This window comes from Pantoea dispersa, assembly GCF_014155765.1.
Taxonomy (GTDB): domain Bacteria; phylum Pseudomonadota; class Gammaproteobacteria; order Enterobacterales; family Enterobacteriaceae; genus Pantoea; species Pantoea dispersa.
Genome location: NZ_SCKT01000007.1, coordinates 165,043 through 216,801 on the forward strand (window position 1 = coordinate 165,043; position 51,759 = coordinate 216,801).

The 51,759-nt window shown below is 56.4% G+C and carries 71 protein-coding genes (2 of these 71 cut by a window edge); 56 read left to right on the forward strand and 15 right to left on the reverse strand.

The window, feature by feature from the left end:
- The 3 genes in view from rpe to trpS are tightly spaced (at most 15 nt apart) and all read left to right on the forward strand, a layout consistent with a single transcriptional unit that may run on beyond the window.
- A protein-coding gene (gene rpe / locus H7K56_RS18250) for a ribulose-phosphate 3-epimerase (RefSeq protein ID WP_021507425.1) crosses the window boundary here: on the forward strand, positions 1-319 show its end. Its footprint begins 365 nt before the window's first position; only the last 319 of its 684 coding nucleotides appear in the window; its start codon lies beyond the left edge, outside the window; its stop codon occupies positions 317-319.
- Positions 303-980, forward strand: coding sequence for a phosphoglycolate phosphatase (locus H7K56_RS18255; protein WP_021507426.1), 678 nt, complete (start codon positions 303-305; stop codon positions 978-980). Before rpe ends, H7K56_RS18255 begins: the two co-directional genes overlap by 17 nt.
- Before the next feature lie 15 nt (positions 981-995).
- Positions 996-2,000 (forward strand): tryptophan--tRNA ligase, encoded by a 1,005-nt coding sequence (gene trpS / locus H7K56_RS18260; protein WP_058770971.1) that lies wholly within the window; start codon positions 996-998, stop codon positions 1,998-2,000.
- Between the two features lie 40 nt (positions 2,001-2,040).
- Here trpS and H7K56_RS18265 read toward each other — a convergent pair whose 3' ends face one another.
- The 5 genes from H7K56_RS18265 to nirB form a co-directional block, all read right to left on the reverse strand.
- Positions 2,041-2,487, reverse strand: coding sequence for a hypothetical protein (locus tag H7K56_RS18265; protein ID WP_058759299.1), 447 nt, complete (start codon positions 2,485-2,487; stop codon positions 2,041-2,043).
- Positions 2,488-2,559: 72 nt separating this feature from the next.
- Complete coding sequence (gene cysG, locus H7K56_RS18270; RefSeq protein WP_150360742.1) at positions 2,560-3,924, reverse strand: siroheme synthase CysG; 1,365 nt, start codon at positions 3,922-3,924, stop codon at positions 2,560-2,562.
- Between the two features lie 46 nt (positions 3,925-3,970).
- A complete protein-coding gene (nirC, locus tag H7K56_RS18275; protein WP_150360741.1) occupies positions 3,971-4,774 on the reverse strand; it encodes a nitrite transporter NirC in 804 nt (267 codons plus the stop codon).
- A 30-nt stretch (positions 4,775-4,804) separates the two neighbouring features.
- On the reverse strand, positions 4,805-5,131 hold the full coding sequence (gene nirD, locus H7K56_RS18280; RefSeq protein WP_021507431.1) for a nitrite reductase small subunit NirD: 327 nt from the start codon (positions 5,129-5,131) through the stop codon (positions 4,805-4,807).
- Positions 5,128-7,668, reverse strand: a complete 2,541-nt coding sequence (gene nirB / locus H7K56_RS18285) for a nitrite reductase large subunit NirB (RefSeq protein ID WP_150360740.1) — start codon at positions 7,666-7,668, stop codon at positions 5,128-5,130. Before nirB ends, nirD begins: the two co-directional genes overlap by 4 nt.
- A gap of 235 nt (positions 7,669-7,903) precedes the next feature.
- Between nirB and H7K56_RS18290 the strand changes: the two genes are divergently transcribed.
- The gene (locus tag H7K56_RS18290; protein ID WP_150360739.1) at positions 7,904-9,187 is read left to right on the forward strand and encodes a cytosine deaminase; all 1,284 of its coding nucleotides are present in this window, start codon (positions 7,904-7,906) and stop codon (positions 9,185-9,187) included.
- A gap of 48 nt (positions 9,188-9,235) precedes the next feature.
- Here H7K56_RS18290 and tsgA read toward each other — a convergent pair whose 3' ends face one another.
- A complete protein-coding gene (gene tsgA, locus H7K56_RS18295; RefSeq protein WP_127834660.1) occupies positions 9,236-10,414 on the reverse strand; it encodes an MFS transporter TsgA in 1,179 nt (392 codons plus the stop codon).
- 261 nt (positions 10,415-10,675) lie between these two features.
- Here tsgA and ppiA point away from each other — a divergent pair, with 261 nt between their 5' ends.
- From ppiA to H7K56_RS18310, 3 genes are all read left to right on the forward strand, one after another.
- The gene (ppiA, locus tag H7K56_RS18300) at positions 10,676-11,248 is read left to right on the forward strand and encodes a peptidylprolyl isomerase A (protein ID WP_021507435.1); all 573 of its coding nucleotides are present in this window, start codon (positions 10,676-10,678) and stop codon (positions 11,246-11,248) included.
- Between the two features lie 100 nt (positions 11,249-11,348).
- Positions 11,349-11,519 (forward strand): YhfG family protein, encoded by a 171-nt coding sequence (locus H7K56_RS18305; protein WP_021507436.1) that lies wholly within the window; start codon positions 11,349-11,351, stop codon positions 11,517-11,519.
- Positions 11,509-12,111 carry a putative adenosine monophosphate-protein transferase Fic gene (locus H7K56_RS18310; protein ID WP_141496735.1) on the forward strand — a complete coding sequence of 201 codons (603 nt, stop codon included), beginning with the start codon at positions 11,509-11,511 and terminating at the stop codon, positions 12,109-12,111. The genes H7K56_RS18305 and H7K56_RS18310 overlap by 11 nt, the downstream gene beginning before the upstream one ends.
- On the opposite strand, the gene H7K56_RS18315 is transcribed toward H7K56_RS18310, so the two are convergent.
- Entirely contained in the window at positions 12,103-12,429 is a 327-nt protein-coding gene (locus H7K56_RS18315; RefSeq protein ID WP_249042720.1) for a helix-turn-helix domain-containing protein, read from the reverse strand. The two genes, H7K56_RS18310 and H7K56_RS18315, sit on opposite strands and share 9 nt — an antisense overlap.
- A gap of 154 nt (positions 12,430-12,583) precedes the next feature.
- Here H7K56_RS18315 and H7K56_RS18320 point away from each other — a divergent pair, with 154 nt between their 5' ends.
- Together H7K56_RS18320 and argD are read left to right on the forward strand one after the other, a co-directional pair.
- Positions 12,584-13,159, forward strand: coding sequence for an aminodeoxychorismate synthase component II (locus H7K56_RS18320; protein ID WP_150360738.1), 576 nt, complete (start codon positions 12,584-12,586; stop codon positions 13,157-13,159).
- 87 nt (positions 13,160-13,246) lie between these two features.
- Positions 13,247-14,464 (forward strand): bifunctional acetylornithine/succinyldiaminopimelate transaminase, encoded by a 1,218-nt coding sequence (argD, locus tag H7K56_RS18325; protein ID WP_058775006.1) that lies wholly within the window; start codon positions 13,247-13,249, stop codon positions 14,462-14,464.
- Here argD and H7K56_RS18330 read toward each other — a convergent pair.
- Both H7K56_RS18330 and crp read right to left on the reverse strand, forming a co-directional pair.
- Positions 14,461-16,536 (reverse strand): YccS/YhfK family putative transporter, encoded by a 2,076-nt coding sequence (locus tag H7K56_RS18330; protein WP_021507439.1) that lies wholly within the window; start codon positions 16,534-16,536, stop codon positions 14,461-14,463. The genes argD and H7K56_RS18330 overlap by 4 nt on opposite strands.
- Positions 16,537-16,594: 58 nt before the next feature.
- Complete coding sequence (gene crp / locus H7K56_RS18335; protein ID WP_000242755.1) at positions 16,595-17,227, reverse strand: cAMP-activated global transcriptional regulator CRP; 633 nt, start codon at positions 17,225-17,227, stop codon at positions 16,595-16,597.
- Positions 17,228-17,531: 304 nt separating this feature from the next.
- On the opposite strand from crp, the gene H7K56_RS18340 reads away from it, so the two are divergent.
- Positions 17,532-17,936 carry an OsmC family protein gene (locus H7K56_RS18340; RefSeq protein ID WP_150360737.1) on the forward strand — a complete coding sequence of 135 codons (405 nt, stop codon included), beginning with the start codon at positions 17,532-17,534 and terminating at the stop codon, positions 17,934-17,936.
- A gap of 70 nt (positions 17,937-18,006) precedes the next feature.
- Here H7K56_RS18340 and H7K56_RS18345 read toward each other — a convergent pair whose 3' ends face one another.
- The 3 genes from H7K56_RS18345 to H7K56_RS18355 form a co-directional block, all read right to left on the reverse strand.
- Positions 18,007-18,876, reverse strand: coding sequence for a phosphoribulokinase (locus tag H7K56_RS18345; protein WP_058780169.1), 870 nt, complete (start codon positions 18,874-18,876; stop codon positions 18,007-18,009).
- 61 nt (positions 18,877-18,937) lie between these two features.
- Complete coding sequence (locus H7K56_RS18350; protein ID WP_021507442.1) at positions 18,938-19,156, reverse strand: YheU family protein; 219 nt, start codon at positions 19,154-19,156, stop codon at positions 18,938-18,940.
- 2 nt (positions 19,157-19,158) lie between these two features.
- The gene (locus tag H7K56_RS18355; RefSeq protein ID WP_058759291.1) at positions 19,159-20,175 is read right to left on the reverse strand and encodes a hydrolase; all 1,017 of its coding nucleotides are present in this window, start codon (positions 20,173-20,175) and stop codon (positions 19,159-19,161) included.
- Between the two features lie 60 nt (positions 20,176-20,235).
- Between H7K56_RS18355 and H7K56_RS18360 the strand changes: the two genes are divergently transcribed.
- Positions 20,236-20,838 (forward strand): LysE family translocator, encoded by a 603-nt coding sequence (locus H7K56_RS18360; protein WP_058780168.1) that lies wholly within the window; start codon positions 20,236-20,238, stop codon positions 20,836-20,838.
- Position 20,839: 1 nt separating this feature from the next.
- On the opposite strand, the gene H7K56_RS18365 is transcribed toward H7K56_RS18360, so the two are convergent.
- Positions 20,840-21,820, reverse strand: coding sequence for a LacI family DNA-binding transcriptional regulator (locus H7K56_RS18365; protein WP_021507445.1), 981 nt, complete (start codon positions 21,818-21,820; stop codon positions 20,840-20,842).
- 235 nt (positions 21,821-22,055) lie between these two features.
- On the opposite strand from H7K56_RS18365, the gene tauA reads away from it, so the two are divergent.
- From tauA to tauD, 4 genes are read left to right on the forward strand one after another with little or no spacing between them, the layout of a single operon-like run.
- Positions 22,056-23,036, forward strand: a complete 981-nt coding sequence (gene tauA / locus H7K56_RS18370; RefSeq protein ID WP_150360785.1) for a taurine ABC transporter substrate-binding protein — start codon at positions 22,056-22,058, stop codon at positions 23,034-23,036.
- Between the two features lie 10 nt (positions 23,037-23,046).
- Complete coding sequence (tauB, locus tag H7K56_RS18375; RefSeq protein WP_021507447.1) at positions 23,047-23,814, forward strand: taurine ABC transporter ATP-binding subunit; 768 nt, start codon at positions 23,047-23,049, stop codon at positions 23,812-23,814.
- A complete protein-coding gene (gene tauC, locus H7K56_RS18380; protein ID WP_021507448.1) occupies positions 23,811-24,641 on the forward strand; it encodes a taurine ABC transporter permease TauC in 831 nt (276 codons plus the stop codon). The genes tauB and tauC overlap by 4 nt, the downstream gene beginning before the upstream one ends.
- Positions 24,638-25,477, forward strand: coding sequence for a taurine dioxygenase (gene tauD / locus H7K56_RS18385; protein WP_150360736.1), 840 nt, complete (start codon positions 24,638-24,640; stop codon positions 25,475-25,477). Before tauC ends, tauD begins: the two co-directional genes overlap by 4 nt.
- A 189-nt stretch (positions 25,478-25,666) precedes the next feature.
- Here tauD and H7K56_RS18390 read toward each other — a convergent pair whose 3' ends face one another.
- Complete coding sequence (locus H7K56_RS18390) at positions 25,667-27,571, reverse strand: ABC transporter ATP-binding protein (protein WP_104189617.1); 1,905 nt, start codon at positions 27,569-27,571, stop codon at positions 25,667-25,669.
- Between the two features lie 114 nt (positions 27,572-27,685).
- Between H7K56_RS18390 and kefG the strand changes: the two genes are divergently transcribed.
- The 4 genes from kefG to slyD all read left to right on the forward strand — a co-directional run bounded on the left by kefG (position 27,686) and on the right by slyD (position 31,037).
- A complete protein-coding gene (gene kefG / locus H7K56_RS18395; RefSeq protein WP_021507451.1) occupies positions 27,686-28,237 on the forward strand; it encodes a glutathione-regulated potassium-efflux system ancillary protein KefG in 552 nt (183 codons plus the stop codon).
- On the forward strand, positions 28,237-30,039 hold the full coding sequence (gene kefB, locus H7K56_RS18400; RefSeq protein WP_021507452.1) for a glutathione-regulated potassium-efflux system protein KefB: 1,803 nt from the start codon (positions 28,237-28,239) through the stop codon (positions 30,037-30,039). Before kefG ends, kefB begins: the two co-directional genes overlap by 1 nt.
- 44 nt (positions 30,040-30,083) lie before the next feature.
- Positions 30,084-30,278, forward strand: a complete 195-nt coding sequence (locus tag H7K56_RS18405; RefSeq protein ID WP_021507453.1) for a YheV family putative zinc ribbon protein — start codon at positions 30,084-30,086, stop codon at positions 30,276-30,278.
- 195 nt (positions 30,279-30,473) lie between these two features.
- Positions 30,474-31,037 carry a peptidylprolyl isomerase gene (gene slyD, locus H7K56_RS18410; protein ID WP_021507454.1) on the forward strand — a complete coding sequence of 188 codons (564 nt, stop codon included), beginning with the start codon at positions 30,474-30,476 and terminating at the stop codon, positions 31,035-31,037.
- Positions 31,038-31,092: 55 nt separating this feature from the next.
- Here slyD and H7K56_RS18415 read toward each other — a convergent pair whose 3' ends face one another.
- Positions 31,093-31,311, reverse strand: coding sequence for a SlyX family protein (locus tag H7K56_RS18415; protein WP_010616434.1), 219 nt, complete (start codon positions 31,309-31,311; stop codon positions 31,093-31,095).
- Positions 31,312-31,591: 280 nt separating this feature from the next.
- Between H7K56_RS18415 and fkpA the strand changes: the two genes are divergently transcribed.
- From fkpA to rpsD, 37 genes are all read left to right on the forward strand, one after another.
- Positions 31,592-32,422, forward strand: coding sequence for an FKBP-type peptidyl-prolyl cis-trans isomerase (gene fkpA / locus H7K56_RS18420; RefSeq protein ID WP_021507456.1), 831 nt, complete (start codon positions 31,592-31,594; stop codon positions 32,420-32,422).
- A gap of 186 nt (positions 32,423-32,608) precedes the next feature.
- The gene (locus H7K56_RS18425; RefSeq protein ID WP_021507457.1) at positions 32,609-33,331 is read left to right on the forward strand and encodes a helix-turn-helix transcriptional regulator; all 723 of its coding nucleotides are present in this window, start codon (positions 32,609-32,611) and stop codon (positions 33,329-33,331) included.
- Positions 33,331-33,717: a sulfurtransferase complex subunit TusD gene (gene tusD / locus H7K56_RS18430; RefSeq protein WP_021507458.1), complete on the forward strand. Its 387-nt coding sequence runs from the start codon at positions 33,331-33,333 to the stop codon at positions 33,715-33,717. The genes H7K56_RS18425 and tusD overlap by 1 nt, the downstream gene beginning before the upstream one ends.
- Entirely contained in the window at positions 33,717-34,076 is a 360-nt protein-coding gene (gene tusC, locus H7K56_RS18435) for a sulfurtransferase complex subunit TusC (protein ID WP_058770980.1), read from the forward strand. The genes tusD and tusC overlap by 1 nt, the downstream gene beginning before the upstream one ends.
- A 9-nt stretch (positions 34,077-34,085) precedes the next feature.
- Entirely contained in the window at positions 34,086-34,373 is a 288-nt protein-coding gene (tusB, locus tag H7K56_RS18440) for a sulfurtransferase complex subunit TusB (RefSeq protein WP_150360735.1), read from the forward strand.
- A 124-nt stretch (positions 34,374-34,497) separates the two neighbouring features.
- Positions 34,498-34,872 (forward strand): 30S ribosomal protein S12, encoded by a 375-nt coding sequence (gene rpsL, locus H7K56_RS18445; protein ID WP_010616440.1) that lies wholly within the window; start codon positions 34,498-34,500, stop codon positions 34,870-34,872.
- A gap of 96 nt (positions 34,873-34,968) precedes the next feature.
- On the forward strand, positions 34,969-35,439 hold the full coding sequence (gene rpsG, locus H7K56_RS18450; protein WP_007886246.1) for a 30S ribosomal protein S7: 471 nt from the start codon (positions 34,969-34,971) through the stop codon (positions 35,437-35,439).
- A 93-nt stretch (positions 35,440-35,532) separates the two neighbouring features.
- On the forward strand, positions 35,533-37,647 hold the full coding sequence (gene fusA, locus H7K56_RS18455; RefSeq protein WP_150360734.1) for an elongation factor G: 2,115 nt from the start codon (positions 35,533-35,535) through the stop codon (positions 37,645-37,647).
- Positions 37,648-37,716: 69 nt separating this feature from the next.
- Positions 37,717-38,901, forward strand: coding sequence for an elongation factor Tu (gene tuf, locus H7K56_RS18460; RefSeq protein ID WP_182689038.1), 1,185 nt, complete (start codon positions 37,717-37,719; stop codon positions 38,899-38,901).
- Positions 38,902-39,079: 178 nt separating this feature from the next.
- Positions 39,080-39,274 carry a bacterioferritin-associated ferredoxin gene (gene bfd / locus H7K56_RS18465; protein ID WP_150360733.1) on the forward strand — a complete coding sequence of 65 codons (195 nt, stop codon included), beginning with the start codon at positions 39,080-39,082 and terminating at the stop codon, positions 39,272-39,274.
- 103 nt (positions 39,275-39,377) lie between these two features.
- Complete coding sequence (gene bfr / locus H7K56_RS18470; protein ID WP_021508213.1) at positions 39,378-39,860, forward strand: bacterioferritin; 483 nt, start codon at positions 39,378-39,380, stop codon at positions 39,858-39,860.
- Positions 39,861-40,166: 306 nt separating this feature from the next.
- Positions 40,167-40,478 carry a 30S ribosomal protein S10 gene (gene rpsJ, locus H7K56_RS18475; protein WP_006120582.1) on the forward strand — a complete coding sequence of 104 codons (312 nt, stop codon included), beginning with the start codon at positions 40,167-40,169 and terminating at the stop codon, positions 40,476-40,478.
- Between the two features lie 32 nt (positions 40,479-40,510).
- Positions 40,511-41,137, forward strand: a complete 627-nt coding sequence (rplC, locus tag H7K56_RS18480) for a 50S ribosomal protein L3 (protein WP_021508214.1) — start codon at positions 40,511-40,513, stop codon at positions 41,135-41,137.
- 10 nt (positions 41,138-41,147) lie between these two features.
- Positions 41,148-41,753: a 50S ribosomal protein L4 gene (gene rplD / locus H7K56_RS18485; protein WP_021508215.1), complete on the forward strand. Its 606-nt coding sequence runs from the start codon at positions 41,148-41,150 to the stop codon at positions 41,751-41,753.
- A complete protein-coding gene (gene rplW, locus H7K56_RS18490) occupies positions 41,750-42,052 on the forward strand; it encodes a 50S ribosomal protein L23 (RefSeq protein ID WP_010618574.1) in 303 nt (100 codons plus the stop codon). Before rplD ends, rplW begins: the two co-directional genes overlap by 4 nt.
- 17 nt (positions 42,053-42,069) lie before the next feature.
- On the forward strand, positions 42,070-42,891 hold the full coding sequence (rplB, locus tag H7K56_RS18495; RefSeq protein WP_010618573.1) for a 50S ribosomal protein L2: 822 nt from the start codon (positions 42,070-42,072) through the stop codon (positions 42,889-42,891).
- Between the two features lie 16 nt (positions 42,892-42,907).
- On the forward strand, positions 42,908-43,186 hold the full coding sequence (rpsS, locus tag H7K56_RS18500) for a 30S ribosomal protein S19 (RefSeq protein WP_001138115.1): 279 nt from the start codon (positions 42,908-42,910) through the stop codon (positions 43,184-43,186).
- A gap of 13 nt (positions 43,187-43,199) precedes the next feature.
- Positions 43,200-43,532 (forward strand): 50S ribosomal protein L22, encoded by a 333-nt coding sequence (rplV, locus tag H7K56_RS18505; protein WP_007891659.1) that lies wholly within the window; start codon positions 43,200-43,202, stop codon positions 43,530-43,532.
- Between the two features lie 17 nt (positions 43,533-43,549).
- Positions 43,550-44,248: a 30S ribosomal protein S3 gene (gene rpsC / locus H7K56_RS18510; RefSeq protein ID WP_021508216.1), complete on the forward strand. Its 699-nt coding sequence runs from the start codon at positions 43,550-43,552 to the stop codon at positions 44,246-44,248.
- 12 nt (positions 44,249-44,260) lie between these two features.
- Positions 44,261-44,671, forward strand: a complete 411-nt coding sequence (gene rplP, locus H7K56_RS18515) for a 50S ribosomal protein L16 (protein WP_002438716.1) — start codon at positions 44,261-44,263, stop codon at positions 44,669-44,671.
- Entirely contained in the window at positions 44,671-44,859 is a 189-nt protein-coding gene (gene rpmC / locus H7K56_RS18520) for a 50S ribosomal protein L29 (RefSeq protein WP_021508217.1), read from the forward strand. The genes rplP and rpmC overlap by 1 nt, the downstream gene beginning before the upstream one ends.
- A complete protein-coding gene (rpsQ, locus tag H7K56_RS18525; RefSeq protein ID WP_010618568.1) occupies positions 44,859-45,113 on the forward strand; it encodes a 30S ribosomal protein S17 in 255 nt (84 codons plus the stop codon). The genes rpmC and rpsQ overlap by 1 nt, the downstream gene beginning before the upstream one ends.
- Before the next feature lie 168 nt (positions 45,114-45,281).
- Positions 45,282-45,653, forward strand: coding sequence for a 50S ribosomal protein L14 (gene rplN / locus H7K56_RS18530; RefSeq protein WP_006120590.1), 372 nt, complete (start codon positions 45,282-45,284; stop codon positions 45,651-45,653).
- A 10-nt stretch (positions 45,654-45,663) separates the two neighbouring features.
- Positions 45,664-45,978: a 50S ribosomal protein L24 gene (gene rplX / locus H7K56_RS18535; protein WP_021508218.1), complete on the forward strand. Its 315-nt coding sequence runs from the start codon at positions 45,664-45,666 to the stop codon at positions 45,976-45,978.
- A 14-nt stretch (positions 45,979-45,992) separates the two neighbouring features.
- Positions 45,993-46,532 (forward strand): 50S ribosomal protein L5, encoded by a 540-nt coding sequence (rplE, locus tag H7K56_RS18540; protein WP_013510763.1) that lies wholly within the window; start codon positions 45,993-45,995, stop codon positions 46,530-46,532.
- 14 nt (positions 46,533-46,546) lie between these two features.
- Positions 46,547-46,852, forward strand: coding sequence for a 30S ribosomal protein S14 (rpsN, locus tag H7K56_RS18545; protein ID WP_010618564.1), 306 nt, complete (start codon positions 46,547-46,549; stop codon positions 46,850-46,852).
- Positions 46,853-46,884: 32 nt separating this feature from the next.
- Positions 46,885-47,277: a 30S ribosomal protein S8 gene (gene rpsH, locus H7K56_RS18550; protein ID WP_021508220.1), complete on the forward strand. Its 393-nt coding sequence runs from the start codon at positions 46,885-46,887 to the stop codon at positions 47,275-47,277.
- A gap of 12 nt (positions 47,278-47,289) precedes the next feature.
- Positions 47,290-47,823: a 50S ribosomal protein L6 gene (gene rplF / locus H7K56_RS18555; protein ID WP_007891676.1), complete on the forward strand. Its 534-nt coding sequence runs from the start codon at positions 47,290-47,292 to the stop codon at positions 47,821-47,823.
- A 9-nt stretch (positions 47,824-47,832) separates the two neighbouring features.
- Positions 47,833-48,186: a 50S ribosomal protein L18 gene (rplR, locus tag H7K56_RS18560; RefSeq protein WP_013510760.1), complete on the forward strand. Its 354-nt coding sequence runs from the start codon at positions 47,833-47,835 to the stop codon at positions 48,184-48,186.
- A gap of 14 nt (positions 48,187-48,200) precedes the next feature.
- A complete protein-coding gene (rpsE, locus tag H7K56_RS18565) occupies positions 48,201-48,701 on the forward strand; it encodes a 30S ribosomal protein S5 (RefSeq protein WP_010618560.1) in 501 nt (166 codons plus the stop codon).
- 5 nt (positions 48,702-48,706) lie between these two features.
- Positions 48,707-48,886, forward strand: a complete 180-nt coding sequence (gene rpmD / locus H7K56_RS18570; protein ID WP_013510758.1) for a 50S ribosomal protein L30 — start codon at positions 48,707-48,709, stop codon at positions 48,884-48,886.
- Positions 48,887-48,889: 3 nt separating this feature from the next.
- Positions 48,890-49,324 carry a 50S ribosomal protein L15 gene (gene rplO / locus H7K56_RS18575; RefSeq protein ID WP_021508221.1) on the forward strand — a complete coding sequence of 145 codons (435 nt, stop codon included), beginning with the start codon at positions 48,890-48,892 and terminating at the stop codon, positions 49,322-49,324.
- A gap of 7 nt (positions 49,325-49,331) precedes the next feature.
- Positions 49,332-50,663 carry a preprotein translocase subunit SecY gene (gene secY / locus H7K56_RS18580; RefSeq protein WP_021508222.1) on the forward strand — a complete coding sequence of 444 codons (1,332 nt, stop codon included), beginning with the start codon at positions 49,332-49,334 and terminating at the stop codon, positions 50,661-50,663.
- A gap of 32 nt (positions 50,664-50,695) precedes the next feature.
- A complete protein-coding gene (gene rpmJ / locus H7K56_RS18585) occupies positions 50,696-50,812 on the forward strand; it encodes a 50S ribosomal protein L36 (RefSeq protein ID WP_071813610.1) in 117 nt (38 codons plus the stop codon).
- A gap of 146 nt (positions 50,813-50,958) precedes the next feature.
- Positions 50,959-51,315, forward strand: coding sequence for a 30S ribosomal protein S13 (rpsM, locus tag H7K56_RS18590; protein ID WP_021508223.1), 357 nt, complete (start codon positions 50,959-50,961; stop codon positions 51,313-51,315).
- Positions 51,316-51,331: 16 nt separating this feature from the next.
- Entirely contained in the window at positions 51,332-51,721 is a 390-nt protein-coding gene (gene rpsK / locus H7K56_RS18595) for a 30S ribosomal protein S11 (RefSeq protein WP_004160563.1), read from the forward strand.
- A gap of 33 nt (positions 51,722-51,754) precedes the next feature.
- Positions 51,755-51,759: the start of a 30S ribosomal protein S4 gene (gene rpsD, locus H7K56_RS18600; protein WP_010618555.1), read on the forward strand. Its footprint extends 616 nt past the window's final position; only the first 5 of its 621 coding nucleotides appear in the window; it begins with the start codon at positions 51,755-51,757; its stop codon lies beyond the right edge, outside the window.

Consider the following 51,759-nt stretch of genomic DNA (forward strand, 5'->3'; position numbering starts at 1 on the left):
GCTCAGCTATCTCGATTACGTGATGGATAAGCTCGACATCATTCTGCTGATGTCGGTCAACCCAGGCTTCGGCGGCCAGTCCTTTATTCCGGGCACGCTGGATAAACTGCGCGAAGCGCGTCGTCGCATTGACCAGAGCGGTTACCAAATCCGTCTGGAAGTGGATGGCGGCGTGAAGATCGATAACATCGGTCAGATCGCGGCGGCCGGGGCCGATATGTTTGTTGCCGGCTCGGCGATCTTCGGTCATCCGGATTACAAGAAGGTGATCGATGAGATGCGCAGCGAACTGGAGAAAGTTAATGGCTCATTTCACTGATATCCGCGCGCTGGCGTTCGATCTCGATGGCACGCTGGTGCACAGCGCGCCAGGCCTGGCACAGGCGATCGATCTGGCGCTGGCCGATTTGCAGCTGCCGCCCGCAGGCGTTGAGCGCGTCTCAACTTGGATTGGCAACGGTGCGGACATCATGATGGCGCGGGCGCTCAGCTGGGCGCTGGGCCGTGAGCCGCAGGCCGACGAGCAGCGCGACGCGCGTGCGCTGTTCGACAAACATTACGCCGCGACGGTGGAAGCCGGCAGTACGCTGTTTCCACAGGTGCAGGAGACGCTGGCTGCGCTGCACGCCAGCGGTCTGCCGCTGGCCATCGTCACCAACAAACCTACACCGTTTGTTGCTCCGCTGCTGCAGTCGCTCGGCATTGCCGACTACTTTTCTCTGATCATCGGCGGCGATGATGTGGTGGTGAAAAAACCTCATCCGGCGGCGATTTTCCTCGTTCTCGGCCGTTTTGGCGTGCTTCCAGGACAATTGCTGTTTGTCGGTGATTCGCGCAATGATATTCTCGCTGCCCAGGCGGCGGGCGTGCCGAACGTTGCGATGACCTTCGGCTACAACTACGGTGAGCCGATTGCCACCAGCCAGCCCGATTTAACTCTCGATACTTTTAGCGAACTTTTGCCCGTTCTCGGGCTGTGATTATCAGGACATAACATGAGCAAACCCATCGTTTTCAGCGGCGCCCAGCCTTCCGGTGAACTGACCATTGGCAACTACATGGGTGCGCTGCGTCAGTGGGTGCAGATGCAGGATGATTTCCACTGCATTTACTGCATCGTCGATCTGCACGCCATCACCGTTCGTCAGGACCCGGCCGCGCTGCGCAAAGCCACGCTGGATACGCTGGCGCTGTACCTTGCCTGCGGTATCGATCCGGAAAAAAGCACCATCTTCGTGCAGTCGCACGTACCGGAGCACGCGCAGCTGAGCTGGGTATTGAACTGTTACGCTTACTTCGGCGAACTGAGCCGCATGACGCAGTTCAAGGACAAATCGGCACGTTACGAAGAGAACATCAACGCCGGTCTGTTCGATTATCCGGTGCTGATGGCGGCCGATATTCTGCTGTATCAGACTAACCAGGTACCGGTCGGCGAAGATCAGAAGCAGCACCTTGAGCTGAGCCGCGATATCGCCGCGCGCTTCAATGCGCTGTACGGCGACGTGTTTAAAATTCCTGAGCCGTTTATTCCGAAGTCCGGCGCGCGCGTGATGTCACTGCTGGAGCCGACGAAGAAGATGTCGAAATCCGATGACAACCGCAACAACGTGATTGGTCTGCTGGAAGACACCAAATCGGTGGTGAAGAAGATTAAGCGTGCAGTGACCGACTCGGAAGAGCCGCCGGTTGTGCGTTACGACATCAAAGAGAAAGCGGGCGTGTCTAACCTGCTGGATATCCTGTCAGGCGTGACCGGTAAGTCGATTGCGCAGCTGGAGCAGGAGTTCGAAGGCAAAATGTATGGTCACCTGAAAGGCGCGGTGGCAGATGCTGTGTCTGAGATGCTGACTGAGCTGCAGGAGCGCTATCATCGTTTCCGCAATGACGAAGCGTTCCTCAACCAGGTGATGCGCGATGGCGCAGCGAAAGCCCGTGCGCATGCCCAGGAAACGCTGAAGAAAGTGTATGACGCCGTAGGCTTCGTGGCGCAGCCATAAGCCGGTTTGCCGGGGCGCAGCACAACGCGCCCCGCAGGCTTTACTTCACCCGATGCAGCGTCAGCTCTGCGCCATCCCAGAATAGCCGCGCATTGCCGTCGGCCAGCACGCTCAGTACCGCGCCCGGTGCCGGTCCCCACGCCTGATTGCCACAGTGCACGTTGAAGCCATAGCGAAAGCTGAAATCACGATCCTGTCCGGCCCCGCTGGCGGCGCTCAGGCGCGGTTTTCCCTGGCAATTGTCGGTCGCCGGATTGATGCCGCGTTCGGCAGTACCGCGCGTCCAGCTAATCGCATTGGGTTTAAACGCCACGCGCGCGCCCATAAACTGCGGATCGTTTTTGATGTAAATCTGGCCGTTCTCCTTTTTCGGCGTCACGGCAACCACCTGCCATTCGCCCGTGACCGTTGACCACGTCACCGGGGCGGCACTCACCGCCACGCTCAGCGGCATCAGCAGCGCCGCGGCCAGAGAAATAATGCGCATGGAAACTCCTTGTGATTGATTTGGTTGCTCAGTCTGGCGGCAAAGCGCAGCGCTGTACAGTGTTTTACCGCATCAGAACCAGCGCAGCTGCGTACGCAGGCTGACCACGCGGCCCACAATGATCAGCGCCGGACTGGCAAACTGCTGTGCCAGCGTCGCCAGCTCCTGCAGCGTGGCGCAGGCGACGCGCTGCTGCGGCGTGGTGCCGTGCTGCACGATAGCCACCGGCATCGCTGCGTCCATCCCGTGCCGTAACAGCTGCTGCTGAATGTCGGCCGCCTGGCTGAGGCCCATATAAAACACCAGCGTCTGCTGCTCCGCCGCCAGTTTGCCCCACTCCATTTCGCCGTGCTGCTGCAGATGGCCGGTGACGAAGCGCACGCTCTGGGCATGGTCGCGGTGGGTGAGGGGAATACCGCTGTAGGCGGCACAGCCGGAGGCGGCGGTGATGCCCGGCACTACGCTGAACGGGATGTTATGCTGCGCCAGCACCTCCAGCTCTTCGCCGCCGCGGCCAAAAATAAAGGGATCGCCGCCTTTGAGGCGCACCACACGCTTGCCGCGCTGCGCCTGCTCCAGCAGCAGCTGGTTGATTTGTTCCTGCGGCACGCAGTGATGGCCCGCCTGTTTACCCACGAAGAGGCGTTCGGCATCGCGCCGCACCAGATTAAGAATCGGCTCCGATACCAGCCGGTCATACACCACCACATCAGCCTGCTGGATAGCCTGCAACCCTTTCAGCGTCAGCAGACCGGCATCACCCGGCCCGGCACCCACCAGCACCACTTCGCCCTGCTGCGTCAGCGGCGCCGCAAACAAGGCATCGACCTGTGCGGCAGCGCGTGCCCGATCGCCGTTGGCCAGCGTTTGGGCCAGCCGATCGCTGGTAAAGAAGCGCTCCCAGAAGGCGCGGCGTGGCGCCATGGCGCTAAAATGCTGCTTCACGCGCTCGCGCAGTGAGCCCGCCAGCGCAGCCAGTTCGCCGAGATGCTGGGGCAGCATCGCCTCCAGCTTCTCACGCAGCAGACGCGCCAGTACCGGCGCGCGGCCACCGGAAGAGACGGCGATCATCAGCGGCGAGCGGTCGACGATCGACGGCATAATGGCGCTGGCCTGCTGCGGCGCATCCACCAGGTTACAGAAGAGGCGGCGCTGTTCGGCGGCGTCAGCCACCTGCTGATTGACGGCATCATCGCTGGTGGCCGCAATCGCCAGCCAGCACTCATCCAGCCAGTCATCGGTAAAGGCGCCGTGCAGTAACGTCACTTTTCCCTGTTGAGCCCACAGCTGAAACGCCGGGGAAAAATCCACTGCGCCGACGTACAGCTCTGCGCCGGCCTCCAGCAGCAAACGCGCTTTGCGTTCAGCCACATCGCCTGCGCCAACCAGTAAACAACGCCTGCCTTGCAGCCGACAAAACAGCGGAAAGTAATCCATAACGAATCCTGAAAAAAAGCCCGCACGGTGCGGGCTGTGGAAGGGATTATACCGATTTCAGCGGCGAAGCCTGGGCTTGCGTCTGCGGGCGCTGCGCCTGCGGCGTGGCATACCAGTAGCCGAGACCCATCAGCACCATGCCGGAGAACATATTGCCGAGCGTCACCCACAGCAGGTTGTGGCCGATGCCGCTCAGCGTCAGGTCGGCGCTGTGCTGACCAAACCACGACAGCGCAAATACCGTCATGTTGGCGATGGAGTGCTCGTAACCGGAGGCGATAAACGCCAGCAGGCACCACCAGATAGCGATGAACTTCGCGGCCCCTTCGCTGCGCACCGCCATCCAGATCGCCAGACACACCAGCCAGTTGCACAGCGCGCCTTTAAAGAACAGCGCCATCGCCGTCTGCGTGGTTTTCGCCAGCGCCACGCTGTGGATCAGCGAACCGGCGTTCGGCAGCAGCGCACCAGCGGCGTAGTAGTAGAGCAGGGCGACAAACACCGAGCCGATCAGGTTACCCAGCCAGGTTTGCGGCAGCACGCACCACATCTGACCGTGGCTGATGGTACCGGCCTTGACGCCCACGGTGAGGAACATGGTGTGACCGGTAAACAGCTCGGAACCGGCGATGATGACCAGCGTCAGGGCAATACCGAAGGTGGCGCCCATCAGCAGTGGACGATACGCCGGGTCCGCCAGGTTGCCGAGGGTGAAGATCAGGATGATCGCCAGGCCAACATAAGCGCCGGCCATCGCCGAGCCAATCCAGAAGGACAGCGGGCTGTGCTGCGCGGTGCGTACAATGCGCGCCGCATTGGCGGCGCAGGTGTTCAGGGTGTCAGAAAACATAGTGACGTCTCATAAAGTGAAGGAATTCTGTCAGGCGCAGACTTCGACCTGGCCGTTGCTGACGCGCACCGCATAGCTCGCCACCGAGCGGCTTTCATCTTCCAGACAAACGCCATCGCTCAGGCGAAAACGCTGTTTTTTCAGCGGGCTGGCGACCCACAGCGTGTGCTGGTGTTCGGCGATCAGGCCGCGCGATAACACGCTGGCTTCAGCAAACGGATCGATGTTGCTCAGAGCGTACAGCTGCGCATCGTCGCGCGGGCGAAAGATGGCGATCTGCTGGCCGTTAACCAGCGCGCACACGCCGGTAGCGGGCAGGATTTGTGTGAGTTCACACACGGTGTACCACTGGCTCATGCGTCAGCCTCCTCGATCAGGGTAATAGCGATGCGCTCCGCCGGACGCGCCGGGCGATGCTGCTCGCGTTCACTGACGTGCTGCACCAGCGGGTCGCGCTGCGGGCTGTTAATAAACGTGGCGAAGTGCGCCTGCTGCTGCGGGTCGTTAACCGTGGCGGTCCATTCACAGCGGACGTCAGCGCGCAGACGCGCCAGCTCCTGCTCCAGCTGCGCATTCAGACCGAGCCGGTCGTCGATAATCACGCTGCGCAGATAGTCGATGCCGCCGTCCATGCTCTCCAGCCACAGCGAAGTGCGCTGCAGGCGGTCGCCGGTGCGGATGTAAAACATCATGAAGCGGTCGAGATACTGCAGCAGCGTGTCGCGGTCGAGGTCAGCCGCCAGCAGATCGGCGTGGCGCGGTTTCATGCCGCCGTTGCCGCACACGTACAGGTTCCAGCCTTTTTCGGTGGCGATGACGCCGACATCTTTGCCCTGCGCTTCGGCGCATTCACGGGTACAGCCAGAGACGCCAAACTTCATCTTGTGCGGCGTGCGGATGCCTTTGTAGCGGTTTTCCAGCTCAATGCCGAAGCCGAGGCTGTCGCCAACGCCATAGCGGCACCAACTGCTGCCGACGCAGGTTTTCGCCATGCGCAGCGCTTTGGCATAAGCCTGTCCGGTTTCAAAGCCGGCGGCAATAAGTTGTGACCAGATGGCCGGCAGGTCGTCGCGCTGCGCCCCAAACAGGCCGATGCGCTGTGAGCCGGTGATTTTGGTGTAAAGGTTGTACTGCCGCGCCACTTCGCCCAGCGTCATCAGCCCCTGCGGCGTGATTTCACCGCCGGCGGTGCGCGGAATCACCGAGTAGGTGCCATCTTTCTGGATGTTGCCGAGATAGAGATCGTTGCTGTCCTGTAGCGGCGTGTGCTGCGGCTTGAGGATGTATTCGTTCCAGCAGGAGGCCAGCAGCGATCCGACGGTCGGTTTACACACTTCACAGCCGTAACCCTGGCCATACTTCGCCAGCAGCGCGTCAAACGACTTGATCTCCTCCACGCGGATCAGGTGATACAGCTCCTGGCGCGAATAGGCGAAATGCTCGCACAGGTGATGATTGACTTCGATGCCCTGACGGCTCAGCTCAGCGTTCAGCACTTGCGTAATCAACGGGATGCAGCCGCCGCAGCCGGTACCGGCGCGGGTTTCGGCTTTCAGCGCCGCCACGGTGTGGCAACCCGCCTGCACCGCGTTAACGATATCGCCTTTGCTGACGTCAAAGCAGGAGCAGATTTGCGCGCTGTCCGGCAGCGAATCGACGCCCAGCGCCGGTTTTTCGCCGCTGCCCGCCGGCAGAATCAGCAGCGCCGGGTTTTCCGGTAAGGCGATGTGATTGAGCGCCAGCTGCAGCAGATTGCCGTAGTCGCTGGTGTCGCCCACCAGCACCGCGCCGAGCAGAGTTTTGTTGTCTTCGCTGACGATCAGGCGCTTATACACGTGCTGCTGTTCATCGAGCCAGATGTAACTGCGCGCGCCCGGCGTGCGGCCGTGCGCATCGCCAATGCCGCCGACGTCCACGCCCAGCAGCTTGAGTTTGGCGCTCATATCGGCACCGGCAAAGACGCTGTCACGCCCGACCAGCGCATCGCTGGCGACCTGCGCCATTTTGTAGCCCGGCGCCACCAGACCGTAAATCCGATCCTGCCAGGCGGCGCATTCCCCAATCGCGTAGATCGCCGCATCGCTGGTCTGGCAGCGATCGTTGATGGCAACGCCACCGCGCTGGCCGAGCGCCAGGCCGCATTGTTGCGCCAGCTTATCCTGCGGACGAATGCCGGTGGAGAACACGATGAAGTCGACGTCGAGCGCGCTGCCATCGGCGAACTCCAGCGTTTTACCGCCCTTAGCGTGATGCACAATCTGCCGGGTATTTTTGCCGGTATGGACCTGCACGCCCATCTGTTCGATCTTACGCCGCAGCTGTTCGCCGCCCTGCGTATCCAGTTGTTCCGCCATCAGCACCGGCGCAAACTCAATCACGTGCGTTTCAATGCCGAGATTTTTCAGCGCGCCCGCCGCTTCCAGTCCGAGCAGACCGCCGCCAATCACCGCACCGCGTTTGCTGCGGCGCGCGCAGGCTTCAATGGCGTTGAGATCTTCGATGGTGCGATAGACAAAGCAGTCGCTGCCCTCCGCGCCGGCGATCGGCGGGATCCACGGATAAGAACCGGTGGCCAGAATCAGCGTGTCGTAATGCACCGCACGACCGGTGTTGGAGTGAATCAGCTTTTCCTCACGGTTGAGGGTAATGGCGCGCTCGCCGAGCAGCAGATTGACCTGATGCTTTTCGTAGTAGCCTTCGCGCACCAGTGAGAGTTCTTCGGCGGTGTGGTGGGAAAAATAGGCGGAGAGATGGACGCGGTCATAGGCGACGCGGGGCTCTTCACAGAAAACGGTTATCGCGAACTGCTCAGGGGCGGCTTTGTCGATCAGTTCTTCGATAAAGCGGTGGCCAACCATGCCGTTGCCAATAATAACGACACTGTGCTTGCTCATGCTTGCCTCAAAATTTGCGGGATCTGCGCCTACCTTAGCGCGCTGTTTCTGGCGCTTATTGACGTACATCAACTGCGGCTTTATATACCCATTTAGAGGTATGTTGCTGATTTTACGCGTTTTTATCTAAGTCTTTTATTTGGTTGAAAATTACCCAATGGCGGCAGAAAAGTTGCCAGCGGCGCGGCCGTTTTTCGTGCTAGCTTAAGATGTTGCGTTTTCAGCGGAGAAGGATATGACCCAGCAAGCGTTTAAGTGGATAAACAACCTGCGCCTGGCAGGCCAACCGGGTTTATGGCAGATCGAAATTCGCCACGGCAACATCAGCGCCATCATTCCGCAGCCGCCGCACGCGGCCGCCCAGCCGGATGCGCTGGATGCCGCCGGTGGCCTGGCGAGCGCGCCGTTTATCGAGCCGCATATTCATCTCGACACTACGCAAACCGCTGGCGAACCGGCGTGGAATCAGTCCGGCACGCTGTTTGAAGGCATTGAGCGCTGGGCTGAACGCAAGGCGCTGCTCAGCCATGAGGATGTGAAGCAGCGCGCGCGGCAGACGCTGAAGTGGCAAATTGCCAACGGCATTCAGCACGTGCGTACCCACGTGGATGTGTCCGATCCCACGCTGACCGCCTTAACCGCGATGCTGGAGGTGAAAGCGGAGATGGCGCCGTGGATCGATATCCAGATCGTGGCCTTTCCGCAGGAAGGCATTCTCTCTTATCCCAACGGCGAAGCGCTGCTGGAAGAGGCGCTGCGCCTCGGTGCCGACGTGGTGGGCGCGATCCCGCATTATGAATTTACCCGCGAATATGGCGTCGAATCACTGCACAAGGCGTTTGCGCTGGCGCAGCGCTATGACCGGCTGGTGGACGTGCACTGTGACGAGATTGATGATGAGCAGTCGCGCTTTGTCGAGACCGTGGCGGCGCTGGCGCACCGCGAAGGCATGGGCGCGCGCGTCACCGCCAGCCACACCACGGCGATGCATTCGTACAATAACGCGTATACCTCACGGCTGTTCCGCCTGCTGAAGCTGTCGCAGATTAACTTTGTCGCCAATCCGCTGGTGAATATTCATCTGCAGGGACGCTTTGACAGCTACCCGAAACGGCGTGGCGTGACGCGGGTGAAAGAGCTGCTGGAGGCGGGGATCAACGTCTGCTTCGGCCATGATGATGTGTTCGATCCCTGGTATCCGCTCGGCACCGCCAGCATGCTGCAGGTGCTGCATATGGGGCTGCACGTCTGTCAGCTGATGGGCTATGAGCAGATCGACAGCGGTCTGCAACTCATCACGCACAACAGTGCCAAAACCATGCAGCTGGCGGATTATGGCGTGCAGGTGGGCAACGCGGCCAGCCTGATTATTTTGCCTGCCGATAACGGGTTCGATGCGCTGCGCCGTCAGGTGCCGGTGCGCTATTCGCTGCGTAAGGGCGTGCTGGTGGCGGCCACACTGCCGGCAAGCAGTGAAATTTATCTCGGTGCTAGCGAAGCGGTGACGTTCCGGCGTTAAGGGAGCGGGAAGAGGAATAGCGGCGCGAGGCTTCGCGCCGCTCGGGGATCAGGCAGTCTGGTGAGCGTGCTGGCGATGTTTAGTGACAAAGCCGAGCAGCACACACATCACAAACACCACCGCGTACAGCGCGTTCGCGGTGGACAGCGCCGCGTGTGCACCGCCTTTGGCCACGATCGGGCCGGTGACCACGAAGGTCAGCATGGTGCCGACGGTGCCGCAGGTGAGGATGAAGTTCACCAGCTTCGGCGATGACGCTTTGGTCTGCAGCGAGCCCAGCGTGATGATGGTGGTGTAAATGGCGCTGGAGAAGAAGCCAAGCGACATAATGATCCAGTGCAGCATGCTGGCATCGGTGGTTTTCACGAACCAGAACATCAGGCCGGTGGCCAGCAGCGCCAGCACCACCAGAATGCGTTGCAGGTCGAAGAAGCGCAGCAGGAAGCTGAACGCCCACATGCCGACCATATAGGCGGTCCAGAAGTTACCGACCAGCTGACCGGCAGCGGCGATATCCATGCCCATCGATTTGGTGGCGTATTCCGGCACCCAGGAGATGAAGCCGAGCTGGCCGAGGATGTAGCACAGTGCCGCGATCGACAGGAACAGCACGCCGATGCCCCACTTCTCTTTTTCACCGCCCTGCACCGCGGCTTCGCTCTTCAGCACCGGGAACTCGACCATCAGCGTCAGGATAAAGATCGCCACGTAGATCACGCCAATGCAGGCATAAACCCAGTACCACGGCAGCGCGCGCGCCAGCAGAATGCCCGCGATAATCGGGAAGATGGTGCCGGCCATGCTGAAGAACGAGTCGGTAAACAGCAGACGGGAACCGCGCTGGCGACCATCGTACAGATGGGTAATCAGGAAGGTGCCGATCGACATGGTGATACCGCTGACCACGCCGAGCACGAACATGCACAGCGAGAACACCGTGAGGTTATGGCTGGTCATCAGCCCGGCCACGGCGAGGATCATCAGCACAAAGCCAAAGATCAGCTGGCGCTTGAGTGGCACAATCACCATCAGCCAGGCGTTCAGGAACACCGCCGCCAGAATACCGGCGTTAAGGAAAGTGAAGGTGTTGCTCATCTCGGAGATGGGCAGCTGGAAATACCGGGCAATATTATCCAGCACCATACCGGTAACGATCACCAGTGCGCCGGTGAGCGCATAGGAGAAAAAGCTGATCCAGGTAAGGCCAATGCGATTACGGTTTGTCATGTTCTGAACCTGTGATGCGCCGACGTGGCAAAAAGTGTCATGAATTGTAAATGGATCTGTGATCGTAATAAACAAGCAGTGAAACGTGCGAGAAATATTTCATTAATAGTGTGATTTTCGTCACGCAAATGATTGCGCGACGGGAAAAGTATGACGATAGCAACATCAGCGTAAATATAGGTAAAACGCTGGCTCTTGTATTACATGCTCTTTACAATCAATCTCGTTTTTGAGCTTGCTCTCCAAGGTAAGGAATCTTTCATGCTTAAACGTACTTTGACAGCGGCGGTTGCCCTGTTAGCGCTCTCTTCTGTATCTGCTTCGGCTCTGGCGGCGAAAGGGGATACGCACGTGCTGCTCACCACCTCTGCGGGCAATATCGAACTTGAACTGGATAATCAGAAAGCCCCGGTTTCAGTAAAAAACTTTGTGGATTACGTGAATAACGGCTTCTACAACAACACCATTTTCCATCGTGTGATCCCTGGTTTCATGATTCAGGGCGGCGGTTTCACGGCGGATATGCAGCAGAAGCAGACCAACGCGCCGATCAAAAACGAAGCGGATAACGGCCTGCGCAACCTGCGTGGCACCATTTCCATGGCGCGTACCGCTGAGAAAGACAGTGCCACCAGCCAGTTCTTCCTGAACGTGGCGGACAACGCTTTTCTTGACCATGGCCAGCGCGACTTCGGCTATGCGGTGTTTGGTAAAGTAGTGAAAGGCATGGATGTGATCGACAAGATCGCCCAGGTGCCGACCAAAGATGTCGGGCCATACCAGAATGTGCCGTCAAAACCGATTGTTATCACTTCCGCGAAAGTCCTGCCGTAATCCCTCTGCGCGCCACCCCTGGGTGGCGCCGTCTGCCGCGCTCCAGCAAAGCTGAAATTTGCTCTTATACTTAGGGCACATCCTGCTTGCCGGAGGCGCTATGAGCAGCAAACTCACCGAAAAACAGAAAATCACGTTGTGGCAGCAAACCCGTGCGGCCAATTATCAGGCCAGCTGCAAACTGGCCGGTTATACGCTGAATGAACCTGCCGTCGAGAGCGCCCAGGCGGACGATCGTCTGGCATCGCTGAGGAGGCAATATGGCGGATAACAGCCTGGCGGTGCGCGATCCCTATTTGTGGCACAACGATGACGTGCTGAAAAACCTGCTGGAAATTCACGACGTGGCGCAATTGCGTAAAGCCGAGCTGGCATTCAGCGCGGCGCGGCTGGCCACGCTGGCGCTCGGACCGGCCACGCCTGGCCTGCCGCACCTGCGCCATATTCACCGCACGCTGTTTCAGGATATCTACAGCTGGGCCGGCGAACTGCGTACCATCGACATCTGGCGCGACGACACGCCCTATTGCCACTGCGAGTATATCGAGAACGAGGGCAATGCGCTGATGAGCGCACTGGAAGAGGAAGAGGGCCTGTGCGACCTCGACCCGCAGACCTTCGTGGCACGCATCGCGCATTACTACTGTGAAATCTACGTCCTGCATCCGTTCCGTGCCGGTAACGGGCGGGCACAGCGCATCTTTTTCGAACAGCTGGCGCTGCACGCGGGCTATCTGCTGAACTGGGATACGCTGGAGCCTGAAAGCTGGCACAAGGCCATCGTCGCCGGCGTCGGCGGCGATCTCGCGCCGCTCAATGCGCAGTTTGCGAAAGTGGTGAGGCCGGCCTCACCGCTAAAGTAATATTTCCAGCCCGTGCTTTTGCACGATGTGGAGCAATTTGAGTGAAATGCCGCCCGGGCGTTTTACTCCGCTCTCCCATTTCTGCACCGTGGAAACGCTGGTGTTGAGGTAGCGGGCAAAAACGGGCTGACTCACGTTAAGGTTTTCGCGCAGCGCTTTGATATCTCCGGCCTCCAGCGCTTTAACCTCTTCCAGACAGCATTGGTCAAAATCCCGCATGCTCTGTTTATTCAGGGCTCCGGCTTCAAACAGGCCTGTTGCTGCACTGTGAATTGCCTCCAGGGCTGGGCTTTTTATTTTTTGCATGTGTGTTGTCATCACAGCTCCGTTAGATCTAGCACCTGGTGCGAGAGTAATCAGATTCTTTTTTGACAGCTAGCGGGGATTGAGGTCGAAGGTGGTAACATTGCTTTTTTGCGACCTTTCTTGCTTGTCGCCCACCGACAGCACCCACTCAATTCATCTGTAATGTATGCTGCTGCTAATTGATAACTACGACTCCTTTACCTGGAATCTCTACCAGTACTTCTGTGAACTTGGCGCGCAGGTGCGCGTGGTGCGCAACGATGCGATGACGCTGGAAGAGATGACGGCGCTGCCGCTGAGTCATCTGGTGATCTCGCCGGGCCCCTGTACGCCGGATCAGTCCGGCGTTTCGCTCGAAGCCATTCGCCACTTTGCCGGACGGTTGCCGGTTCTCGGGGTATGCCTGGGCCATCAGGCCATCGCCCAGGCCTACGGCGCACAGGTGGTGCGCGCGCGCCAGGTGATGCACGGCAAAACCTCTGCGGTGCAGCACACCGGCCAGGGTGTGTTCCGCAACCTGAATAATCCGCTGACCGTGACGCGCTATCACTCGCTGATTGTGGCGCGCGACACGCTGCCACCAGAGTTTGAAGTCACCGCCTGGAGTCTGCGCGATGGCGTTGCCGATGAGATCATGGGCTTCCGCCATCGTACGCTGCCACTGGAGGGCGTGCAGTTCCATCCGGAGAGCATTCTCAGCGAGCAGGGGCATCAGCTGCTGGCGAATTTCCTCAATATGTAACTTCCGTTTGCCATTGCATGATTTTTTATGCATATTTTGTGATTATAATTTCACATCAGCTCAACAAATAACCCGATGAGGTCATCAATGGCAGCGGAAAATCTAGCGGTAAGCCGGGAAACGTTCGATAACGTTATTTTGCCTGTTTATGCACCTGCGCAGTTTGTGCCGGTCAAAGGCAAAGGCAGCCGCGTGTGGGATCAACAGGGCAAAGAGTATATCGACTTCTCCGGTGGTATCGCGGTCACCGCGCTTGGCCATTGTCATCCGGCGCTGGTGGAAACGCTGAAAAGTCAGGGCGAAACCCTGTGGCACACCAGTAACGTGTTCACCAATGAGCCGGCACTGCGCCTCGCCAGTAAACTGATCGCGGCGACCTTCGCCGAGCGGGTATTCTTCGGTAACTCCGGTGCCGAAGCGAACGAAGCGGCGTTCAAACTGGCGCGCTACTACGCCTGCAAAAAGCACAGCCCGTTCAAAAGCAAAATTATCGCTTTCCACAACGCCTTCCACGGCCGCACGCTGTTCACCGTCTCGGTGGGCGGTCAGCCGAAATACTCCGATGGCTTTGGTCCGAAGCCGGCGGATATCGTCCATGTGCCGTTTAACGATCTGGCAGCGGTGAAAGCGGTGATTGACGACCACACCTGCGCGATTGTGGTGGAGCCGATTCAGGGGGAAGGCGGCGTGATGCCGGCAACGACGGAATTCATGCAGGGATTGCGTGCGCTGTGCGATCAGCACAACGCGCTGCTGGTGCTGGATGAAGTGCAGAGCGGCATGGGCCGCAGCGGTAAGCTGTTTGCTTACGAACACTATGGTATCAAGCCAGATATCATCACCACCGCTAAAGCGCTGGGCGGCGGTTTCCCGGTGAGCGCGATGCTGACCACTCATGAAATCGCCTCGGTGATGGCGCCAGGCGTGCACGGCACCACCTACGGCGGCAACCCGCTGGCCTGTGCGATTGCCGAAACCGCGCTGGATATCATCAATACGCCCGAGGTACTGAATGGTGTTGACGCGCGCCGTGAGCAGTTTGTCTCGGCGCTGCAGAAGATCAATGAGCAGTTCGACATCTTCAGTGAAATTCGGGGCAAAGGGCTGCTGCTGGGTGCCGTACTCAACGCGCAGCACGCCAGCAAAGCGCGCGATATCCTCAACGCTTCCGCCGCTGAAGGCCTGATGGTGCTGACCGCCGGCAGCGATGTGATTCGCTTTGTGCCGTCGCTGGTGATTGAGCCGACCGATATCGCAGAAGGCATGGCGCGCTTCGCCCGGGCGATCGCGAAAGTCCTGAATTAACCTTTCGGCTTCAGCACGCTGAGCCAGCGGCCGTGATGCGGGCGCTGGCTCCACGCCAGTGAAGAAATGGTGTGCATCACATTGAGGTGCTGCAGAATGCGCTTCACATGCTGTTCGACAATCGTCACCGGCCCCTCATTCAGATTCTCCGGCGCTTCCAGAATATTGCTGTCGTTGCCCGGCCCGTCGTAAGCCAGCCGCTGCTGACAGCGCTGCAGCGCGATTTCACAGGACTGCAAATAGCGCTCCGCCAGCTTTGGCGTCAGCATGGTATGCTCGCGCGCCAGAATGGTCATGGCGTTGATGTGCTCGACAATAAACTGGCTGTGAGTCACCCACAGGCGCATATCTTTCAGATACTGGAAGTTAAAGCCCGGCTCGGTGGACGCCTGGTTGAGCGAGTTAAACAGCGCGTTGTGCGCCTGGTTAACCTTGACGCGCTGATACGCCAGCTTCTCCGGCGCCTGCTCCGGACCGAGCAGCAGGCGCAGCGCCTCCTGATACGCCTCCAGCGCGTCGTGCGCGTTATTGCGCAGCAGCCCGCTCTGCCACTGCGGCCATAGCCAGATCATGCCGGCGAAGGCAATCAGGCAGCCCATCAGCGTATCCATCATACGCGGCAGCAGGAACTGCGCGCCGTTCAGCGACAGCAGCTGCAGCGAATAGACCGCCGTCACCGTAAAGCCAATCATCGACCAGCCATAATATTTACGCGTGATCAGATAGCTGGCGAGCGTGATGACCAGCATGGTCAGCAGGGCAATCGACTCCGGAACGGCAAAGCGCAGCGACGCCGCGGCGATCAGCAATCCGGCGAAGGTGCCGAGCGCGCGGTGCTGAATGCGCACGCGAGTGGCGCTGTAGCCGTTCTGGCTGACAAACATGATGGTCATCAGAATCCAGTAGGGCTTAGGGATATTGAAGAACAGCGCCAGCGCGCTGCCGAACATCAGCATCACCGCAAAGCGCGCCGCCGTCCGCAGCGCGGCAGATTTTAGCGACAGGTAGCTGCGCAGCGCCGGCAACAGCGGCAGGCGTCGCTGGCGATCGGCCATCAGGTCGCGGGTATACAGCGGCTTCTGCGTGCGCAGCACGCGCGCAATGCGGCTGAAATGGTAGAGGCAGAAATTACCGACCGGATTATCCGGGTGCTGCCGGGCAATTTTCTCCAGCGCGCCGAGCGGCTTCTCCATGTGGAAGCGTTCCGGCAGCTGGTGATAAAGAATGGCATCGGCCAGCACGCGTAGCCGTGCCGAAATGATTTTCGCGTTCCAGCGGATCACCGCCTCGGCGTGGCTCTGCTCCACCAGCTTTTGCACCTCTTCCGGCTGGTGCAGGCTGACCGAGATGTGCTCCTGCAGATCGAGCGCAACCTGAAAGGCGCGCGTCAGGCGTTTATGGCTGTTATCACGGCTGGCGGACAGCATATGCATCTGCTGGTAGCAGGTGGTGATCAGATCGACCGCTTTCTGCTGGCGCGCCAGTAGCGGCGGCAGCGCTTTTTCCGGATCGGTCAGCTGCGTCAGCAGGGTGTATTTGGCGTCGCAGTAATCGGCCAGCTCGCGGTACAGCAGGCTGAGGGTCTCGCGCATCGGTTGCTCTTTCCACAGCCAGAACCAGAACCAGTTAAACAGCCCGTACCACAGCGTCCCGCCGATATACAGCAGCGGCGGGACCCACATTGGCATACGGCCGACGAGGCTTAAGGTAAAGATGGCGGCGATCAGCGTGCCGGGCAGTAAACGACCATGCAGCGGGCTGATTTCACCGGTCACGCCCACCAGCAGCGGCAACACCAGCAGAATCAGCGGCAGCGGCACAGCGTAAGCCGTGAGGTACTGAATCAGAAAACTGCCGCTGGCGAACAGTGCGCCGCCGACAATCAGCCGTTTGAAGAACCGCTTGTGTGGCGTATCCAGACCGGCGATGTTGCAGCAGGCCGGCACCAGGGAGAACAGCAGCCCTTTTTGCAGATCGCCAAACAGCCAGCCGAGCGCCACAGGCAGGCACAGCACCAGCGTTTGCCGCAGCGCATAGTTAACTTCCGGATGATAGATGATTCGACGCCACATCAGCTCATCGTAAACAGAAACGGCGCGATGTTGCCATCACGCCGTGGGTGAGAAGAAATCAGCGGGTGCCGTAAACGACGATGGTTTTGCCGTGTGCGGAGATCAGGTTCTGATCTTCCAGCATTTTCAGGATACGACCCACGGTTTCGCGTGAGCAGCCCACGATCTGACCAATCTCCTGACGGGTGATTTTAATCTGCATACCGTCCGGGTGCGTCATGGCGTCAGGCTGTTTCGCCAGGTTGAGCAGCGTCTGCGCGATACGGCCGGTCACATCGAGGAAGGCAAGGTTGCCGACTTTTTCAGATGTAACCTGCAGGCGACGCGCCATCTGCGCCGACAGGCGCATTAAAATATCCGGATTGACCTGAATCAGCTGACGGAATTTTTTGTAGGAAATTTCAGCCACTTCGCAGGCGGTTTTCGCACGTACCCAGGCGCTACGCTCCTGGCCCTCTTCAAACAGGCCGAGCTCACCGATGAAATCCCCCTGATTGAGGTAGGAGAGAATCATCTCTTTGCCTTCTTCATCTTTAATCAGTACCGCGACGGAACCTTTCACGATGTAGTACAGCGTTTCCGCTTTCTCACCCTGATGGATGAGGGTGCTTTTGGATGGATATTTGTGAATATGGCAATGGGACAGGAACCATTCGAGTGTAGGGTCTGTTTGCGGTTTGCCGAGAACCATTCGCTATTATCCTCTGTTGTAATCGTGCCCAAAATACAGGGGGCAGTTTTCCCTGTCAGGCGGTGAAATCGTCCAGCGTTTCCCGTGAGGGACAGTTATTCGGGGGTGGATTCGTAAGCGATGCTTTTGATTCGTCCCGCTTTCGTCTTTCGTGACGAAAATATTTTCAGCACTGTTTGTAGCATAGCTTTTGCAACCTGTCTCCTGTTGTCTCGCTTCAGCAGGTGGGGGATGCGTCTGCATTGCTGTTTGTCAGGTGAAAGCGTACTCTGGCGGCAAAACCGCCGCTTCAGGAGAAAGAATAATGCAGGCACGAGTGAAATGGGTGGAAGGGCTGACCTTTCTCGGAGAATCCTCATCCGGTCATCAGGTATTAATGGACGGCAATTCCGGTGATAAAGCGCCCAGCCCGATGGAGATGGTGTTGATGGCTGCGGGCGGCTGCAGCGCGATTGACGTGGTGTCGATTCTGCAAAAGGGGCGCAACGATGTCGCCGACTGTGAAGTCAAACTGACCTCGGAACGCCGCGAAGAAGCGCCACGCATTTTTACGCATATCAATCTGCATTTTATTGTCAGCGGCAAAGCGCTGAGCGATAAAGTGGTGGCGCGCGCGGTGGATCTGTCCGCGGAGAAGTACTGCTCGGTCGCGATCATGCTGGGCAAGGGCGTCGAGATAACGCACAGCTACGAAGTGGTGGAGCTGTAATCCAGCCGGGAGCGCGGCGCTGCGCTCCCGATCTCAGTTCCTCCCGGCGAAACTGGCGCGTTAGCCTGCGCTATTCAATACGTTTTCCTTCAATCAACCGCTGCACCAGCGGCGTCATGATCAACTCCATCGCCAGTCCCATCTTGCCGCCCGGCACCACCAGCGTATTCATGTGGGAAATAAACGAGCCCTGGATCATCGCCAGTAAATAAGGAAAAGCGATGCCCTCCAGGCCGCGAAAATGGATCACCACAAAGCTCTCATCCAGCGACGGGATCTCACGCGCGGCAAACGGGTTCGAGGTATCCACGGTCGGCACGCGCTGGAAGTTGAGGTGCGTGCGGGAAAACTGCGGCGTGATGTAGTTGATGTAGTCTTCCATCGAACGCACCACCGAATCCATCACCGCTTCGCGCGAATGGCCGCGCTCACTGGTGTCGCGCACCAGTTTCTGAATCCACTCCAGATTAACAATCGGTACCACGCCAACCAGCAGATCGACGTGTTCCGCCACGTTATGTTGCTGCGTCACCACGCCGCCGTGCAGGCCTTCATAGAACAGCACATCGGTGTTTTCCGGCAGCGGCTGCCAGGGTGTAAACGTGCCCGGCACCTGATTCCACGGCACCGCTTCATCGTAGGTGTGCAGATATTTGCGCGACTGGCCGAGTCCGCTCTGGCCATAGTCGCGGAAAGTCTGCTCCAGCAGGCCGAAGTCGTTGGCTTCCGGGCCAAAGTAGCTGATGTGACGCCCGAGGTCGCGCGCCTTACGAATCGCCATGTCCATTTCCGGACGGGTATAGCGATGGAAACTGTCGCCTTCTATTTCCGCCGCGTGCAGATCCAGCTGCTGGAAAATTTTACGGAAGGCGAGACTGGTGGTGGTGGTTCCGGCGCCGCTGGAACCGGTAACGGCTATGACTGGATGCCTGGCTGACATAACAGCGCTCCCTGTGAAGTCCGGCGATGAGCATTGTTACCACGAATTGCCGCCTGACGCATCAGCCGCGAAATTCCCGCCGCGGCATAATATTGACCGATTCATGCAATTCTGACCACACCAGTACCACTTCGCCCTGCTCAAGCTGGCGGCGCACGTCGGCCACTTTTTGCGTCAGGCTGCGCTCCTGCTCGCCATAATCGGTGCCTTCACGCAGCACAAAACTTTCTATCAGGTTTTCCAGCGTTGTCGGGTCGAGTTCTTGCCAGGGAATAATCACAGTTACATATCCAGATAAGTTGAGAGCCAGTCCGGCACGCGCTGCTCCAGCCACATTTTGGGTCGCAGCAGGCTGCCGCCCACGAAGCCGACGTGACCGCCTTGCTGCGTCAGCTGATACTCAATTGTGGCAGACAACTGCTGCGGCTGCGGGATCACCGCATCGGTCATGAAGGGATCGTCTTTAGCATGGATGATCAGCAGCGGCTTGCGCACGCCGGTCAGCAATGGCATGGCGCTGGCGCGCTGATAATAGTCGCGCGCATCAATAAACCCGTGGGCGCGGGCGGTAATCGCATCATCAAACTCACGCAGCCGGCGGAAGGCGCGCAGCTGCGTCAGATCGACCGGCAGCGTGCCCGGCCAGGCGCGCAGTTTGCGCGTGGCGTTTTTCTTCAGCTGGGTCAGGAGGTAGTGCTGATAAAAGCGTGAAAAGCCCACGTCCAGCTTCTGGCTGCATGGCTCCAGCGCCAGCGGCGCGGAGATGGCGACCGCGGCATCCAGCGGGGCCGACGTGCCCTGCAGCCCCAGCAGACAGGCCAGCATATTGCCGCCGAGCGAAACGCCGACCGCCGCCGTTGGCACCGTGCCCCATTCGCGCTGCAGCCAGTGCAGAAAATAGGTCGCATCTTCAGTTTCACCGGAGTGATAGATGCGCTGCAGACGGTTAGGCTCGCCGCTGCAGCCGCGGAAGTGCATGATCACCGCCAGCCAGCCGCGCGCCTGACACGCCTGCATCAGCCCATGGGCATAGGGGCTGCGGAAACTGCCTTCCAGCCCGTGGAACAGCACCATGCGCGGCTTGTGACGTGCCTGTGCCGGATCTTCGCTCCACGCCAGATCGACGAAGTCGCCGTCCGGCAGATCGAGGCGCTGCCAGTGCGGGCGCAGCGTGACGCGCCGGCGCAGCAGGCGCGGCAGCAGCGTTTGCAGATGCGCATTGCCGAAGCCGCGCAGCGGGGTAAAGCGCTCGCCGCTCGGGCGATCAAAATAGCCTGGGATAGTACTTGTCTGATGCATAACTCGCTGATAGCTTCGATGGGTTGTTCGCTTTTCTGGGTGAGGAGCACCCGAATATACATGGAACTGAGTCTTTTTTTATCAATGCTGGGCTTTCTCTGGGTCGCGGCCATCACGCCAGGGCCCAATAATATGTTACTTACCGCCTCAGGTGCTAATTTTGGCTTCCTGCGCACCTTTCCACTGCTGATTGGTATCATGATTGGCATGCAGGTGATGTTGCTGATGGTGGCGTTTGGCATCGGCAGCCTGATTCTGCTCTATCCCTCACTGCATCTGGTACTAAAAGTGGCCGGTAGCCTCTACCTGCTGTGGCTGGCGTGGAAAATTGCCACCGCCGAATACGAAACGCTGGAGACCGACGATGCCAGCGTGAAGCAGATGCCTTTCTGGCAGGGCGGATTACTGCAACTGATCAACCCGAAAGCGTGGCTGATGGCGCTGGGTGCGGTCGCCAGCTTTAGCCTTGCCGGCAGCGCCTATATGCATTCCGTAGTGGCGATCAGCCTCGGCATGGCGCTGGTGAACGTGGTTTCCGGCGTGATCTGGATGGGTTTCGGCTCGCTGATTGGCCGGCTGCTGCGCAGTCCGCGCGCGTGGAAAATCTTCAACCTCGCCATGGGTGCGCTGACCGCAGCCTGCGTGCTGTTGATCTGGCACTGAGTCAGCTGGAGGCGCGCTCAATGCGCGTCCACGGCAGCACTTCATGCACCACTGCCGCCTGGCGCTGACGGATGCGCGCCAGCAGCAGCTGCACGCTGCGGGCACCCATCTGGTTCATCGGCTGGGCAATGGTGGTCAGCGGCGGGTTGATGCTGCTGGTGAACGGAATGCCGTCAAAGCCGACTACCGCCAGATCCTCCGGCACGCGCAGTCCGGCTTCCAGAGCAGCGTGAATCACACCAACCGCCAGCACGTCTGATACCGCAAACACCGCATCCGGCCGCTCTGGCTGCGTTAGCAGTTCGCGCAGCGCCGCGCTGCCCGCTTCGCAGGAGATGTCGCTGGCGTAAGCGACGCCGTGCCAGTCAAGCCCCAGCTGCGTGATGGCGTCGCGATAGCCGCTTTCGCGCTGGTGCGAATAGAGATAGCGCATATCGCAGTTGACCAGCGCAATGCGCTGGCGCCCTTTGCCGGCCAGATAATGCACCGTGTCATAGGCCGCCTGACGGTTATCGATGGTGACGCTGGAGGCGTTAACCGAGGGATCGTACTCCGCACACTGCACCCACGGCGCATCACCAATCAACTCTTTCAGTCCCTGCAGACAGGCCGCGGCGTCCATGGTGATCACCCCATCCACCACTTTGCCGGCCAGCAGCGCCAGATAGGCGGTTTCGCGCCGTAGCTGTGAGGCGGAATTACATAACAGGATGTGATAGCCGTGCGCTTCGGCCTCCGCCTCGATGCCCTGCACCACCCGTGAGCAGAACGGATTGGTGATATCGGAAATCAGCACCAGCAACATGTTGCTTTGCGCGGTACGCAGCTGGCGCGCCAGCAGGTTGGGCTGGTATTCGCACACATTAATTGCGGCCAGCACCCGTTTACGCGTATCTGGCCGGACGCCAGGATGCTGGTTTAACACCCGTGAAACCGTGGCTTTCGACACGCCCGCGAGGCGCGCAACTTTCTCAATCGACATGGAGGCCAGTACCGCTGTAAAAGGGGGAAAAAATCAAGACGAGATCAATACCACAGTCGGCATGTGAGCGCCTGACATATTTGTTCCGCACCAGCGGTTTTGTATTTGCATTTTTTGCATAGCGTTACCCGATGTTGATCTAAGAACCGATTTTTATTAGGGATAATTTTTAATTCCTTTATGAAATCATTGCTGCTGGCGACACTGCCGTCACGACTCAACATTGGGGTGCATGATGATGGCAGTAACCAAAACAATAAGCGCGGTAGCAGCCGCGTTAGCGCTGATGACCTTTCAGGCGCAGGCGGTCAATGTGACCGTGGCTTATCAGACGTCGGCGGAACCGGCCAAAGTGGCGCAGGCTGACAATACCTTTGCCAAAGAGAGCGGTGCCACGGTTGACTGGCGCAAATTCGATAGCGGCGCCAGCGTCCTGCGTGCGTTAGCCTCGGGCGATGTGCAAATTGGCAACATCGGTTCCAGCCCGCTGGCGGTGGCCGCCACGCAGCAGCTGCCGATTGAAGCTTTCCTGCTGGCTTCACAGCTGGGCAATTCTGAAGCGCTGGTGGTGAAAAAAGACATCAGCTCGCCCAAAGATTTGATCGGCAAACGCATTGCCGTTCCCTTCATCTCCACCACCCATTACAGCCTGCTGGCCGCGCTGAAACACTGGGGCATCAAACCCACCCAGGTGCAACTGGTCAATCTGCAGCCGCCGGCGATCATTGCTGCCTGGCAGCGCGGTGATATCGACGGCGCTTACGTCTGGGCGCCCGCCGTCAATGAACTGGAGAAAGACGGCAAGGTGCTGACCGACTCGTCGCAGGTCGGGCAGTGGGGCTCACCGACGCTCGACGTCTGGGTAGTGCGCAAGGATTTTGCCCGGCAGCATCCTGAAGTGGTCACCGCTTTCGCCCGTAGCGCGATTGCCGCGCAGCAGGCTTATATCGCCAACCCGGAACAGTGGCTGCAGCAACCGGATAACCTCAGCAAGCTGTCGCGCCTGAGCGGCGTGCCGGAAAGTGACGTCCCCGAACTGGTGAAAGGCAACACCTACCTGACGGCGCAGCAGCAGGTGGAACAGCTGGGCAAACCGGTCAACAAGGCGATTGTCGATACCGCACAGTTTCTGAAAGAGCAGGGCAAAGTGCCGGATGCCGCCAGTGACTACAGCAGCTTTGTCACCACGCGCTTTGTTGCCCCCTTAGCCAAATAACGGAGGCCTTATGCTCAGCATCACCCATCTCAACGCACGTTACGCCGGGCAACCGGCGCTGCAGGATATCAATCTGCAGCTGGCCAGCCGCGAATTGCTGGTGGTGCTGGGGCCGTCCGGCTGTGGCAAAACCACGCTGCTGAACTTGATCGCCGGCTTTCTGCCGCTGGAGTCCGGCAGTATCACGCTGGATGGCAAGCCGGTACGCGGACCGGGCGCAGAGCGCGGCGTGGTCTTTCAGAACGAAGGGCTACTGCCGTGGCGTAACGTCATCGATAACGTGGCATTTGGCCTGCAGCTGGCGGGCATGGCAAAAGCTGAACGGCACGCTATCGCCCGCCGTCTGATCCGTAAGGTCGGGCTCGAGGGCGCAGAAAAGCGTTTTATCTGGCAGCTCTCTGGGGGTCAGCGTCAGCGCGTGGGGATTGCCCGTGCGCTGGCCGCTGATCCGCAGCTGCTGCTGTTAGATGAGCCGTTCGGTGCGCTGGATGCCTTCACGCGCGAGCAGATGCAGACGCTGCTGCTGACGTTATGGCGCGATACCGGCAAGCAGATTCTGCTGATCACCCATGACATCGAAGAAGCCGTCTTTCTCGCCAGCGAACTGGTGCTGCTGTCGCCGGGTCCGGGTCGCGTAGTAGAACGTCTGAAGCTCGACTTTGGCCAGCGCTTCGCCGCAGGCGAGCCGTGCCGCAGCATCAAATCCGATCCGGCATTTATCGAACGACGTGAGTATGTCCTGAACCAGGTGTTCGCGCAGCGGGAGGCGTTTGTATGAGTGCCGTTATTGATGACAAGCGCCGGACGTCCCGCGTTCGTCGCCTGCGCTGGCCCTTTTCCCGCCAGCTGTCGCTGAGCCTGCTGAGCGTAGCCGTGCTGCTGCTGCTGTGGTGGGGCGTGACCGCGCTGGGGCTGATTGCGCCCTTGTTCCTGCCGCCACCACAGCAGGTGCTGCATAAGCTGCTGGTTATTGCCGGTCCGCAGGGCTTTATGGATGCCACGCTATGGCAGCACCTTGGTGCCAGCCTGACGCGCATGCTGGTGGCGCTGTTCTTTGCCGCGCTGATCGGCATTCCGGTGGGCATTGCCATGGGGCTTAGCCCGGCGGTGCGCGGGCTGCTCGATCCGCTGATTGAACTCTATCGACCGGTGCCGCCGCTGGCCTATTTACCGCTGATGGTGATTTGGTTTGGCATTGGCGAAACCTCAAAGATTTTACTGATTTATCTGGCAATTTTCGCGCCGGTGACTTTGTCCACCCTGGCCGGCGTGAAGAATACGCAGCAGGTGCGGATCCGTGCCGCTCAGGCGCTGGGGGCGACGCGCGGGCAGCTGCTGCGTTTTGTCATTCTGCCCGGAGCGTTGCCGGAGATTCTCACCGGTCTGCGCATCGGCCTGGGCGTGGGCTGGTCCACGCTGGTGGCGGCCGAACTGATTGCCGCGACGCGCGGACTGGGCTTTATGGTGCAGTCGGCTGGGGAGTTTCTCGCCACCGATGTGGTGCTGGCGGGCATCGCGGTGATCGCCCTGATTGCCTTTAGTTTAGAACTGGGTTTACGTGCGCTACAGCGCCGACTGACGCCCTGGAATGGAGAACAGCAATGAACGAACGAGTGAATTTTACCGCGCTGGGTCCGTATATCGGGGCGCAGGTCAGCGATGTCGACCTCAGCCGTCCGCTGAGTGACGCGCAGTTTGAGCAGCTTTACCATGGTCTGTTGCGTCACCAGGTGCTGTTTCTGCGCGATCAGTGTATTACGCCGGAGCAGCAGCGCGCGCTGGCGATCCGCTTCGGCGATCTGCACATTCATCCGGTTTATCCGCATGCCGAAGGCGTGGAAGAGATTATCGTGCTGGATACGCATCAGGATAATCCGCCGGACAACGATAACTGGCATACCGACGTCACCTTTATTCAGACGCCGCCGGCGATCGCCATTCTGGCCTCAAAGCTGCTGCCGGAGAGCGGTGGCGATACGCTGTGGACCAGCGGGATTGCCGCTTACGAGGCGCTGTCAGAGCCGTTCAAACAGCTGCTGAGTGGCCTGCAGGCGGAGCACGACTTTAAGAAATCGTTCCAGGAGTATAAGTACCGTAAGACGGAAGAGGAGCATCAGCGCTGGCAGCAGGCCGTGGCGAAGCATCCGCCGGTGCAGCATCCGGTGATCCGCACCCATCCGGTGAGCGGACGCAAGGCGCTGTTTGTTAATGAAGGTTTTACCACCAGGCTGCTGGGCGTAAGCGAGAAGGAGAGTGAGGCGCTGCTGGGCTATCTGTTTGCGCACGCCACCAAGCCGGAGTTTCAGGTGCGCTGGCGCTGGCAGCCGAACGATGTGGCAATCTGGGATAACCGCGTGACGCAGCATTATGCCAACGCGGATTATTATCCGGCGCGACGCGTGATGCATCGCGCGACGGTGTTAGGGGATGTGCCGGTGTGATTTCGGAGCGTTGATTGCCCTCACCCCAACCCTCTCCCGCCAGCGGGAGAGGGGGCCGACCGTGCGTAGCAGGTAAGGCGGAGTAAGGTTTGTTCCCTCTCCTGTGGGAGGAGGCTGTTCCAGCGCGGGAGTAAGGTTTATTCCCTCTCCCTATGGGAGAGGGTCAGGGTGAGGGCATCATCGCGCACCTTACCCCGCGAGCATCTGCTCCAGCTGCTCCTGCGCCTCCAGCCACGCCATTTCGACCTCTTCCAGCGCCGATTTGCTCTCCGCCTGGCGCTGCAGGGCGGCGGTTAAATCGGCCTTACGGCTCTGCTCGTAAATGGCGCTGTCGGCCAGCTGTGCTTCGGCTTCGCTGAGCTGTGTCTGCCATTTGGCCATCTGCTTCTCCAGCTTTTCGATCTCTTTGCGCAGCGGCTGCGTCTGCGCGCGCAGCTCGGCGTCGCGGCGCTTCTGATCTTTGCGGGACTGCGCGCTGTTGGCGTTGTCCTGCTTCGGCGCGGCATCCTGCTGCGTTTCCTGCTTCTGCAGGTCGCTCAGCCACTGCTGATAATCGTCCAGATCGCCCTCGAACACATCCACTTTGCGGTCGTGCACCAGGTAAAGATCGTCGGTGGTTGAACGCAGAAGGTGACGATCGTGTGACACCACCACCAGTGCGCCTTCAAAGTCGATCAGCGCTTCGGTCAGCGCCTGGCGCATATCCAAATCGAGGTGGTTGGTCGGTTCGTCGAGCAGCAGCAGATTTGGCCGCTGCCAGACGATCAGCGCCAGCACCAGCCGCGCTTTCTCGCCGCCGGAGAAACGCTCGGTGGCTTCGCTGACTTTATCGCCCTGAAAACCAAAGCCACCCAGGTAGTCACGCAGCTGCTGCTCCAGCGTTTTCGGGGCGATGCGCGCCAGATGCTGCAGCGGCGACTCATCGGCGCGCAGATACTCGAGCTGATGCTGCGCGAAGTAACCCAGCTTGATCCCTTTCGCCAGACCCACCTTGCCCGCCAGCGGCTCCAGCTCGCCCGCCAGCAGTTTGATCAGCGTGGATTTACCGGCGCCGTTACGCCCCAGCAGGCCGATGCGCGAACCCGGCACCAGGTTGAGTTTGATGGCATCCAGAATCACCCGCTCACCGTACCCCGCCGAAACCTGCTCCATTTTCAGGATTGGGTTAGGCAGACTCTCTGGCGCGCGGAAGCTGAAGCTGAACGGGTTATCGACGTGCGCCGGGGCAATCAGCTCCATGCGCTCCAGCATCTTGATGCGGCTCTGCGCCTGTTTGGCTTTAGTGGCCTGCGCGCGGAAGCGATCGATGTACTTTTGCAGGTGCGTGACTTTTTCCTGCTGGCTCTGGTACAGCGCCTGCTGCTGCGCCAGTTTGGCTACGCGCTGACGCTCGAACGAGCTGTAGTTGCCGGTGTATTCGAACATTGTCTGCTGTTCGATATGGATGATTTTGTCCACCACCGGGTCGAGGAAGTCGCGGTCGTGCGAGATCAGGATCAGCGTGCCGGTATAACTCTTCAGCCAGCGCTCCAGCCAGATCACCGCGTCGAGATCGAGGTGGTTGGTCGGTTCATCGAGCAGCAGCAGGTCGGAACGGCATACCAGCGCCTGAGCAAGGTTGAGACGCATACGCCAGCCGCCGGAGAAATCGCTCACCGGCCGCATTAATTGTTCCTGGCTGAAGCCCAATCCGTGCAGCAGACTGGCGGCGCGTGCGTGTATGCTCCACGCCTGAATAGCATCCAGCTTGCCGTGCAGCAGCGCAATGGCGTTGCCATCGTCGCGCGCATTGGCTGCCGCTAATTCGGATTCGAGTTGACGATATTCGCGGTCGCCGTCGATAACATATTCCAGCGCGGCTTTACTCAGCGCCGGGGTTTCCTGATTCACCCACGCCAGCGCCCAGTTGCCGGGAAAGGTGACGTTGCCGGCATCGCTGCTGATTTCACCCTTCAGCAGGGACAGCAGCGTGGATTTACCGCAGCCGTTTTTACCCACCAGGCCGACTTTTTGCCCCGGGTTAATGGTGGCCGTTGCGTTATCCAGCAGCACATTAGTGCCGCGACGGATTTGTAATGCGGAAAAGACAATCATAAGCGCCGTATCGTCAGAATATGTTAATTTATCGGCAACATAATTCGATAATGTTTGTTGCGTCGAGCATGGTAGCGGAATTCCGCCGCGGTGACGACGCTTTGGAGGGGAACGATGTCGCAGCCGCCCAAAATATTGCTGCTTTACGCCCATCCGGAATCACAGGATTCGATTGCCAATCGGGTTTTGCTGCAGTCGGCTATGGAACTGGACCACGTCACGGTGCACGATTTATACGCCCACTATCCGGATTTCTTTATTGATATTCATTACGAGCAGCAACTGCTGCGCGACCATCAAATCGTGGTGTTTCAGCATCCACTTTATACCTATAGCTGTCCGGCACTGCTGAAAGAGTGGCTGGATCGCGTACTGTCGCGCGGCTTTGCCAGCGGCCAGGACGGTAATGCGCTGGAAGGCAAATACTGGCGCAGCGTGGTGACCACCGGTGAGCCGGAGACGGCGTATCACCACAGCGGCCTCAATCGCTACCCGATGAGCGACATTATGCGACCGTTTGAGCTGACGGCGCAGATGTGTCGCATGCACTGGCTGACGCCGATGGTGATTTACTGGGCGCGTCGTCAGACACCCGAGGTGCTGCGCAATTTTGCGCGCGCCTATGGCGACTGGCTGGCGTCACCGCTGCCGAACGGAGGAGTGTGATGCAAGGCGAAACGTTACTCACCGCCGGCGTGATTTATCTGGTGGCGGCGGTGCTGGTGGTGCCGATTGCCGCCCGGCTCGGCATTGGTGCGGTGCTGGGCTATCTGCTGGCCGGTATCGCCATCGGCCCGTGGGGGCTGGGCTTCATCAGCGATGTAGACGAGATTCTGCACTTCTCGGAGCTTGGCGTGGTGTTCCTGATGTTTATCATCGGGCTGGAGCTGAACCCGGCCAAGCTGTGGGCGCTACGGCGCTCTATTTTTGGCGTCGGTGCCGCGCAGGTGCTGGTTTCGGCAGCGATCCTCGGCGTGCTGCTGTGGCTGACCGACTTCAGCTGGCAGGCCGCGGTGATTGGCGGTATCGGCCTGGCGATGTCCTCGACCGCCATGGCGCTGCAGCTGATGCGCGACAAAGGCATGAACCGCAGCGAAGCGGGCCAGCTGGGCTTCTCGGTGCTGCTGTTCCAGGACCTGGCGGTGATTCCGGCGCTGGCGCTGGTGCCGCTACTGGCCGGCAGCGACAGTGGCCACGTCGACTGGCTCAAGGTGGGCATGAAGGTGCTGGCATTCGCCGGTATGCTGGTGGGCGGACGCTATCTGCTGCGGCCGATTTTCCGTTTCATCGCCGCGTCCGGCGTGCGGGAAGTGTTTACCGCCGCCTCGCTGCTGCTGGTGCTCGGTTCGGCGCTGTTTATGGATGCGCTGGGCCTGTCGATGGCGCTGGGGACGTTCATCGCCGGTATTCTGCTGGCAGAGAGTGAGTATCGCCACGAACTGGAAGTCGCCATTGAACCGTTTAAAGGGCTGCTGCTCGGGCTGTTCTTTATTTCGGTGGGCATGGCGCTCAACCTCGGCGTGCTTTATACCCACATCCTCGAAATTCTGATTGGCGTGGTGCTGCTGGTGGCGGTGAAAACGCTGGTGCTCTACGTGCTGGCGCGCATTTATGGTCTGCGCAGTTCGGAGCGCCTGCAGTTTGCCGGCGTGCTGAGTCAGGGCGGTGAATTCGCCTTCGTGCTGTTTTCGGCGGCGTCGTCGGCAAAACTGTTCAGTGGCGATCAGCTGCCGCTGCTGCTGGTCACGGTGACGCTGTCGATGATGACCACGCCGCTGCTGATGCAGGGCGTGGATAAGATTCTGGCGCGCCGCTTCAACGAACCGGAAGAGGACGGTGAAAAGCCGTTTGTCGAGGACGATCAGCCCCAGGTGATTGTGGTGGGCTTTGGCCGTTTTGGTCAGGTGGTCGGGCGTTTGCTGATGGCCAACAACAAGCGCATCACCGTGCTGGAGCGCGATATCTCGGCGGTCAGCCTGATGCGCAAATATGGCTACAAGGTTTACTATGGCGATGCCACCGAGCTCGAGCTGCTGCGTGCCGCCGGGGCGGAGAATGCGCAGTCGATCGTCATCACCTGTAACGATCCGGAAGATTCGATGACCATCGTGCACTTGTGCCAGCAGCACTTCCCGCAGCTGGAGATTCTGGCGCGGGCGCGCGGTCGTGTCGAGGCGCATGAGCTGCTGCAGGCGGGCGTCACGCTGTTCTCGCGTGAAACCTTCTCCAGCGCGCTGGAGTTAGGCCGCAAAGCGCTGATATCGCTGGGCATGCATCCGCATCAGGCGCAGCGCGCGCAGCAGCACTTCCGCCGGCTGGATATGCGCATGCTGCGTGAACTGGTGCCGAGCCACGACGACAGCGTGCAGGTTTCACGCGTGCGTGAGGCGCGACGCGAGCTGGAGGACATTTTCCAGCGTGAAATGCAGCATGAAAAACGGCAGTTTGACGGCTGGGATGATGAGTAAGGCTACACTTAACGTATCCGTTCTGATAACGGGCAGGAAAGACTATGCGTAAACGTTTTATTGCCGGTGCGGTTTGTCCGCACTGTCAGGAGAAAGACACGCTGGCGATGTGGCGTGAAAACAATGTCGATGTGGTGGAGTGCGTAAAGTGCGGCCACCAGATGCGTGAGGCGGACAAGCAGGCGCGCGATCAGGTTCGCAGCACTGAGCAAGTGATTGGCATTTTTCATCCGGAGTAGCGCGATGGCGCAGCTTTTTTTAAGCTTAGCCTTACAGCGGTATTGAATTCCGCTACAATCGGCGCCATTAACGCTGAGCAGTATGGTCCAACAGCACTGTTGGCATCCTCAGTACTGAACCTTTCTGGTTGGTTATTGCACGCGAGAATAGACCAATGAGACGGGATTCTTTGTTCTCAACGGTTAGGAGATATCATGAAAGTAGCAAAAGACCTGGTGGTGAGCCTGGCGTATCAGGTTCGTACCGAAGACGGTGTGTTGGTTGACGAGTCACCGGTGAGTGCGCCGTTGGATTATCTGCACGGTCATGGTTCCCTGATTTCTGGTCTGGAAAAAGCGCTGGAAAATCACGCGGTCGGCGACAAGTTTGACGTGCATATCCCGGCAAACGACGCGTACGGCCAGTACGATGACAACCTGGTGCAGCGTGTACCGAAAGACGTGTTCATGGGCGTTGACGAGCTGCAGGTTGGCATGCGCTTCCTGGCAGAAACCGACCAGGGCCCGGTGCCGGTCGAGATCACCGAAGTGGAAGATGAGCACGTGGTGGTTGATGGTAACCACATGCTGGCGGGTCAGAACCTGAACTTCAATGTGGAAGTGGTCGCTATCCGTGAAGCCACGGAAGAAGAGATCGCTCACGGCCACGTTCATGGCGCTGACGGCCATCATCACGATCATGACCACGACCATGGTCACGATCATGAGCACGGTCACGGCGGCTGCGGCGGCCACGGTGGTTGCGGCTGCAACCACTAAGTGTAAAAAGGCCACCTGCGGGTGGCCTTTTTATTGGGCAGCAAAGCGCGCGATATTAATAGTGCGGCGGCGGGGTCTCTTCCGCTTGCGAAGCGACCATGGACGGGGCGGCGGCCTTCACTTTATCCACCAGCAGACGCACCTGCTCACGCAGTTTACTCATTTCCAGCTCGTGCTGAACCACCGTCTGATTGAGCTGCTCAATGGTATGTTCCTGGAAAGCCAGCTTGCTCTCCAGCGCCTCAAGGCGTTGATCCCATTCTGGTTGTTGCATCATCACTCCTCCTGTCACGGTGCTGCGCGTTGATCTTGTCGGGCGTGATTCTACGGTCTTTCGTGTCAGAATCACCTGATATTTCACCTTCGGTCTGGCGTATGCATTGAATTCCCGCGTTGCGCCTATATCTCTGATGAAACTTCCTGAAGCAAAAAAGGTCGGAGGTTGACCGGGTAATTACACTGTGGGAGTGTTCGCCACTGCCACGTAAAGTTATAGTGTGGGCCACTGTCCGCAATGATTCCCGAGGTTTTGAAGCTTCGGTTTTGGAGAAAGGATGAAATCACTGTTTAAAGTCACATTGTTAGCTACCACCATGGCCGTCGCGCTGAATGCACCGCTGGCAATGGCAGCAGAAACCACTGCGGCACCGGCTGACGCAGCGCAGGCTGCGCCACAGGCGCCGAAAAATGCTGCCTTCAAAAACGAAGACCAGCAGTCAGCCTATGCGCTGGGCGCCTCCCTGGGTCGCTACATGGACAACTCTCTGAAGGAGCAGGAGAAACTGGGTATCAAACTGGACAAAGACCAGCTGATTGCCGGTGTTCAGGATGCGTTTGGCGGCAAGAGCAAGCTGTCTGACGAAGAGATTGAGCAGACGCTGCAGGCGTTTGAAGGCCGCGTGAAAGGGGCCGCTCAGGCGAAGATGGAAAAAGACGCGAAAGAGAATGCCGACAAAGGCACCGCTTACGCAGACAAGTTCGCCAAAGAGAAGGGCGTGAAGAAAACCGAATCTGGCCTGCTGTATCAGGTAGAGAAAGAGGGCAGCGGTGAAACCCCGAAAGACAGCGATACCGTGGTGGTTAACTACAAAGGTACGCTGATTGACGGCACCGAGTTCGACAACTCTTACACGCGCGGCGAGCCGCTGTCGTTCCGTCTGGACGGCGTAATCCCGGGCTGGACCGAAGGTCTGAAGCACGTGAAGAAAGGCGGTAAGATCAAGCTGGTGATCCCACCGAACCTGGCTTACGGCAAAAACGGCGTGCCGGGTATTCCGGCCAACTCCACGCTGGTGTTCGATGTTGAGCTGCTCGACATCAAGCCGGCGCCGAAAGCCGATGAGAAAGCGCAGGCTCCGGCCGCCGCTGACAAGAAAGCGCAGTAAGCTGACTTGCACCGCCGCCTTCGGGCGGCGGTTTTGTTTTCGCTCATCCTGAATTTGCGGCGCGATGAGTAAAGCTCTGGCTAAAAACGGCGACATTTGCCAGACTAGCGCCTGCACAATGATCATAAGATGAGTCTGCCCCAATGCTGTCGAGACAGGCTCCAGCCATTTAGGGTAATGTCTTCGATGTCTAATCCATTCAATCCCGGCGAACTGACTGACTTCGATTTACTGGAGCAGCGTCCGTTCGAACAAGCAGACTACGATATTCTTAAATCCTACGAAGCGGTGGTCGACGGTCTGGCGATGCTGATTGGCTCGCACTGCGAAATCGTGCTGCACTCTCTGGAAGATCTTAAATGCTCCGCCGTGCGTATCGCCAACGGCGAACATACCGGCCGCAAAGTGGGTTCCCCGATTACCGATCTGGCGCTGCGCATGCTGCATGATATGCACGGCGCGGAGAGCAATGTGTCGCGCGCCTACTTCACGCGAGCCAAAAGTGGCGTGCTGATGAAGTCGGTAACCATTGCGATTCGTAACCGGCAGCAGCGGGTGATTGGCCTGCTGTGCATCAATATGAACCTGGACGTACCGTTTTCGCAGATTATGTCGACTTTCATGCCGCCGGAGACGCAGCAGGTGGATTCCAACGTCAACTTTGCCAGCTCGGTAGAGGATCTGGTCACCCAGACGCTGGAGTTCACTATTGAAGAGGTGAGCGCCGATCGCAACGTGTCGAATAACGCCAAGAATCGCCAGATCGTCCTCAATCTGTACGAGAAGGGCATTTTCGATATTAAGGACGCCATTAACCAGGTGGCCGATCGCCTCAATATTTCTAAGCACACCGTGTATCTGTATATCCGCCAGTTTAAGAGTGGCGATCTGCAGGGGCAGGATCGCTAATGCGCTACACGCTGCTGGTGACCGGGCCGGCTTACGGCACACAGCACGCCAGTAGCGCGCTGCTGTTTGCCCGTGCGCTGCTGGCACAGGGACATCAGCTGGAAAGCGTGTTCTTTTACCGCGAAGGCGTGCTGAATGCTAACCAGCTCAGCGCGCCGGCCAGCGATGAAGTGGACATGGTGCGCGCCTGGCAGCAGTTGCGCGACGACAGTGGCGCGGCGCTGAATATCTGTGTGGCAGCCGCGTTGCGGCGCGGCGTGACCGATGCGCAGGAGGCGGCGCGCCTGCAGCTGGCGGGCAGCAATCTGCAGCCCGGATTTACCCTTAGCGGCTTGGGCGCGCTGGCGGAAGCCGCGCTGAGCTGCGATCGCCTGGTGCAGTTCTGATGAACCGCGTGGCGTTTCTGTTTACGCAGGCTCCGCACGGCAGCAGTGCTGGCCGGGAAGGGCTGGATGCCGTGCTGGCGACTGGCGCGCTGAGCGAGGATATCGGCCTGTTCTTTATTGGCGACGGCGTGCTGCAGCTCAACCGCGATCAGCAGCCGGCGCAGATTCTGGCGCGTGACTATATTGCGACCTTTGGCGTGCTGGCGCTATACGACATCGATCGCTGCTATATCTGTCAGGCGTCACTGCTGGCACGTGGCCTGAGCCTCACGGCAGCGCGCGTGCTGGATGCGCAGCTGCTGGAACCTGCCGCGCTGCGTCAGACGCTGGCAACTTATGACCGTATCCTCCGTTTCTGAGAACTGACCATGCTCTACACCCTGCTGCACTCTCCCTGGCAATGCGATTTCGATAGCCTGCTGCTGCTGTTGCAGGAGGGCGATGACGTGCTGCTGTTACAGGATGGTGTGACGGCCGCGCTGGCAGGCAGTGAGAAGCTGCAGCAGCTGCTGGCATCGCCCGCCACGCTGTGGGTATTAGAAGAAGACGTGATGGCGCGCGGGCTGGCTGCGCAAATTTCGACCAATGTGTCGCGTCTGAACTATACTGGTTTCGTTACGCTGACGACGAAGCATCCACAACAAGTGGCCTGGTGAGGGGTAAAACCTGGTTATTTCTTGACACCCTATGGGCACAGCCCTAAAATTCTGCCTCCTCGTAGTAATACGAGGCGATTTATTACGTGTTTACGAAGCAAAAGCTAAATCCAGGAGCTATTTAATGGCAACAGTTAACCAGCTGGTTCGCAAACCACGCGTTCGTCAGGTTGCTAAAAGCAACGTGCCGGCGCTGGAAGCTTGCCCGCAAAAACGTGGTGTTTGTACTCGTGTTTACACCACTACCCCGAAAAAACCAAACTCCGCACTGCGTAAAGTCTGCCGTGTGCGTTTGACTAACGGTTTTGAAGTCACCTCCTACATCGGCGGTGAAGGTCATAACCTGCAGGAGCACTCCGTGATCCTGATCCGTGGCGGTCGTGTAAAAGACCTGCCAGGTGTGCGTTACCACACCGTTCGTGGCGCGCTGGACTGCTCAGGTGTTAAAGACCGTAAGCAGGCTCGCTCCAAGTACGGCGTGAAGAAGCCAAAGGCTTAATGGTTCTCCGTTAAGTAAGGCCAAACGTTTTAACTTTAATGTCAAAATAAACTCGTAGAGTTTTGGACAATCCTGAATTAACAACGGAGTATTTCCATGCCACGTCGTCGCGTCATTGGTCAGCGTAAAATTCTGCCGGATCCTAAGTTCGGATCAGAGCTGCTGGCTAAATTTGTAAATATCCTGATGGTAGATGGTAAAAAATCTACTGCTGAATCAATCGTCTATACCGCACTTGATACCCTGGCTCAACGTGCTGGTAAAGACGGTCTGGAAGCTTTCGAAGTTGCACTCGAAAACGTACGTCCGACTGTCGAAGTTAAGTCACGTCGCGTTGGTGGTTCAACCTACCAGGTTCCAGTTGAAGTCCGTCCGGTTCGTCGTAATGCCCTGGCAATGCGTTGGATCGTAGAAGCTGCTCGTAAACGCGGTGATAAATCGATGGCTCTCCGCCTGGCGAACGAACTTTCTGACGCTGCAGAAAACAAAGGTACTGCAGTGAAGAAACGTGAAGACGTTCACCGTATGGCTGAAGCCAACAAGGCGTTCGCACACTACCGCTGGTAATCGCCACGTAGTTGTTGTTAAACCAGCGGGCGCTCATTCAGCCAACCCGCTGGGGTCGACTTACATTGAACGTCCGAGAATCAGAGGAATCAAATGGCTCGTACAACACCCATTGCGCGCTACCGTAACATCGGTATCAGCGCACACATTGACGCCGGTAAAACCACTACCACCGAGCGTATCCTGTTCTACACCGGTGTTAACCACAAAATCGGTGAAGTGCACGATGGCGCTGCAACCATGGACTGGATGGCGCAGGAGCAGGAGCGTGGTATTACCATCACCTCTGCAGCGACCACTGCGTTCTGGTCAGGTATGGCGAAGCAGTTTGAGCCGCACCGCATCAACATCATCGACACCCCGGGACACGTTGACTTCACCATCGAAGTAGAACGTTCTATGCGTGTGCTCGACGGCGCAGTAATGGTTTACTGTGCAGTAGGTGGCGTGCAGCCGCAGTCTGAAACCGTATGGCGTCAGGCAAACAAATATAAAGTTCCACGTATCGCGTTCGTTAACAAAATGGACCGTATGGGTGCGAACTTCCTGAAAGTTGTTGGTCAGATCGAATCACGTCTGGGCGCAACTCCGGTTCCACTGCAGCTGGCTATCGGCGCAGAAGAGAACTTCACCGGTGTTGTTGACCTGATCAAGATGAAAGAGATCAACTGGAACGACGCCGATCAGGGTACTACCTTCGTTTACGAAGATATCCGTGCTGAGTTGCAGGAACTGGCTGAAGAGTGGCGTGGCAAGCTGATTGAAGCAGCTGCTGAAGCTTCTGAAGAGCTGATGGAGAAATTCTTTAGCGGTGAAGAACTGTCTGAAGAAGAGATCAAATCTGCTCTGCGTAAGCGCGTACTGAACAACGAGATCATCCTCGTGACCTGTGGTTCTGCATTTAAGAACAAAGGTGTTCAGGCGATGCTGGATGCAGTCGTTGAATATCTGCCAGCACCAACTGACGTTCCGGCGATCAACGGTATCCTGGACGACGGTAAAGATACCCCGGCTGAGCGTCACGCAACTGACGACGAGCCGTTCTCTGCGCTGGCGTTCAAAATTGCCAACGACCCGTTCGTAGGTAACCTGACCTTCTTCCGCGTTTACTCGGGTGTGGTTAACTCGGGCGATACCGTACTGAACTCCGTGAAATCTGCACGTGAGCGTTTCGGTCGTATCGTTCAGATGCACGCCAACAAACGTGAAGAGATCAGCGAAGTTCGCGCAGGCGACATCGCTGCAGCAATCGGTCTGAAAGACGTGATCACCGGTGATACCCTGTGTGATCCATCTAACCCGATCATTCTGGAGCGTATGGAATTCCCTGAGCCGGTAATTTCTATCGCCGTTGAGCCGAAAACCAAAGCTGACCAGGAAAAAATGGGTCTGGCTCTGGGTCGTCTGGCGAAAGAAGACCCGTCATTCCGCGTATGGACTGACGAAGAGTCTAACCAGACCATCATCGCTGGTATGGGTGAGCTGCACCTCGACATCATCGTTGACCGCATGAAGCTTGAATTCAACGTTGAAGCGAACGTCGGTAAACCTCAGGTTGCTTACCGCGAAGCGATTCGCTCTAAAGTTACCGATATCGAAGGTAAACACGCCAAGCAGTCTGGTGGTCGTGGTCAGTACGGTCATGTTGTTATCGACATGTACCCACTGGAGCCGGGTTCGAATCCGAAAGGCTACGAATTTGTCAACGATATCAAAGGTGGTGTGATTCCTGGTGAATACATCCCTGCGGTTGATAAAGGTATCCAGGAGCAGCTGAAGTCTGGTCCACTGGCCGGTTACCCGGTAGTTGATCTGGGCGTGCGCCTGCACTTCGGTTCTTACCATGACGTTGACTCCTCTGAGCTGGCGTTTAAACTGGCCGCTTCTATCGCCTTCAAAGATGGCTTTAAGAAAGCACAGCCGGTTCTGCTTGAGCCAATCATGAAGGTTGAAGTAGAAACCCCAGAAGAGAACACCGGTGACGTTATCGGTGACCTGAGCCGCCGTCGTGGTATGCTGAAAGGTCAGGAATCTAACGCGACTGGCGTTCAGATTCACGCTGAAGTTCCGCTGTCTGAAATGTTCGGATACGCGACTCAGTTGCGTTCTCTGACCAAAGGCCGTGCTTCTTACTCCATGGAGTTCCTGAAGTACGATGATGCGCCGAACAACGTCGCTCAGGCCGTTATTGAAGCTCGTAGCAAATAAGGCTACGGTTTAAAAATTGTGAACTGATGCCTTCATCATTGATGAAGGCATAACGTAAGGATTATCGCCATGGCGAAAGAGCAATTTCAACGTAACAAACTGCACGTAAACGTGGGCACCATCGGTCACGTTGACCACGGTAAAACCACCCTGACTGCAGCCATCACCACCGTTCTGGCTAAAACCTACGGCGGTCAGGCGCGTGCATTCGATCAGATCGATAACGCGCCAGAAGAGAAGGCTCGTGGTATCACCATCAACACCTCTCACGTTGAATATGAACCCCCGACCCGTCACTACGCACACGTTGACTGCCCAGGCCACGCCGACTATGTGAAAAACATGATCACCGGTGCTGCGCAGATTGACGGCGCGATCCTGGTTGTTGCTGCGACTGATGGCCCAATGCCTCAGACCCGTGAGCACATCCTGCTGGGCCGTCAGGTTGGCGTTCCTTACATCATCGTGTTCCTGAACAAGTGTGACATGGTTGATGACGAAGAGCTGCTGGAACTGGTTGAGATGGAAGTTCGCGATCTGCTGTCTCAGTACGACTTCCCAGGCGACGATACCCCAATCGTACGCGGTTCTGCGCTGAAAGCGCTGGAAGGCGACGCTGAGTGGGAAGCGAAAGTCGTTGAGCTGGCTGGTCACCTGGATACTTACATTCCAGATCCAGTACGTGCTATCGATCTGCCGTTCCTGCTGCCAATCGAAGACGTATTCTCAATCTCTGGCCGTGGTACCGTTGTTACCGGTCGTGTTGAGCGCGGCATCGTGAAAGTGGGCGACGAAGTAGAAATCGTTGGTATCAAAGCGACTGCCAAGTCTACCTGTACCGGTGTTGAAACGTTCCGCAAACTGCTGGACCAGGGTCAGGCAGGCGAGAACTGTGGTGTTCTGCTGCGCGGTATCAAGCGTGAAGAGATCCAGCGTGGTCAGGTTCTGGCTAAGCCAGGCACCATCAAGCCACACACCAAGTTCGTATCAGAAGTGTACGTACTGTCTAAAGACGAAGGCGGCCGTCATACTCCGTTCTTCAAAGGCTACCGTCCACAGTTCTACTTCCGTACTACTGATGTGACCGGCAACATCGAACTGCCAGAAGGCGTTGAGATGGTAATGCCAGGCGACAACATCAAAATGACCGTTGAGCTGATCCACCCAATCGCGATGGACCAGGGTCTGCGTTTCGCAATCCGCGAAGGCGGCCGTACCGTTGGCGCGGGCGTTGTTGCTGAAGTTCTCGCTTAATTGCGTTAATAACGGTGGTAACTCCGGTTGCCACCGCAGCATGAAAAAGAGCACTTCGGTGCTCTTTTTTTTTTGCTTTGCATTGACCGGCACGCCTAATCCCACACAAAAGCTACGTTGAAATAAAAACCATTCTCATTTACACTTTGATCGGAAATTGTACTGGAGTGGGCTGTAAATGTACGTCTGTCTGTGTAATGCCGTAAGCGACCGAACCCTGCGTGAAGTTGTCCGCCGTTATCAACCCAAATCGATTCAGCAACTGCGCCAGCTGGTGCCTATCGGCAAGCAATGCGGCAAGTGTATTCGCGTGGCGCGCGATATTATGGATGATGAAATGCAAAACGTGCCTCTTTACAAAGAGATAGCGTAACTACGCATCCGCTTCGCCTGAATAACCCCAAAAACTGTCGCGTTTTTTTGACTTCTTTTTATCCGCATCTACGCTCTATTTATCTGCAAGCGGAGGAAGCACAATGAAGGGCGACGGCAAAATCATTACTCACCTCAATAAATTGCTGGGAAATGAACTGGTTGCAATCAACCAGTACTTTCTACATGCGCGCATGTTCAAAAACTGGGGCTTAATCCGCCTCAACGATGTTGAATACCATGAATCCATTGATGAAATGAAACATGCGGACAAGTACATCGAACGCATTTTGTTTCTCGAAGGCATTCCTAATCTGCAGGATCTCGGCCGGCTGCGCATTGGTGAAGACGTACCGGAAATGCTGCAGTCGGACCTGACGCTCGAACTGGAAGGGGCGAAAGACTTACGCGAAGCGATTGCGTACGCCGATAAAGTTCATGATTACGTCAGCCGCGACATGATGATCGAGATTCTGGCGGATGAAGAGCACCATATCGACTGGCTGGAAACTGAGCTCGACCTGATTCAGAAACTGGGTCTGCAAAACTATCTGCAGGCCCAGCTGAAAGAAGAGGGCGATAAGTAGCGTTTGCCGTGCCGTTCCACCTGTTGATTGCAGCCCGCCCCGTGCGGGCTTTTTTACCGGAGCGTGCTTTTGCGGTTAAAAACGCAGCATGGGTTGCTTCCTGAACAGATTTGCGTATAATGCGCGGGCCTGCCGATATTGGTGTGGCGCGATTCGAGCAGAATCGCAGGCGATAGCGATTAGTGTATCGCCTGACAATACTCCCGATTGGGGAGTTATATGCTGAACGATTACACTCCCCCATCAATCGTAATGGGTGCGGGTAGTAATTTTTTTCGTTTATAAAATGTTTGGAGCCTTGGTCTCATGTCGAACCAAAGAATCCGTATCCGTCTTAAAGCGTTTGATCATCGCCTGATCGATCAATCAACCGCGGAAATCGTCGAGACTGCCAAGCGCACTGGTGCGCAGGTACGTGGTCCGATCCCGCTGCCGACTCGCAAAGAGCGCTTCACCGTTCTGATCTCTCCGCACGTTAACAAAGATGCGCGTGATCAGTACGAAATCCGCACTCACAAGCGTCTGGTAGACATCGTTGAGCCAACTGAAAAAACCGTTGATGCTCTGATGCGTCTGGATCTGGCTGCCGGTGTTGACGTGCAGATCAGCCTGGGTTAATCAGGTCATCGAGCGATTGAGAGGTTGATACAATGATTGGTTTAGTCGGTAAAAAAGTGGGCATGACGCGCATCTTCACTGAAGAAGGCGTTTCAATCCCAGTAACCGTAATCGAAGTTGAAGCAAACCGCGTTACCCAGGTCAAAGGTCTGGAAAACGATGGTTACCAGGCGATCCAGGTTACCACCGGTGCAAAAAAAGCAAACCGTGTTGGTAAGCCGGAAGCAGGTCATTTTGCTAAAGCTGGCGTTGAAGCTGGCCGTGGTCTGTGGGAATTCCGCACCGAAGGTGAAGAATACTCTGTTGGCCAGAGCATCAGTGTTGAAATTTTCGCTGACGTTAAAAAAGTAGACGTTACCGGTACCTCTAAAGGTAAAGGTTTCGCAGGTACCGTTAAGCGCTGGAACTTCCGTACCCAGGACGCTACGCACGGTAACTCCTTGTCTCACCGCGTTCCGGGTTCTATCGGTCAGAACCAGACTCCGGGCAAAGTGTTCAAAGGCAAGAAAATGGCTGGTCAGCTGGGTAATGAGCGCGTAACCGTTCAGAGCCTGGAAGTAGTACGTGTTGACGCTGAGCGCAACCTGCTGCTGGTCAAAGGTGCTGTCCCGGGTGCAACCGGCAGCGACCTGATTGTTAAACCAGCTGTGAAGGCGTAAGGGGATAGCAATGGAATTAGTACTGAAAGACGCGCAGAGCGCGCTGACTGTTTCCGAAACTACCTTCGGTCGTGATTTCAACGAAGCGCTGGTTCACCAGGTTGTTGTTGCTTACGCTGCAGGTGCTCGTCAGGGTACTCGCGCGCAGAAAACTCGTGCTGAAGTAACTGGTTCAGGCAAAAAGCCATGGCGTCAGAAAGGCACCGGCCGTGCGCGTTCAGGTTCTATCAAGAGCCCGATCTGGCGTTCAGGTGGCGTGACCTTCGCTGCGCGTCCACAGGACCACAGTCAAAAAGTTAACAAAAAGATGTACCGCGGCGCGCTGAAAAGCATCCTGTCCGAGCTGGTACGTCAGGACCGTCTGATCGTTGTCGAGTCGTTCTCTGTTGAAGCGCCTAAAACTAAGCTGCTGGTACAGAAACTGAAAGACATGGCGCTGGAAGACGTGCTGATCATCACCGGTGAACTGGATGAGAATCTGTTCCTGGCTGCGCGTAACCTGTACAAGGTTGACGTGCGTGATGCAGCGGGTATCGACCCAGTTAGCCTGATCGCCTTCGACAAAGTCGTTATGACTGCAGAAGCAGTTAAGCAAGTTGAGGAGATGCTGGCATGATCCGTGAAGAACGTCTGCTGAAAGTACTGCGCGCGCCGCACGTATCTGAAAAAGCATCAACCGCGATGGAAAAAACCAATACCATCGTTCTCAAAGTTGCCAAAGACGCGACCAAAGCAGAGATCGTTGCTGCTGTTGAGAAACTGTTCGAAGTAGAAGTGAAAGACGTAAACACCCTGGTTGTTAAGGGTAAAGTTAAGCGTCACGGACAGCGTATCGGTCGTCGTAGCGACTGGAAAAAAGCTTACGTCACCCTGAAAGAAGGCCAGAACCTGGACTTCGTCGGCGGCGCTGAGTAAGTCGGAGGAGAAAGACAATGGCAGTTGTTAAATGTAAACCGACATCTCCGGGTCGTCGTCACGTTGTTAAAGTGGTGAACCCTGAGCTGCACAAAGGCAAGCCTTTTGCCGCGCTGGTTGAAAAAAACAGCAAATCCGGTGGTCGTAACAACAATGGTCGTATCACTACCCGTCATATCGGTGGTGGTCACAAGCAGGCTTACCGTATTGTTGACTTCAAACGCAACAAAGATGGTATCCCGGCAGTTGTTGAGCGTCTTGAGTACGATCCGAACCGTTCTGCGAACATCGCACTGGTTCTGTACAAAGATGGCGAGCGCCGTTACATCCTGGCCCCTAAAGGCCTGAAAGCTGGCGACCAGATTCAGTCTGGCGTTGATGCTGCGATCAAAGCAGGTAACACCCTGCCGATGCGTAACATCCCGGTTGGTTCAACCGTGCATAACGTAGAAATGAAACCAGGTAAAGGCGGTCAGATTGCCCGTTCTGCTGGTGCTTACGTGCAGATCGTTGCGCGTGAAGGTTCCTACGTTACCCTGCGTCTGCGTTCAGGCGAAATGCGTAAAGTCGAAGCTGACTGCCGCGCAACCCTGGGCGAAGTCGGTAACGCTGAGCACATGCTGCGCGTTCTGGGTAAAGCCGGTGCAACCCGTTGGCGTGGTGTTCGTCCTACCGTTCGCGGTACTGCGATGAACCCAGTCGATCACCCGCACGGTGGTGGTGAAGGTCGTAACTTTGGTAAGCACCCGGTAACTCCGTGGGGCGTTCAGACCAAAGGTAAGAAGACCCGTAGCAACAAGCGTACTGATAAATTTATCGTACGTCGCCGTAGCAAATAATTTTAGAGGATAAGCCATGCCACGTTCTCTCAAGAAAGGTCCTTTTATTGACCTGCACTTGCTGAAGAAGGTAGAGAAAGCGGTGGAAAGCGGTGACAAGAAGCCCCTGCGCACTTGGTCCCGTCGTTCAACGATCTTCCCTAACATGATCGGTTTGACCATCGCTGTCCATAATGGTCGTCAGCACGTTCCTGTCTTTGTTTCCGACGAAATGGTCGGCCACAAGCTGGGTGAATTTGCACCGACACGTACTTATCGCGGCCACGCTGCTGATAAGAAAGCCAAGAAGAAATAAGTAGGAGGAAGAGATGGAAACTATTGCTCAACATCGCCATGCTCGTTCTTCTGCTCAGAAGGTTCGCCTTGTTGCTGACCTGATTCGCGGTAAGAAAGTGTCGCAGGCTCTGGATATTCTGACTTACACCAACAAGAAAGCGGCTGTACTGGTTAAGAAAGTCCTGGAATCTGCCATTGCTAACGCCGAACACAACGATGGCGCTGATATCGACGATCTGAAAGTTGCGAAAATTTTCGTAGATGAAGGCCCTAGCATGAAGCGCATTATGCCGCGTGCTAAAGGTCGTGCAGATCGCATCCTGAAGCGCACCAGCCACATTACTGTGGTTGTGTCCGATCGCTGAGACTCTGGAGACTAGCAATGGGTCAGAAAGTACATCCTAATGGTATTCGCCTGGGTATTGTAAAACCATGGAACTCTACCTGGTTTGCGAACACCAAAGAATTCGCTGACAACCTGGACAGCGACTTTAAAGTACGTCAGTTCCTGAACAAAGAACTGGCAAAAGCGTCTGTATCTCGCATCGTTATCGAGCGTCCGGCTAAGAGCATCCGTGTGACCATTCACACCGCTCGCCCGGGTATCGTTATCGGTAAAAAAGGTGAAGACGTTGAAAAACTGCGCACGGTCGTAGCGAACATCGCTGGCGTTCCTGCACAGATCAATATCGCCGAAGTCCGTAAACCGGAACTGGACGCAAAACTGGTTGCTGACAGCATCACTTCACAGCTGGAGCGTCGTGTGATGTTCCGTCGTGCGATGAAGCGTGCTGTACAGAACGCAATGCGTCTGGGCGCTAAAGGTATCAAAGTTGAAGTTAGCGGCCGTCTGGGCGGTGCTGAGATCGCACGTACCGAATGGTACCGTGAAGGTCGTGTACCGCTGCACACTCTGCGTGCTGACATTGACTACAACACCTCTGAAGCGCACACCACTTATGGTGTAATCGGCGTTAAGGTATGGATCTTCAAAGGTGAGATCCTGGGTGGTATGGCTGCTGTTGAACAACCGGAACCGGCTGCTCAACCTAAAAAGCAGCAGCGTAAAGGCCGTAAGTAAGGAGAGTCGCTGATGTTACAACCAAAGCGTACGAAATTCCGTAAAGTGCACAAAGGCCGTAACCGCGGTCTGGCGCAGGGTACGGATGTTAGCTTCGGTACTTTCGGTCTGAAAGCTGTTGGCCGTGGTCGTCTGACTGCTCGTCAGATCGAAGCAGCACGTCGTGCTATGACCCGTGCAGTTAAGCGTCAAGGTAAGATTTGGATCCGTGTATTCCCGGACAAACCAATCACCGAGAAGCCGCTGGAAGTGCGTATGGGTAAAGGTAAGGGTAACGTGGAGTATTGGGTTGCCCTGATCCAGCCTGGTAAAGTCCTGTATGAAATGGACGGTGTACCGGAAGAGCTGGCCCGTGAAGCATTCAAGCTGGCAGCAGCAAAACTGCCTATCAAAACCACCTTTGTAACTAAGACGGTGATGTAATGAAAGCAACTGAGCTGCGTGAAAAAAGCGTTGAAGAGCTGAACACTGAGCTGCTTAACCTCCTGCGCGAGCAGTTTAACCTGCGCATGCAGGCAGCATCTGGCCAGCTGCAGCAGACCCATCTGCTGAAGCAAGTTCGCCGTGATGTTGCACGCGTTAAGACTTTACTGACTGAGAAGGCGGCGTAATGACCGATAAAATCCGTACTCTGCAGGGTCGTGTTGTTAGTGACAAAATGCAGAAATCTGCTGTTGTTGCTATCGAGCGTTTCGTGAAGCACCCGATCTACGGTAAATTCATTAAGCGTACGACTAAGCTGCACATCCATGACGAGAACAACGAGTGTGGTATTGGTGACGTGGTTGAAATCCGCGAAACCCGTCCACTGTCCAAGACTAAGTCCTGGACTCTGGTTCGCGTTGTAGAGAAAGCGATTCTGTAATAGAATCCGCTTCCTCTAAAAACAAAATGAACGGCTCTATGGAGCCGTTCATTTTTTCTACCCATCTGCGAGAACCGGTGTTATAATGCCGCGCCCTCAATTATGGGGCTTTTTAACGACCTGAGGTTTGGGTCCCGAAGTAGTAGTTGACATTAGCGGAGCACTAAAATGATCCAAGAACAGACTATGCTGAACGTCGCCGACAACTCCGGTGCACGTCGCGTAATGTGTATCAAGGTTCTGGGTGGCTCGCACCGTCGCTACGCAGGCGTCGGCGATATCATCAAAGTGACCATCAAGGAAGCAATTCCGCGTGGCAAGGTGAAAAAAGGTGATGTCCTGAAAGCGGTAGTGGTGCGCACCAGGAAGGGTGTTCGTCGCCCGGACGGTTCTGTCATTCGCTTCGATGGTAATGCATGCGTTATTCTGAACAATAACAGCGAGCAGCCTATCGGAACGCGTATTTTTGGGCCGGTAACTCGTGAACTTCGTACTGAAAAGTTCATGAAAATTATCTCTCTGGCACCAGAAGTACTCTAAGGAGCGAACAATGGCAGCGAAAATCCGTCGTAACGACGAAGTTATCGTGCTTACCGGTAAAGACAAAGGTAAACGCGGTAAAGTAAAGAATGTCCTGACTTCTGGTAAGGTCATCGTTGAAGGTATCAACCTGGTTAAGAAACACCAGAAGCCGGTTCCGGCTCTGAACCAACCAGGCGGCATCGTTGAAAAAGAAGCTGCTATTCAGGTTTCTAACGTTGCAATCTTCAATGCGGCAACCGGCAAGGCTGACCGTGTAGGCTTTAGATTCGAAGACGGTAAAAAAGTCCGTTTCTTCAAGTCTAACAGCGAAACTATCAAGTAATTTGGAGTAGTACGATGGCGAAACTGCATGATTACTACAAAGACGAAGTAGTCCAGAAACTCATGACAGAGTTTGGCTACAATTCTGTCATGCAAGTCCCTCGGGTCGAGAAGATCACCCTGAACATGGGTGTTGGTGAAGCGATCGCTGACAAGAAACTGCTGGATAACGCAGCAGCTGACCTGGCAGCAATCTCCGGTCAAAAACCGCTGATCACCAAAGCACGCAAATCAGTTGCAGGCTTCAAAATCCGTCAGGGCTATCCGATCGGCTGTAAAGTAACTCTGCGTGGCGAGCGCATGTGGGAGTTCTTTGAGCGTCTGATCACTATTGCTGTACCGCGTATCCGTGACTTCCGTGGTCTGTCCGCGAAGTCTTTCGACGGTCGTGGTAACTACAGCATGGGCGTTCGTGAGCAGATCATCTTCCCAGAAATCGACTACGACAAAGTCGATCGCGTTCGTGGTTTGGATATCACCATTACCACTACTGCGAAATCTGATGATGAAGGCCGTGCTCTGCTGGCTGCCTTTGACTTCCCGTTCCGCAAGTAAGGTAGGGTTACTTAATGGCTAAGCAATCTATGAAAGCACGCGAAGTTAAGCGTGTGAAATTAGCAGACAAGTTCTTCGCAAAACGCGCTGAACTGAAAGCGATCATTTCTGATGTGAACGCATCCGACGAAGACCGTTGGAACGCCGTTCTCAAGCTGCAGAGTCTGCCGCGTGATTCCAGCCCTTCACGTCAGCGTAACCGCTGCCGTCAGACAGGTCGTCCGCACGGTTTCCTGCGGAAGTTTGGGTTGAGCCGTATCAAGGTCCGTGAAGCCGCAATGCGCGGTGAAATCCCGGGTCTGAAAAAGGCTAGCTGGTAATTGTCACCATTTGAATCACGGGAGTAACACAGATGAGCATGCAAGATCCGATCGCGGATATGCTGACCCGTATCCGTAACGGTCAGGCCGCGAACAAAGTTGCGGTCTCTATGCCTTCCTCCAAGCTGAAAGTGGCAATTGCCAACGTGCTGAAGGAAGAAGGCTATATTCAAGATTTTAAAATCGAAGGCGACATCAAGCCGGAACTGGAACTGACTCTTAAGTACTTCCAGGGTAAAGCTGTTGTAGAAAGCATTCAGCGTGTTAGCCGTCCAGGTCTGCGCATCTATAAGAAAAAAGATGAGCTGCCAAAAGTTATGGCCGGTCTGGGCATTGCTGTAATTTCTACCTCTAAAGGTGTCATGACTGATCGTGCAGCGCGCCAGGCTGGTCTTGGTGGCGAAATTATCTGCTACGTAGCGTAATCGGAGGATAAAATGTCTCGTGTTGCAAAAGCACCTGTCGTTGTTCCTGCCGGCGTAGAGGTAAAACTCAACGGTCAGGAAGTTTCGATCAAAGGCAAAAACGGCGAGCTGACTCGTACTATCAACAGTGCTGTAGAAGTTAAGCATGCAGACAACGCCCTGACTTTCGCTCCGCGCGAAGGTTATGCGGATGGTTGGGCACAGGCAGGTACTGCCCGTGCGCTGCTGAACGGCATGGTTATCGGTGTTACCGAAGGCTTCACCAAGAAGCTGCAACTGGTTGGTGTTGGTTATCGTGCAGCTGTTAAAGGCAACTCTGTGAGTCTGGCCCTGGGCTTCTCTCACCCGGTTGACCATGCACTGCCGGCCGGCATCACTGCTGAATGTCCAACTCAGACTGAGATCGTGCTGAAAGGCGCTGATAAACAGCTGATTGGTCAGGTTGCAGCTGATCTGCGCGCCTACCGTCGTCCTGAGCCTTACAAAGGCAAGGGTGTTCGTTACGCCGACGAAGTCGTGCGTACCAAAGAGGCTAAGAAGAAGTAAGGTAACACTATGGATAAGAAATCTGCTCGTATCCGTCGTGCGACCCGTGCACGTCGCAAGCTCAAAGAGCTGGGTGCTACTCGCCTGGTGGTACATCGTACCCCGCGTCACATTTACGCACAGGTAATCGCCCCGAACGGTTCCGAAGTTCTGGTTGCTGCTTCTACTGTAGAAAAAGCTATCGCTGAACAACTGAAGTATACCGGTAACAAAGACGCCGCTGCAGCTGTAGGTAAAGCTCTGGCTGAGCGCGCTATCGAAAAAGGCATCAAAGATGTTTCTTTCGACCGTTCCGGTTTCCAATATCATGGTCGCGTCCAGGCACTTGCAGATGCTGCTCGTGAAGCTGGCCTTCAGTTCTAAGGTAGAGGTCTAAGATGGCACACATCGAGAAACAAGCTGGCGACCTGCAGGAAAAACTGATCGCGGTAAACCGTGTCTCTAAAACTGTGAAAGGTGGTCGTATTTTCTCCTTCACCGCTCTGACTGTAGTGGGTGATGGTAACGGCCGCGTTGGTTTTGGTTACGGTAAAGCGCGTGAAGTTCCAGCAGCGATCCAGAAAGCGATGGAAAAAGCTCGTCGCAATATGGTTAATGTCGCGCTGACTCACGGCACCCTGCAGCACCCGGTTAAAGGTGCGCACACGGGTTCTCGTGTGTTCATGCAGCCGGCTTCTGAAGGTACCGGTATCATCGCCGGCGGTGCAATGCGCGCCGTTCTGGAAGTCGCTGGAGTTCATAACGTTCTGGCTAAAGCCTATGGTTCCACTAACCCGATCAACGTGGTTCGTGCAACTATCGACGGCCTGGGCAATATGAAGTCTCCGGATATGGTTGCTGCCAAGCGTGGTAAATCCGTTGAAGAAATTCTGGGGTAATCACGATGGCTAAGACAATCAAAATTACACAAACCCGTAGCTCAATCGGCCGCCTGCCTAAGCACAAAGCCACTCTGGTTGGTCTGGGTCTGCGTCGTATTGGTCACACCGTTGAGCGTGAAGACACGCCAGCTGTACGCGGTATGATCAACGCGATTTCTTACATGCTGAAAGTGGAGGAGTAAGAGATGCGTTTAAACACTCTGTCTCCGGCCGAAGGGTCTAAACACGCTTCCAAGCGTCTGGGCCGTGGTATCGGTTCTGGCCTCGGTAAAACCGGCGGTCGTGGTCACAAAGGTCAGAAGTCTCGTTCTGGCGGTGGCGTACGTCGTGGTTTCGAGGGTGGTCAGATGCCTCTGTACCGTCGTCTGCCGAAGTTCGGCTTCACCTCGCGCAAATCATTCGTGACTGCAGAAGTGCGTCTTTCTGATCTGGCGAAAGTGGAAGGCGGTATCGTCGACCTGAACACGCTGAAAGCAGCTAACATCATCGGTGTACAGATTGAGTTCGCGAAAGTGATCCTGTCTGGTGAAGTATCTGCACCTGTTACGATTCGTGGTCTGCGTGTCACCAAAGGTGCTCGTGCTGCAATCGAAGCTGCTGGCGGTAAAATCGAGGAATAAGTAGCAGATGGCAAAGCAACCGGGATTAGATTTTCAAAGTGCCAAAGGTGGCTTTGGTGAACTGAAGCGCAGACTGTTGTTTGTAATCGGTGCACTGATTGTCTTCCGTATTGGCTCTTTTATTCCAATCCCCGGTATCGATGCCACTGTACTTGCCAAACTGCTTGAGCAACAGCGTGGCACCATCATTGAAATGTTTAACATGTTCTCTGGTGGTGCTCTCAGTCGTGCCTCAATCTTCGCGCTGGGTATTATGCCGTATATTTCGGCCTCTATTATTATCCAGCTGCTGACGGTGGTTCATCCCGCGTTGGCCGAGATTAAGAAAGAGGGTGAAGCTGGTCGTCGTAAGATCAGCCAGTACACTCGCTACGGCACACTGGTTCTGGCTATATTCCAGTCGATCGGTATTGCTACCGGTCTGCCGAATATGCCTGGAATGCAGGGCCTGGTATTAAATCCAGGCTTTGCTTTCTACTTTACCGCTGTTGTAAGTCTGGTTACCGGAACCATGTTCCTGATGTGGCTGGGCGAACAGATTACTGAACGAGGTATCGGTAACGGTATTTCGATCATTATCTTCGCGGGTATTGTTGCGGGTTTACCGCCGGCCATTGGCCATACCATCGAGCAAGCGCGGCAAGGCGACCTGCACTTCCTTCTGTTGCTGTTGGTTGCAGTTCTTGTATTTGCAGTGACGTTCTTTGTTATTTTCGTTGAGCGTGGCCAGCGCCGCATTGTGGTTAACTACGCTAAACGTCAGCAAGGTCGTCGTGTATATGCTGCACAGAGCACACATTTACCGTTGAAAGTGAACATGGCGGGCGTAATCCCAGCTATCTTTGCTTCCAGCATTATCCTGTTCCCGGCGACGATAGCATCCTGGTTCGGGGGCGGTACCGGTTGGAACTGGCTGACAACAATTTCGCTGTATTTGCAGCCAGGACAGCCGCTTTATGTGCTACTCTATGCGACTGCAATCATCTTCTTCTGTTTCTTCTACACGGCGTTGGTTTTCAACCCGCGTGAAACAGCAGATAACCTGAAGAAGTCTGGTGCATTCGTACCGGGAATTCGTCCGGGAGAGCAAACGGCGAAGTACATCGATAAAGTAATGACACGTCTGACCTTAATCGGCGCACTGTATATTACTTTTATCTGCCTGATCCCGGAGTTCATGCGTGATGCCATGAAGGTTCCCTTCTACTTTGGCGGCACCTCGCTGCTGATTGTAGTGGTTGTCATCATGGACTTTATGGCTCAAGTGCAAACTCTGATGATGTCCAGTCAGTACGAGTCTGCATTGAAGAAAGCTAACCTGAAAGGCTATGGCCGTTAATTCAGTAGCTTGAGAAGTTACGGAGAGTAAAAATGAAAGTTCGTGCTTCCGTCAAGAAATTATGTCGTAACTGCAAAATCATTCGTCGCGACGGTGTCGTACGTGTGATCTGCAGCTCCGAGCCTAAGCATAAACAGCGCCAGGGCTGATTAAGTCACATATTTTTCTTGCAAAGTCGGGTTGAGCTGGCTAGATTAGCCAGCCAATCTTTTGTATGTCGATGCGTTTCCATTTGAGTATCCTGAAAACGGGCTTTTCAGCATGGTACGCATTTATTTAATTATAGGAGTGCATAGTGGCCCGTATAGCAGGCATTAACATTCCTGATCAAAAACATACCGTTATCGCATTAACTTCGATCTTCGGTATCGGCAAAACCCGTTCTAAAGCCATCTGTGCTGAAACGGGCATCGCTGAAAATGTTAAGATCAGTGAGCTGTCTGAAGAACAAATTGATCAGCTGCGTGAAGCAGTTGGTAAATTCGTTGTTGAAGGTGATCTGCGCCGTGAAATCACCCTGAGCATCAAGCGTCTGATGGACCTTGGTTGCTACCGTGGTTTACGCCATCGTCGTGGTCTGCCGGTGCGCGGTCAGCGTACTAAGACCAACGCACGTACCCGTAAGGGTCCGCGTAAACCGATCAAGAAATAATCGGGGTGAGTAAATAATGGCAAAGGCACCAGTTCGTGCACGTAAGCGTGTAAGAAAACAAGTCTCAGATGGCGTGGCTCATGTCCATGCGTCTTTTAACAACACCATCGTTACTATTACTGATCGTCAGGGTAACGCACTGGGTTGGGCAACCGCCGGTGGTTCCGGTTTCCGCGGTTCACGTAAATCTACTCCGTTTGCTGCTCAGGTCGCTGCAGAGCGCTGTGCAGAAGCCGTGAAAGATTACGGTATTAAGAACCTGGAAGTTATGGTTAAGGGGCCGGGTCCAGGCCGCGAATCTACTATTCGTGCTCTGAACGCCGCTGGTTTCCGCATCACTAATATTACTGATGTGACTCCGATCCCTCACAACGGTTGTCGTCCGCCGAAAAAACGTCGCGTTTAACGTTCCGTTTTTTAGGTTAGTTGGAGAAAGAAAATGGC

Excerpts from the sequence above, each read along its gene's own strand:
- H7K56_RS18255 (WP_021507426.1), top strand. The coding sequence starts at position 303 with ATGGCTCATTTCACTGATATCCGCGCGCTGGCGTTCGATCTCGATGGC.
- trpS (WP_058770971.1), top strand. The coding sequence starts at position 996 with ATGAGCAAACCCATCGTTTTCAGCGGCGCCCAGCCTTCCGGTGAACTG.
- H7K56_RS18265 (WP_058759299.1), bottom strand. The coding sequence starts at position 2,487 with ATGCGCATTATTTCTCTGGCCGCGGCGCTGCTGATGCCGCTGAGCGTG.
- cysG (WP_150360742.1), bottom strand. The coding sequence starts at position 3,924 with ATGGATTACTTTCCGCTGTTTTGTCGGCTGCAAGGCAGGCGTTGTTTA.
- nirC (WP_150360741.1), bottom strand. The coding sequence starts at position 4,774 with ATGTTTTCTGACACCCTGAACACCTGCGCCGCCAATGCGGCGCGCATT.
- nirD (WP_021507431.1), bottom strand. The coding sequence starts at position 5,131 with ATGAGCCAGTGGTACACCGTGTGTGAACTCACACAAATCCTGCCCGCT.
- nirB (WP_150360740.1), bottom strand. The coding sequence starts at position 7,668 with ATGAGCAAGCACAGTGTCGTTATTATTGGCAACGGCATGGTTGGCCAC.
- H7K56_RS18290 (WP_150360739.1), top strand. The coding sequence starts at position 7,904 with ATGACCCAGCAAGCGTTTAAGTGGATAAACAACCTGCGCCTGGCAGGC.
- tsgA (WP_127834660.1), bottom strand. The coding sequence starts at position 10,414 with ATGACAAACCGTAATCGCATTGGCCTTACCTGGATCAGCTTTTTCTCC.
- ppiA (WP_021507435.1), top strand. The coding sequence starts at position 10,676 with ATGCTTAAACGTACTTTGACAGCGGCGGTTGCCCTGTTAGCGCTCTCT.
- H7K56_RS18305 (WP_021507436.1), top strand. The coding sequence starts at position 11,349 with ATGAGCAGCAAACTCACCGAAAAACAGAAAATCACGTTGTGGCAGCAA.
- H7K56_RS18310 (WP_141496735.1), top strand. The coding sequence starts at position 11,509 with ATGGCGGATAACAGCCTGGCGGTGCGCGATCCCTATTTGTGGCACAAC.
- H7K56_RS18315 (WP_249042720.1), bottom strand. The coding sequence starts at position 12,429 with ATGACAACACACATGCAAAAAATAAAAAGCCCAGCCCTGGAGGCAATT.
- H7K56_RS18320 (WP_150360738.1), top strand. The coding sequence starts at position 12,584 with ATGCTGCTGCTAATTGATAACTACGACTCCTTTACCTGGAATCTCTAC.
- argD (WP_058775006.1), top strand. The coding sequence starts at position 13,247 with ATGGCAGCGGAAAATCTAGCGGTAAGCCGGGAAACGTTCGATAACGTT.
- H7K56_RS18330 (WP_021507439.1), bottom strand. The coding sequence starts at position 16,536 with ATGTGGCGTCGAATCATCTATCATCCGGAAGTTAACTATGCGCTGCGG.
- crp (WP_000242755.1), bottom strand. The coding sequence starts at position 17,227 with ATGGTTCTCGGCAAACCGCAAACAGACCCTACACTCGAATGGTTCCTG.
- H7K56_RS18340 (WP_150360737.1), top strand. The coding sequence starts at position 17,532 with ATGCAGGCACGAGTGAAATGGGTGGAAGGGCTGACCTTTCTCGGAGAA.
- H7K56_RS18345 (WP_058780169.1), bottom strand. The coding sequence starts at position 18,876 with ATGTCAGCCAGGCATCCAGTCATAGCCGTTACCGGTTCCAGCGGCGCC.
- H7K56_RS18355 (WP_058759291.1), bottom strand. The coding sequence starts at position 20,175 with ATGCATCAGACAAGTACTATCCCAGGCTATTTTGATCGCCCGAGCGGC.
- H7K56_RS18360 (WP_058780168.1), top strand. The coding sequence starts at position 20,236 with ATGGAACTGAGTCTTTTTTTATCAATGCTGGGCTTTCTCTGGGTCGCG.
- H7K56_RS18365 (WP_021507445.1), bottom strand. The coding sequence starts at position 21,820 with ATGTCGATTGAGAAAGTTGCGCGCCTCGCGGGCGTGTCGAAAGCCACG.
- tauA (WP_150360785.1), top strand. The coding sequence starts at position 22,056 with ATGATGGCAGTAACCAAAACAATAAGCGCGGTAGCAGCCGCGTTAGCG.
- tauB (WP_021507447.1), top strand. The coding sequence starts at position 23,047 with ATGCTCAGCATCACCCATCTCAACGCACGTTACGCCGGGCAACCGGCG.
- tauC (WP_021507448.1), top strand. The coding sequence starts at position 23,811 with ATGAGTGCCGTTATTGATGACAAGCGCCGGACGTCCCGCGTTCGTCGC.
- tauD (WP_150360736.1), top strand. The coding sequence starts at position 24,638 with ATGAACGAACGAGTGAATTTTACCGCGCTGGGTCCGTATATCGGGGCG.
- H7K56_RS18390 (WP_104189617.1), bottom strand. The coding sequence starts at position 27,571 with ATGATTGTCTTTTCCGCATTACAAATCCGTCGCGGCACTAATGTGCTG.
- kefG (WP_021507451.1), top strand. The coding sequence starts at position 27,686 with ATGTCGCAGCCGCCCAAAATATTGCTGCTTTACGCCCATCCGGAATCA.
- kefB (WP_021507452.1), top strand. The coding sequence starts at position 28,237 with ATGCAAGGCGAAACGTTACTCACCGCCGGCGTGATTTATCTGGTGGCG.
- H7K56_RS18405 (WP_021507453.1), top strand. The coding sequence starts at position 30,084 with ATGCGTAAACGTTTTATTGCCGGTGCGGTTTGTCCGCACTGTCAGGAG.
- slyD (WP_021507454.1), top strand. The coding sequence starts at position 30,474 with ATGAAAGTAGCAAAAGACCTGGTGGTGAGCCTGGCGTATCAGGTTCGT.
- H7K56_RS18415 (WP_010616434.1), bottom strand. The coding sequence starts at position 31,311 with ATGCAACAACCAGAATGGGATCAACGCCTTGAGGCGCTGGAGAGCAAG.
- fkpA (WP_021507456.1), top strand. The coding sequence starts at position 31,592 with ATGAAATCACTGTTTAAAGTCACATTGTTAGCTACCACCATGGCCGTC.
- H7K56_RS18425 (WP_021507457.1), top strand. The coding sequence starts at position 32,609 with ATGTCTAATCCATTCAATCCCGGCGAACTGACTGACTTCGATTTACTG.
- tusD (WP_021507458.1), top strand. The coding sequence starts at position 33,331 with ATGCGCTACACGCTGCTGGTGACCGGGCCGGCTTACGGCACACAGCAC.
- tusC (WP_058770980.1), top strand. The coding sequence starts at position 33,717 with ATGAACCGCGTGGCGTTTCTGTTTACGCAGGCTCCGCACGGCAGCAGT.
- tusB (WP_150360735.1), top strand. The coding sequence starts at position 34,086 with ATGCTCTACACCCTGCTGCACTCTCCCTGGCAATGCGATTTCGATAGC.
- rpsL (WP_010616440.1), top strand. The coding sequence starts at position 34,498 with ATGGCAACAGTTAACCAGCTGGTTCGCAAACCACGCGTTCGTCAGGTT.
- rpsG (WP_007886246.1), top strand. The coding sequence starts at position 34,969 with ATGCCACGTCGTCGCGTCATTGGTCAGCGTAAAATTCTGCCGGATCCT.
- fusA (WP_150360734.1), top strand. The coding sequence starts at position 35,533 with ATGGCTCGTACAACACCCATTGCGCGCTACCGTAACATCGGTATCAGC.
- tuf (WP_182689038.1), top strand. The coding sequence starts at position 37,717 with ATGGCGAAAGAGCAATTTCAACGTAACAAACTGCACGTAAACGTGGGC.
- bfd (WP_150360733.1), top strand. The coding sequence starts at position 39,080 with ATGTACGTCTGTCTGTGTAATGCCGTAAGCGACCGAACCCTGCGTGAA.
- bfr (WP_021508213.1), top strand. The coding sequence starts at position 39,378 with ATGAAGGGCGACGGCAAAATCATTACTCACCTCAATAAATTGCTGGGA.
- rpsJ (WP_006120582.1), top strand. The coding sequence starts at position 40,167 with ATGTCGAACCAAAGAATCCGTATCCGTCTTAAAGCGTTTGATCATCGC.
- rplC (WP_021508214.1), top strand. The coding sequence starts at position 40,511 with ATGATTGGTTTAGTCGGTAAAAAAGTGGGCATGACGCGCATCTTCACT.
- rplD (WP_021508215.1), top strand. The coding sequence starts at position 41,148 with ATGGAATTAGTACTGAAAGACGCGCAGAGCGCGCTGACTGTTTCCGAA.
- rplW (WP_010618574.1), top strand. The coding sequence starts at position 41,750 with ATGATCCGTGAAGAACGTCTGCTGAAAGTACTGCGCGCGCCGCACGTA.
- rplB (WP_010618573.1), top strand. The coding sequence starts at position 42,070 with ATGGCAGTTGTTAAATGTAAACCGACATCTCCGGGTCGTCGTCACGTT.
- rpsS (WP_001138115.1), top strand. The coding sequence starts at position 42,908 with ATGCCACGTTCTCTCAAGAAAGGTCCTTTTATTGACCTGCACTTGCTG.
- rplV (WP_007891659.1), top strand. The coding sequence starts at position 43,200 with ATGGAAACTATTGCTCAACATCGCCATGCTCGTTCTTCTGCTCAGAAG.
- rpsC (WP_021508216.1), top strand. The coding sequence starts at position 43,550 with ATGGGTCAGAAAGTACATCCTAATGGTATTCGCCTGGGTATTGTAAAA.
- rplP (WP_002438716.1), top strand. The coding sequence starts at position 44,261 with ATGTTACAACCAAAGCGTACGAAATTCCGTAAAGTGCACAAAGGCCGT.
- rpmC (WP_021508217.1), top strand. The coding sequence starts at position 44,671 with ATGAAAGCAACTGAGCTGCGTGAAAAAAGCGTTGAAGAGCTGAACACT.
- rpsQ (WP_010618568.1), top strand. The coding sequence starts at position 44,859 with ATGACCGATAAAATCCGTACTCTGCAGGGTCGTGTTGTTAGTGACAAA.
- rplN (WP_006120590.1), top strand. The coding sequence starts at position 45,282 with ATGATCCAAGAACAGACTATGCTGAACGTCGCCGACAACTCCGGTGCA.
- rplX (WP_021508218.1), top strand. The coding sequence starts at position 45,664 with ATGGCAGCGAAAATCCGTCGTAACGACGAAGTTATCGTGCTTACCGGT.
- rplE (WP_013510763.1), top strand. The coding sequence starts at position 45,993 with ATGGCGAAACTGCATGATTACTACAAAGACGAAGTAGTCCAGAAACTC.
- rpsN (WP_010618564.1), top strand. The coding sequence starts at position 46,547 with ATGGCTAAGCAATCTATGAAAGCACGCGAAGTTAAGCGTGTGAAATTA.
- rpsH (WP_021508220.1), top strand. The coding sequence starts at position 46,885 with ATGAGCATGCAAGATCCGATCGCGGATATGCTGACCCGTATCCGTAAC.
- rplF (WP_007891676.1), top strand. The coding sequence starts at position 47,290 with ATGTCTCGTGTTGCAAAAGCACCTGTCGTTGTTCCTGCCGGCGTAGAG.
- rplR (WP_013510760.1), top strand. The coding sequence starts at position 47,833 with ATGGATAAGAAATCTGCTCGTATCCGTCGTGCGACCCGTGCACGTCGC.
- rpsE (WP_010618560.1), top strand. The coding sequence starts at position 48,201 with ATGGCACACATCGAGAAACAAGCTGGCGACCTGCAGGAAAAACTGATC.
- rpmD (WP_013510758.1), top strand. The coding sequence starts at position 48,707 with ATGGCTAAGACAATCAAAATTACACAAACCCGTAGCTCAATCGGCCGC.
- rplO (WP_021508221.1), top strand. The coding sequence starts at position 48,890 with ATGCGTTTAAACACTCTGTCTCCGGCCGAAGGGTCTAAACACGCTTCC.
- secY (WP_021508222.1), top strand. The coding sequence starts at position 49,332 with ATGGCAAAGCAACCGGGATTAGATTTTCAAAGTGCCAAAGGTGGCTTT.
- rpmJ (WP_071813610.1), top strand. The coding sequence starts at position 50,696 with ATGAAAGTTCGTGCTTCCGTCAAGAAATTATGTCGTAACTGCAAAATC.
- rpsK (WP_004160563.1), top strand. The coding sequence starts at position 51,332 with ATGGCAAAGGCACCAGTTCGTGCACGTAAGCGTGTAAGAAAACAAGTC.